We start from the raw sequence: 56,789 nt of genomic DNA, 5'->3' as shown, positions 1-56,789 counted from the left end.
TGCGCCGGCGCGGCCTCGACGCCTTCCTGCACCACGGGCGCATCGGCGACCGGCGCCTCGGGCTCCGGCGGCTGCAGCACGGGAACGCTCAGCGATGGATCGCGCGGCATCGATTCGGGCACGGCGGCGGGAGCGCGCAGTGCCTCGTGAGTTGCTTCGACAGGTTCGGACTCTGCGGGCGATGCCTCGCTCGCGGGCGCCACGACTTCGATGGCTTCGGCCACTACCGGAGCCTCCGGTGTGGCCGGTTCGATCGCGACCTCTTCTGCAGCGACTGCTTCTTCCGCGACCGGCACTTGAACTTCGGGCAGCGCGACAGGCGCCTCCGCCTCGGGCACCGGCTCGCTCTCGGCCGGCACCGCCGCCTCCAGCGCCAGTTCGCCTTGCGCCGCGCTTTCTTCTTCCACCTCGACCACCGCCGGCGTCTCGACGATGGCGAGATCCGCCAGCGCACGCGCGAACAGGTCGAGCTCGCCGCCCACCGGCAGCCCGACCGCACGCGCCGCATCGGCCACCGGCGCGATGGTCTCGGGGCTCAGGCCCGGCGAGCGGTAGACGGCGCGGATGGGCGTGCCCTCGATCAGCGCGCCCGTGAACGGCCCGCCGACGAACACCGCCTCGGGCCACTCGGCACGCAGCGTGTCGAGCAGGGCCGGCGCCTCGCGCGTGTCGGCCACCGTCACCTGCGCGCCGTGGCGCGCGCACCAGCGCGCCATCGCCAGCCCGGACGCGCCGAGGCCGAGGATGAGGACGGGGAGGTCTTTCAGGTGCCGCATGCGTTTTCTCTCAGCGCAGCTTCAGCGTCGACAGGCCCACGAGGCACAGCAGCATCGTGATGATCCAGAAGCGCACCACGACCTGCGTCTCGCGCCAGCCGCTCTTCTCGAAGTGGTGGTGCAGCGGCGCCATCTTGAGCACGCGGCGGCCCTCGCCGAAGCGCTTCTTCGTGTACTTGAAGTAGGTGACCTGGGCCATCACCGAGATCGCCTCGACCACGAAGATGCCGCCCATGATGAAGAACACGATCTCCTGGCGCACGATGACCGCGATGGTGCCCAGCGCGCCGCCGAGCGCGAGCGCGCCCACGTCGCCCATGAAGACCTGCGCCGGATGGGTGTTGAACCAGAGGAAGGCCAGGCCCGCGCCGGCCATCGCCGAGCAGAACACCAGCAGCTCGCCCGAGCCCGGGATGTTCGGGAACAGCAGGTACTTCGAGTAGACCGCGCTGCCCGTCACGTAGGCGAACACGCCCAGCGCCGAGCCCACCATCACCACCGGCATGATCGCCAGGCCGTCGAGGCCGTCGGTGAGGTTCACCGCGTTGCTCGCGCCCACGATCACCAGGTAGGTGAGGATCACGAAGCCGATGCCGCCCAGCGGATAGCTGACTTCCTTGAAGAAGGGCACCAGCAGGTTGATCTTGGGCGGGAAGTCGAGGTCGAAGCCCGACTGCACCCAGGCGAAGAACAGCTGCAGCACGCGCCAGTTCGAACTCTCGGAGATGCTGAACAGCAGGTAGAAGGCCGCGAGCAGCCCCACCACCGATTGCCAGAAGTACTTCTCGCGCGAGCGCATGCCCTCGGGGTCCTTGTGCACCACCTTGCGCCAGTCGTCGACCCAGCCGATCGCGCCGAAGCCCAGCGTGACCCACAGCACGATCCAGACGAAGCGGTTCGAGAGGTCGAACCACAGGATGGTGGCGAAGGCGATCGCGAACAGCACCAGCACGCCGCCCATGGTGGGCGTGCCGCTCTTGCTCAGGTGGGTCTCCATCGCGTAGCCGCGCACCGGCTGGCCGATCTTCAGCGCGGTCAGGCGCCGGATCACGTACGGACCGGCCACGAGGCCGACCACGAGCGCGGTCAGCGCCGCCATCAGCGCGCGGAAGGTCAGGTACTGGAACACCCGCAGGAACCCGAGTTCCGGCGAGAGGGTCTGCAGCCATTGGGCCAGGCTCATGAACATGAAATTGCGCACCGCCCCCGCATCAGGGACGGCCTCCTTCTTGTTGTGGTTGTGTCTGCGGGGTCGCACCCTGCGCGGCGATGGCCTGGACCACGCGTTCCATCTTCATGGAGCGCGAGCCCTTGACCAGCACGCTGCCGACCAGCGGCAGCCGCGCGAGCACCGCGGCGTTCAGGGTGTCGATGTCCTCGAAATGGCGTCCGCCGCCGACCGTGGCCGCGTCGCCGCGCTGGAAGGCGGCGATGCTGTGCTCGGAGGCGCTGCCGAGCGTGTAGACGGTCTCGATGCCGCGCTGGCGCGCCCAGTCGCCGACCTCGGCATGGAATTCGTCCGAGCGCTCGCCGACCTCGGCCATGTCGCCCAGCACCAGCAGGCGCGGGCCCGGCAGCGCGGCGAGCACGTCGATCGCGGCGCGCACCGAGTCGGGGTTGGCGTTGTAGCTGTCGTCGACCAGCGTGATGGCGCGGCCGCCGGCCAGCGCGAGCGCACTGGCCTTGGAGCGGCCCTTGACCGGCTCGAAGGCATCGAGGCCGGCGGCGATGGTGTCGATCGACACGCCCGCGGCCAGCGCGCAGGCGGTGGCCGCGAGCGCATTGATCACGTTGTGGCGGCCCGCGATGTGCAGCCGCGTGCCGAAGCCGCCGAGCGGCGTGCGCACGCGCACCTGCCAGGCGCCCTGGGTCCATTCGGCATGCTCGAGGCCGATGTCGGCATCGTCGTGCTCGCCGAAGGTCAGGCAGCGGCGCGCGGCGCCGTCGCGCGCCATGTCGCTCCACAGCGTGGTGAACTCGTCGCCGTGCGGGAACACGGCCGTGCCGTCGTCGGGCAGCGCCGCGAACACGGCGGCGTTCTCGACCGCCACGGCCTCGACGCTGACCATGAACTCCTGGTGCTCGCGCTGGGCGTTGTTCACCAGCGCGATGGTCGGGCGCGAGATGGCGGCCAGCCGCGCGATCTCGCCCGGGTGGTTCATGCCGAGCTCGACCACCGCGCGCTGGTGCTGCGCGCGCAGGCGCAGCAGGGTCAGCGGCACGCCGATCTCGTTGTTGAAGTTGCCGGCGGTCGCGAGCGCGCGCTCGGGCTTCGAGGCCATCAGGATGGCCGCGATCATCTGGGTGACGGTGGTCTTGCCGTTGCTGCCCGTCACGGCGATCAACGGCAGCGAGAACTGCGCGCGCCAGTGCGCGCCGATGGCGCCGAGCGCCACCAGGGTGTCGGGCACCTCGAGGCCGGCCAGGCCCGCGGCCTCGAGGCCGCCGTGCGCGACCGCGGCCACCGCGCCGCTGGCACGTGCCTGCGGCAGGAAGTCGTTGGCATCGAAGTTCTCGCCCTTGAGCGCGACGAACAGGTCGCCCGCGGCCAGGGTGCGGGTGTCGGTGTGCACGCGCGCGATCACGGTCGCGGGATCACCCACGAGGCGCGCGCCCGGAATCCACTGCTGCAGTTGCGCCAGCGTCAGCGCGAGGGAGGTGGTGTCGCTCATGCGCTCCTCCGCTTCGCGAGCGCGTCGTGCGCATGGCTGCGATCGGAGAAGGGCAGGCGCTGGCCCGCGATCTCCTGCCAGGCCTCGTGGCCCTTGCCGGCGATCAGCACCACGTCCTCGGGCGCGGCCTGCGCGATCGTGTCGGCGATGGCGGCCGCGCGGTCGGCCTGCACGCGCGCATGCTCGGGCCGCGCGAAGCCGCGCAGCACCTGCGCGATGATCGCGTCGGGCTTCTCGCTGCGCGGGTTGTCGCTGGTCACCACGACGTGGTCGGCCTGGCGCTCGGCCACGGCGGCCATCATCGGGCGCTTGATCGGATCGCGGTCGCCGCCGCAGCCGAACACGCACCACAGCTTGCCGCCGCGCTGCTGCGCGAGCGGGCGCAGGCCGGCCAGCGCCTTGTCGATGGCATCGGGCGTGTGGGCGTAGTCGACCACCGCGAGCGGAGCACCGGCTTCGGCGTCCACGCGCTCCATGCGGCCCGGCACGCTGCTCAGGTTCGTGCACGCCGCCACGGCCTGCGCGAGCGTCAGGCCCAGCGCGCGCAGCGTGCCGAGCACGCCGAGCAGGTTGGCCACGTTGTACTGGCCGATCAGGCCGGTGGTCACGCGCTCGACGGCCGCGGTGCCGTGCTCGGCGACCGAGAACTGCAGGCCCTGGGCGTCGTACCCGATGTCGCGCGCCACCAGGCGCGCCGGCTTGCCGTCGGCCGACACGGTCCAGACGTCGAGCGCGCCGACGCCGGCATCGATCAGGTTGGCGCACAGGCTCGCGCCGTGGGTGTCGTCGATGTTGATCACCGCGGCGCGCAGGCCGGGCCAGCGGAACAGCTCGGCCTTGGCCTGCCAGTAGGCGTCCATGCTGCCGTGGTAGTCGAGGTGGTCCTGCGTGAAGTTGGTGAACACGGCCACGGCTATCTGCGCGCCGTCGAGCCGGCGCTCGGCGATGCCGATCGACGAGGCCTCGATGGCGCAGGCGCCGAAGCCGCGCTCGACCAGCGCGCGCAGCTCGCGCTGCATCATCACGGGGTCGGGCGTGGTGAGGCCGGTGTAAGTGAGTTCGGGCGGCACGCCGATGCCCAGCGTGCCCATCACGGCGCACGGCGAGGGCGCGTCGCGCTGCACCGTGCCGTCGGGCCGCATCGGGCGCACGCCGCCGGCCGGCCGCAGGGTCGACAGCGCCTCGGCCAGCCACCAGGCGGTGGAGGTCTTGCCGTTGGTGCCGGTCACGGCCAGCAGGTCGAGCCGGGCCGAGGGATGGTCGTAGAAGGCCGCGGCGATCGGGCCGGTGGCGGCCTTGAGGCCGGGGTAGCTGACGATGCGCTCGTCGCCATCGAAGCCGAAGGCCTCGACGCCCTCGTGCTCGACCAGGCAGGCCGCCGCGCCCTGCGCCAGCGCCGCCGCCACGTGCTTGCGGCCGTCGGTCGCGGCGCCGGGCCAGGCGACGAACACGTCGCCCGCGGCCACCGAACGGCTGTCGGCATGCAGCGCGCCCTGCGGCACGCGCTCCTTGAGCCAGGCCGCGGCCAGTGGGGGGGAAGTGAAGGTCAGCATGCTCAGAAGCTCTCGTCCACGCCCTGGGTCATCACCAGGGGCTTGACCGCCAGGTCGGGCGGCACGTTCATCATGCGCAGCGTCTGCTGCACGACCTCGCTGAACACGGGCGCCGCGGCCAGGCCGCCGAAGTACTGGCCGTCGCTGGGCTCGTCGATCATCACCGCGACGATGATGCGCGGCTTCTCGATCGGCGCCATGCCGGTGAACCAGGCGCGGTACTTGTTGCTCGCGTAGCCCTTGCCGACCTGCTTGTGGGCCGTGCCCGACTTGCCGCCGACCGAGTAGCCGATGGTCTGCGCGCGCGTGCCGGTGCCGCCCGGGCCCGCGGCCATCTGCAGCATCTTGCGCACCGCGAGCGCGTTCGACGGCGAGAAGACGCGCACGCCGGCCGGCGGCTCGGTGTTCTTGAGGATCGTCGCCGGAATGATCGCGCCATCGTGCGCGAACGCGGTGTACGAATGTGCCATTTGAAACAGCGAGGCCGACAGGCCGTAGCCGTAGGCCATGGTGGCCTGCTCGACCGGCTTCCAGGTCTTCCAGGGCCGCAGCCGGCCGGTGACCGCGCCGGGGAACTGGATCTGCGGCTTCTGGCCGTAGCCGAGCGCGGTGTAGGTGTCCCACATCTCGTGCGGGGTCATCTTCTGCGCGATCTTGAGCGCGCCGACGTTGCTCGACTTCTGGATCACGCCCTCGACCGTCAGCGTGCCGTAGTTGTGGGTGTCGCTGATGGTGAAGCCGCCGAGCTGGTAGCGCCCGGGCGAGGTCTCGATCAGCGACGAGGGCTTGACCCGGCCGGCCTCCAGCGCCATCGCCACGGTGATCGGCTTCATGGTCGAGCCGGGCTCGAAGGTGTCGGTCATCGCGCGGTTGCGCAGCTGCTCGCCCGTGAGGTTCTGGCGCTTGTCGGGCACGTAGCTCGGGTAGTTGGCCAGCGCCAGCACCTCGCCGGTGACGGCGTCGAGCACCACCACGCTGCCGGCCTTGGCCTTGCGCGCGGTCACGGCGTCGCGCAGCTTCTGGTAGGCGAAGAACTGCACCTTGCTGTCGACGCTGAGCTGGATGTCCTTGCCGTCGAGCGGCGGCACCTGCTCGCCCACGCCCTCGACCACGCGGCCCAGGCGGTCCTTGATCACGCGGCGCGAGCCGGCCTTGCCGGCCAGGTCCTTGTCAAACGCGAGCTCGATGCCTTCCTGGCCGCTGTCCTCGACGTTGGTGAAGCCCACCACGTGCGCGGCGGCCTCGCCCTCGGGGTACTGGCGCTTGTATTCCTTGCGCTGGTAGATGCCCTTGAGGTTCATCGCGGCGATCTGCTTGGCGATCGGCTCGTCGACCTGGCGCTTGATCCAGACGAAGGTCTTGTCCTCGTCCTCGAGCTTCTTGTCGAAGTCCTTCTGCGGCATCTCGAGCAGCTTGGCCACCTGCTTGAGCTTGGCGCGCACCTCGGGATCGTCGCGCTCCACGTCCTCGGGAATGGCCCAGATGCTGGGCGCCACCACGCTCGACGCGAGGATCAGGCCGTTGCGGTCGAGGATGCGACCGCGGTTGGCCGGCAGCTCGAGCGTGCGCGCGAAGCGCACCTCGCCCTGGCGCTGGAAGAAGCTGTTGCCGAACACCTGCACGTAGGCCGCGCGGCCCGCGAGCACGACGAAGCCCAGCGCGATGCCGCCGACGATGAACTTGCTGCGCCAGACCGGCGTCTTGCTCGCCAGCAGGGGGCTGGTGGTGTAGCGCACGCTGCGGCGGGTCATCGCTGCCCCCTTGCGGCTGCGGCGGCGGCCGGCTTGTTGGCAGGCGGTGCGGGCGGCGGTGCGACCACGGCCGGGATCACGCTGCCGTCGGGACGCACGTACTGCGTGATGGCCGGCGAGGTGGTGCGCATCTGCAGCTGCTCTTTCGCGAGCTTCTCCACGCGCAGCGGCGTGGCCTGCGCGCGCTTCTCGACCTGCAGCCGGTCGTGGTCGAGCTCGAGCCGGCGCGTCTCCTGCATCGTGCGGTCGAGCTCGGTGTAGAGCTGGCGCGAGAGGTATTGCGTGTGCACGAGGTAGAGCGCCGTGGCGATCACGGACAGCAGCAGCAGCAGGTTCAGGCGTGCCATCTCAGCGGCCTCCCCGTTCGCCGCGCAGGGCGGCCGCAGAAGGCACGAAGCCGCCCGTGGTGCGGCGGCTGGAAATCGTGCGGGCGGGACCGTGGACGCGAGGTCGTGTCATGGCGTCTCCGTTCGTTCGGCCACGCGCAGGATCGCGCTGCGCGAGCGCGGGTTGCCGTTGACCTCGGCCTCGGAGGGCTTGATGCGCTCGAGCGCGCGCAGCCGCATCGCCTTCGGCGCCGCGAACGGCGCGCGGCGGTCGTAGACCTCCTTCGAGTGCTTCGCGATGAACTGCTTCACGATCCGGTCTTCGAGCGAATGGAAACTGATCACCGCGAGCCGGCCGCCGGGTTGCAGCACCGACAGGCTCGCCTCTAGCGCCTGTTGCAGCTCTTCAAGCTCGGCGTTGATGAAAATCCGAAGAGCCTGAAATGTGCGCGTTGCAGGGTTCTGGCCCGGCTCGCGGGTTTTGACCGTGCCAGCCACGAGCTCGGCCAGTTCGGTGGTGGTTGAAATTGCGCCCCGTTCTTGTCTGCGAGCAACAATCGCCTTTGCAATCTGAACAGCAAACCGTTCTTCGCCATAGTCACGGATCACCTCTGCAATTTGTTGGAGTTCTGCCGTTGCCAGCCACTCGGCCACGCTCTCGCCGCGCGTGGTGTCCATGCGCATGTCGAGCGGGCCGTCGAAACGAAAACTGAAACCGCGCGCCGGGTTGTCGATCTGCGGCGAGCTCACGCCCAGGTCCAGCAGCACACCGGCCACGCTCGCGCCGGGCAGCTCGCCCAGCGAACGGAATCCCTGGTGCCGGATGGAAAAACGCGCATCCGAGATGCGCGCTGCTTCGGTCACCGCTTCCGCATCCTTGTCGAAGGCAATCAACCTGCCTTCCGGCGCCAGCCGCGCGAGGATCGCGCGCGAATGCCCGCCCCGGCCGAAGGTCGCGTCCACGAAGGTGCCGGGCGCGGCCATCTGGCCTGCAAGAAGGGCTTCGACCGCTTCGTCCAGAAGAACGGTCGTGTGGGTCCATGCGGTATTCACGATGCCCCTCAGAACGCGAAGTCCTGAAACACATCCGGCATTTCGCCCTGGGTGGCCTCGGCCTCCTTGGCCTCGTAGGTGGCCTTGTCCCAGAGTTCGAAATGGTTGCCCATGCCCAAGAGCAGGGTGTCGCGCGTGATGCCCGTGGCCGCGCGCAGTTCGGGCGACACGAGGATGCGGCCGGTGCCGTCCATCTCGACGTCCATCGCGTTGCCGAGGAACACCCGCTTCCACCACTGCGCCGACATCGGCAGCGCGGCGATCCGCTCGCGGAACTTCTCCCATTCCGGGCGCGGGAACACCATCAGGCAGCCATGGGGGTGCTTCGTGATCGTGAGCTGGCCGCCTGCCGTGGCGCTCAGGACGTCGCGATGCCGGGTCGGCACGGAAAGCCGCCCCTTGGCATCCAGACTGAGCGATGAAGCGCCTTGAAACACGACCGAGAAACCCCTGTGGTGGGAAGGCCGCAGCGCCCGAAGGGCACACTACTCGCACTTTTTCCCACTTAACTGCACTTTTTTGCACTGTAGCAGGAAACACTTCCGGCGCAACCAGGCGTGCGGGGTATTTTTTGTAATGGAATCAACGACTTAGCGCCGATTCCAAGATTCTGGAATCGGCGAATTTCGTTGAGAATGAACCACTTAGCTCACGCAGTGAATGTGATGCGTGAAGCGTTGCCCCTGTAACAGGGGCAAGGGAGGCGACTTCAGAGGATGAAGCGCGACAGGTCTTCGTCGTGACTTAGTGCCGCCAGGCGCTGGTCCACGTAGGCGGCATCGATGCGGATCGTCTGACCCTCGAGACGGGTCGCGTCGAAGCTTACTTCATCGAGAAGACGCTCCATCACCGTCGACAGGCGGCGCGCGCCGATGTTCTCGGTGCGCTCGTTGACCTCGAAGGCGATGCTCGCGAGACGGGTCACGCCCTCGGGCGTGAAGTCGAGCGTGACGCCCTCGGTGGCCAGCAGCGCCTGGTACTGCTTCACGAGCGAGGCACGGGTCTGCGTGAGGATGCTCTCGAAGTCCGCCACCGACAGCGACTGCAGCTCGACGCGGATCGGGAAGCGCCCCTGCAGCTCGGGGATCAGGTCGCTGGGCTTGCTCAGGTGGAAGGCGCCGCTCGCGATGAACAGCATGTGGTCGGTGCGCACCACGCCGTACTTGGTGCTCACGGCCGTGCCCTCGACCAGCGGCAGCAGGTCGCGCTGCACGCCCTGGCGCGAGACGTCGGTGCCCTGCGCCTCGCTGCGCGTGGCGACCTTGTCGATCTCGTCGATGAACACGATGCCGTTCTGCTCGGCATTGGCGATCGCCTGGGTGCGGATCTCGTCCTCGTTCACCAGCTTGGCCGCTTCCTCGTCGATCAGGAAGCGCATCGCCTCGGCGATCTTGAGCTTGCGCGTCTTGCGCTTGCCCTGGCCCATCTGGCCGAACATGCCCTTGAGCTGCTCGGCCATCTCCTCCATGCCGGCGGGGCCCATGATCTCGAGCGGCGCGCGCGTCTCGACCAGGTCGATCTCGATCTCCTTGTCGTCGAGCTGGTGCTCGCGCAGCTTCTTGCGGAAGGCCTGGCGCGTGGCGTTGCCGCTGTCGGGCGCGGTGCCGTCGGCCAGCCGCGCGGGCGGCAGCAGCACGTCGAGGATGCGCTCCTCGGCGGCGTCCTCGGCACGCGCGCGCACCTTGGTGCTCTCGGCCTCGCGGGTCTGCTTGACGGCGATCTCGGCCAGGTCGCGGATGATCGAGTCGACGTCCTTGCCCACGTAGCCCACCTCGGTGAACTTGGTGGCCTCGACCTTGATGAAGGGCGCATCGGCCAGCCGCGCGAGGCGGCGCGCGATCTCGGTCTTGCCCACGCCCGTAGGGCCGATCATGAGGATGTTCTTGGGCGTGATCTCGGCACGCAGCTTGTCGTCGACCTGCTGGCGGCGCCAGCGGTTGCGCAGGGCGATGGCCACGGCACGCTTGGCCTGCGGCTGGCCGACGATGTGGTTGTCGAGCTCGGAGACGATTTCCTGGGGGGTCATGGACATGGTGGCGGGCCTCAGAGCGTCTCGACGGTGTGGTTCATGTTCGTGTAAATGCAGAGTTCGCCCGCGATCTCCAGCGATTTCTTCACGATCTGCTCGGCCGTGAGCTCGGTGTTGTCGAGCAGCGCCTTGGCCGCCGACTGCGCGTAGGCGCCGCCCGAACCGATGGCGATCACGCCGTTCTCGGGCTCCAGCACGTCGCCGTTGCCGGTGATGATCAGCGAGGTGGTGGCATCGGCCACGGCCAGCATGGCCTCGAGGCGGCGCAGCACGCGGTCGGTGCGCCAGTCCTTGGTCAGTTCGACCGCGGCGCGCGACAGGTGGCCCTGGTGCTTCTCGAGCTTGGCCTCGAAGCGTTCGAACAGGGTGAAGGCGTCGGCCGTGGCGCCGGCGAAGCCGGCCAGCACCTTGCCGTGGTAGAGCCGCCGCACCTTGCGCGCCGTGCCCTTGATGACGATGTTTCCGAGTGTGACCTGCCCGTCCCCACCGATGGCGACCTGGTCGCCCTGGGGGGTCTTGCGGCGCACGCTCACGATGGTGGTGCCGTGAAATTGTTCCATCGCAGCCATCTGGGGACTGGGCGGGGCAATGCAAGTCCGCCCGGGGCGGCATGAAAGCCTAGTTCTTGCGCAGCGCGACCGTCGCGTGGTCGGCGATGCCGACCAGCCCGAACAGGGTCGCGATCAGCCGGTGCGCATCGACGAACTGCACCCGCTCGCCCTTGGCATCGCGCTCGCGCACCCAGCCCAGCAACGAACCGGCCGCGGCCAGGTCCATGCGCAGCAGCGCGGCGCAGGAGATCACGGGCGCGGTGCCGCCGCGCAGGTCGGCATCGAGCCGCTGCAGGTTCGACGGCGACTCGCCGCGCAGGTCGCCCGCGAGCGCCGCGAAGCCGCTGCCGGCCGAGGGGAAGCTCTCGGATTCGCCGCCCACCGACAGCAGCGACCAGACCGAGCCCATGCGCGACGGCGTGGACACCGGCGCGGCGATCGCGCTGTATTCGCCGCGCGGATCCTGCCAGGACGGCGGCGACACCTCGTAGGTGATGCAGTAGTTGAGCGCCACCAGCTCGAAGTCGTCGGGCAGGTGCATCAGGCGCAGCGCGGCCATGTGCAACTGCCACCAGACGTCGTCGATGCCGCGCTCGTTGTTGGGCGCGGACTCGGCCAGCACCGCCAGCAGCTGGGCCGCGCCGATGAAGCGCAGCTTGACCGGCGAATCGGCCCAGTGCGCGAACAGCACGCGCAGCGGCGCGGCGGCATCGGAGCCGATCGCGCCCAGCGCGCGCCAGTCGAGCGTCCAGACCGAGCCGGCCTGCGACAGCGCCCGCGTGAGCGCCACCAGGCCGTCGCGCGCCAGCTTCGGCGGCGCGGCCCAGTCGGCGGCGCCTTCGGCGGGGGCGCTGTCGCCCTCCTCGCTGGCGGCTACCGCCTTCACGCTGCGCGCCAGCTCGTCGAGCGCCACCCAGTCGGGGCCCATGCGCCGCATGCGCTGGGCATAGCGCATGCGCGCGGCCGCGAACTTGGCGGCGTCGCCGGTGGCGCGGTAGAGGTCGAACAGCGCGCGCCAGCGGGCGTCGTCGCGCTCGGCCGTCGCGGCATGGGTCTCGTCGGTGCCGCTCGCGCCCTCGGAGGCCAGCGCCTGCAGCAGGATCGCCTCGGCACCGACGTCATCGCCGTGCGCGAAGCGGATCACCGCCTCCTCGAGCGCGCCGTCCTGCGCGAGCCGGGTCGCCATGTGGGTGCCGCTGGGCGAGGCCGTGGCCACGGCCGCGGGCGCCACCGGGGCGGGCACCGGCCGGGAGGGCGGCTCGAGCAGCGCGTCGGTATCGGCCGGCGACAGCGTCTCGGCGCCCGCGTCGGGCGGCGACTTGACCAGCGTCTCGCCGTTCGGCCCGCGCCCCTTCCACCACTGCTGCGACATCTGCTCCTCGATCTCGTCGATCTTCTTGAGCGTGAGCGCGCGGCCCTCGGATTTCTCCGAGGTGCTGTTGATGTTGAACGACGACGGCGTGACCGTCGCATCGAAGGCGTGGGCGGCGGCCTCGCGCTGGCGCAGCTTGCGCAGCATGTCGAACTCGCGCCGGCGCACGAAATCGTTGCGCTGGCGCCGCTCGATCATCTCCTTGAGCATTTCCCGGCTGTAGGCCGGGTCGGGCAGCGAGGAATCGGAGGCGTTCGTCGTCGAGGGGGTGTCCAGCTCCGACCAATCCTTGAGCGGATTGCGGACGAACTTCGCCACCTTGGAAAGCAGGCGGCCCGTTTCTTCCTTTGGCATTCGCGGGCGATGGACGACGGTCGGAGCCGGGCCGGAGAACCGGCGCTCAGTCCCCGAACATCTTCTGCTTGAGCTCGCGGCGCTGCTGCGCTTCGAGCGACAGCGTGGCGGTCGGGCGGGCCAGCAGGCGGCCCACGCCGATCGGCTCGCCGGTTTCGTCGCAGTAGCCGTAGTCGCCGGCGTCGATGCGCTGGATCGACTGCTCGATCTTCTTCAGCAGCTTGCGTTCGCGGTCGCGGGTGCGCAGCTCGAGGGCATGTTCTTCCTCGATGGTGGCGCGGTCGGCCGGATCGGGCACGACCACCGTGTCTTCACGCAGGTGCTCGGTGGTTTCGCCGGCATTCTCGAGAATGCCGCGCTTGAGTTCGACGAGCTTCAGGCGGAAGAAGGCCATCTGCTTCTCGTTCATGTACTCGGCATCGGGCATCGCGATGACTTCGGCATCGCTGAGTTCTTCGACGGACTTGGTCTTCCAGTTGTTGGCCAACTTCGGATCTTTCTTCACATTCACGGGGGGAGGCGGAACCAGCGCCTGCGAGGCGGTCTGGATAAAGCTGGACTTGGCGGCGGTCGATGCCACCGATTGCGGCATCGAGGGCACCGTCAGTTGCGACAGGCGGGACACCCGGCCGCCGCGGGCGGGGGCGGGCGCGGCCGTTGCCGTGGCGACTTCGGGCTCGGGGGTCGAAGGTGTCGCCGGGGCGGAGGAAGAGGCGGCAGCCGTTTTTTTCATGGGAATCGGGGGAACAGGTGAAACGGCACGCGGGCCGACGGGTTTGGTGGACGATGGACCCGCTTTGGCTGTCTTGCTCGCGCTCTTGGCCGGGACGGTTGCCGCCGGCTCGCTGGCAGGCTTGGTGGCGGGATGAACTGCTTTCTTCGCCGATGCGCTCGCGGCCTTGGCCGTGGGCGTTGCGGTCTTCTCTGTCTTGACGCTCTTTGCTGCGGCGCCTTCCTTCTTCGCTACGGTCGCCGTCGCGGAAGATGCTTTCTTGGCCGCCGGTACAGCCGGCTTCGCGGCCGTCGCCTTGGTGGCGTCGGTCCTGGATGCTGGCGTGGCCTTGGCGGCGGGCTTCTTCACGGTGACTGGCTCCTTGGACGAACTGGAACGCGCTTTCACTGGTGTCTCCTCCCATGGGAGCCACTGCGGACCTGGTCGGCCGCGCGGGCTCCACGTTGTCGAGGGCATCCGCCGGTCGGCGAACCCCGGGGTTATACCCCCGAAAGCCCGCCGCAAACATGCGGCGCCCTCCTGTCTTCGACCCCTGCCGCCCCCTTGCGGGGGGACCTGGCGTTTTCAACAGGCGCGCGATTGTATAGAGAACTCGAATGCGCGGGCGATGCGTTTGGCCCCCACGGCGCTCCGGTAGCATCGCGCCGCGCCGGCGGAGGGCCGGCGCCAGGGGCCTCATGGCCCTGGATACCCCTACAAGAAAGCCGAACTTGAGCAAGAAGACAGTCCTGGGAGTCCTGGCCGCCGCGATCGCGCTGGCCTATGCCGGCAGCACCTGGTGGGCCGGCAACAAGGTGAAATCCGTCTACGACAGCGCCTTCGCGGAACTGCCGCGGCAAAGCGCGCTGGTGCGCGTGACCGAACGCAGCTACGAGCGCGGCTTCCTCGGCGCGGTCAGCACCGTGACGCTGGAACTCGGCTGCCCGGCCGACGCCGCCGTGGCCGGCGCGCCGCCCGCGGACCCGGACGAAGAAGACGGCGAGGAGCCCGCGCCGACCCCGTCCAAGCCACTGCGCCTGAGTTTCCGCGACACCATCCGCCACGGCCCGCTGGCCGGCGGCAGCCTGGCCGCGGCCACCATCGACAGCGAACTGCTGCTCGACATCAAGGGCCAGGCCGAGGCCAGGAAGGTGTTCGGCGACGCCAGGCCCTTCGGCGCCCACACCCGGGTCGGCTTCGACGGCGGCTACGCCAGCGAGATCACGCTCGCGCCCGGCCAGTTCGCCGACGAGGGCAAGACCCGCGTCTCCTGGCAGGGCGCGCAGCTGCGCGTGCGGGTCGACGGCGCGCGCACCGAGGCGCACTACGAACTCGCCCTGCCCGGCTTCGAGGCCGCGGACCTGCGCAACGGCGTCAACCTCAAGATGGGCAAGCTCGGCGCCCGGGCCGACCTGGACATCCGCCACGGCTGGATGCTGGCCACCGGCAAGAGCACGGGCCGGCTCGAGGCACTGGAATTCACGGTGGCCGGCAAGAAGGCCGATCCCGACGCCGCCCCCGCCAAGCCCTTCCCCGCCATCGTGCTGCAGGGCCTCGACGCCGCCAGCGACGCCACCATCGAGAACGGCCTCTACACCGGCACCGCCACCTTCAAGGGCACGGGCTCGGTCGGCGCGACGCGCATCGACAACTTCGAGATGGCCAGCAGCACGCGCCGCATCGACGTCGGCGGCTACCGCAAGCTGGCCGAGGCCTGGACCCGCTCGGCCGCGGCCAACGGTTGCATCCGCGGCAAGGCCTCGCAGGCCGCGCTGCGCGCGCTGGCCGACCAGCTCGCACCCGATCTCAAGGCCATGGCCAAGCATGGCCCCGAGGTCGGTGTCGACCGCCTGCTGGTCGAGATCGACGGCCAGCGCGCCGAGTTCGGCTACTCGGTCGCCATGGCCGGCGTGACCGACGAGGACCTGCAACTGCCCGGCAACGCACTGCTGCTCAAGCGCGGCGTGCTCAAGGCCAACGCGCGGCTGCCGGTGAAATGGATCGAGAAGATCGCCGAGACCGCCGGCGGCAGCCAGGCGTCGTCGCCCGAAGTGGCCGCGCTGATGATCGAACAGTTCGAGCAGCAGGGCTACCTGAAGCGCGCGGGCGACGACGTGACCAGCCAGGTCGAGTTCAGCGACGGCCAGCTCAAGCTGATCGGCAAGCCCGTCGAACTGCCCGCCAAATAAAAAGGCGCCAGGCCTCGCGGCCGGCGCCTTTTTCTTCATTCAGAGGCCTCAGCTCATACCAGGCACTGCTCTAGCCCCTGCTCGAGGATCTCGCGCGGCAGCTCGATGCCGATGAACACCATGCGGCTCTGGCGCTGCTCGTCCTTGCCCCATTCGGGACCGAGGTCGCTGCCCATCAGCTGGTGCACGCCCTGGAAGATCACCTTGCGCTCGGTGCCCTTCATGTTCAGCACGCCCTTGTAGCGCAGCATGCGCGGGCCGTAGATGTTGACGATCGCGCCCAGGAAGTCTTCCAGCTTGGCCGGGTCGAAGGCGCGGTCGGCCTTGTAGACGAAGCTCTTGACGTCGTCGTCCGTGTGGTGATGGTGGCCATGGCCCTCGTGCTTGTGCGAGGGATGGTCGCAGTGCTCGCCATGCGCGTGGTCATGGTCGTGATGATCGTGGTCGTCTTCCTTCAGGAAGTCGGGGTCGATGTCGAGCTTGGCGTTCAGGTTGAAGCCGCGCAGGTCGAAGATGTCCTTGAGCGGCACGTCGCCGAAATGCGCCTTCTGCTGCGGCGCGCGCGGGTTCATGTGCTTGAGGCGATGGATCAGCGCCTCGGTCTCCTCGGCCGACACCAGCTCGCTCTTGCTGATGAAGATCTGGTCGGCGAAGCCCACCTGGCGGCGCGCCTCCTGGCGGTCGTTGAGCTGCTGCGGCGCGTGCTTGGCATCGACCAGGGTCAGGATCGAGTCGAGCAGGTAGCTCTCGGCGATCTCGTCGTCCATGAAGAAGGTCTGCGCCACCGGGCCGGGATCGGCCAGGCCCGTGGTCTCGATCACCACGCGGTCGAACTCCAGCAGGCCCTGGCGCTTCTTGGCGGCCAGCAGCTGCAGCGCCTCGCGCAGGTCTTCGCGGATGGTGCAGCAGACGCAGCCGTTGCTCATCTGCACGATCTGCTCCTTCGATTCGGTCACGAGGATGTCGCTGTCGATGTTCTCCTCGCCGAACTCGTTCTCGATGACCGCGATCTTCTGGCCGTGGGCCTCGGTCAGGATGCGCTTGAGCAAGGTCGTCTTGCCCGAGCCGAGGAAGCCGGTGAGGATGGTGGCGGGAATCAGGGCCATGGGGTGCTCCGGAAGCGGAAAACGGATGGAATGGATCGGAAAGCGGGAAACTGGCGGGCAGTGTAGCCAGTGCCACTGAGTTGCGTTGCCGCGGAGGCCAAGCCCCCTTCGGCCGGCACGGTCAAGCGGGTTTTCGCACCACCGCCAGCCCCTTGAGGTACTCGCCCTCGGGGAATTCGATGGTCATCGGATGGTCGGGCGCCGCGCCCAGGCGCTCGGCGATGTAGCCGTCCACGCCGGCATCGAGCCCGGCCGAGGCCACGATCTTGTGGAACAGGTCGGCGCCCACGCCGCCCGAGCACGAGAAGGTCAGCAGCACCCCGCCCGGCTCGAGCAGCTTGAGCGCGAGCCGGTTGATGTCCTTGTAGGCCCGCGCGGCGCGTTCGGCATGCGCCACCGTGGGCGCGAACTTCGGCGGATCGAGCACGATCGCGTCGAAAGTGCGGCCCTGGTCGAGGAACTCGCGCAGCACGGTGTTCACGTTGGCGTCGAGGAACTCGGCCTCGAAGCCGTCGGCCGCCGCGTCGAAGCCGTTGAGCGCCAGGTGGCCGCGCGCGCGCTCGAGCGCCGGCAGCGAGGAATCGACCGACACCAGCGAAGCGCCCTTCACCGCGTCCGCCACCTTCAGGCCCGCGAGCGCCGCCACCGTGAAGCCGCCCGTGTAGCAGAAGCAGTTGAGCACGCGGCGGAAGCGCCGGTGCCGCGCCATCTCGGCGAAGCGCCGGCGGCTGTCGCGCTGGTCGAGGTAGAAGCCGGTCTTGTGGCCGGTGGCGATGTCGAGCGACAGCTTCCAGTCGTGCTCACGGATCACGATCTCGGTCGCCTCGTCCTGTCCGCGCAGCCAGCCCGTCACCGGCTTGAGCCCCTCGCGCTCGCGCCCGCTGGCATCCGAGCGCTCGTAGAGCTTCGACAGGCCGGTCGCCTTCAGCAGCGCATCGGCCAGCACGGCTTTCCAGCGCTCCACGCCGGCCGACAGGAACTGCGCCACCAGCGTGTCGCCGTAGCGGTCCACGATCAGGCCCGGCAGGCCGTCGGCCTCGCCGTGCACCAGCCGCACGCCGTCGCTCTGGAGCTCGAACAGGCCGCGCGCCGCGACCGCGCGCGCCACCACCGACGCGAGAAAGGCCGCGTCGATGCGCTGCGTCTCGACGAAGCTCCAGGCACGCGCGCGGATCTTGGAATCGGGGCTGAAGGCCGCCCAGGCGAGGAAGGCACCGTCGTGCGATTCGATGCGCACGGTCTCGCCGGCATCGGCGCCGCCGCGCGCGATGGCGGATTCGAACACCCAGGGATGGCGGCGCTGCAGCGAGCGCTCCTTGCCGGGCTTGAGTCGGAGGGTTTTCATGTTTTCTTGTCGGGAGTTTTCTTGACGCCACGGCCGCTGCCACTGCCGCCATCGTCGTCGCGGGCCCGCGCGCGCGGATGCGCCGCATCGTAGGCGCGCGCCAGGTGCTGGAAATCGAGCCGCGTGTAGACCTGCGTGGTCGCGATGTTCGCGTGCCCCAGCAGGTCCTGCACCGCGCGCAGGTCGCTGCTCGACTGCAGCACGTGGCTCGCGAAGGAATGGCGCAGCATGTGCGGATGCACCGGCGTCGCGAGGCCGGCCTTGAGGCTGCGCCCGCGCAGCAGCTTCCACACCGCCTGCGAGGACATGCGCACGCCCTTGGCGCTGATGAAGAGCGCCGCCGCCTCGGCCGGTTCGCGCAGGGTGGCGGCCGTGAGCGCCGCGCAGTCGCCGCGCACCGCGAGCCAGGCCGTCAGGGCCTCGATGGCCTTCGAGCCCACCGGCACCATGCGCCGCTTGCTGCCCTTGCCGAGCACGCTGGCCTCGTGGGCGTCCATGTCGATCCAGCCGCGCGCGGTCTGGCTCGCGCGCGCGTCGAGCCCCGTGAGCTCGCTCACGCGCAGGCCGCAGCCGTAGAGCACCTCAACGATCGCGCGGTCGCGGGTCTCGGTCCAGGGGTCGGCCTCGGTGTCGTGCAGCTCGGCCAGCCGCACCGCGTCGTCCACGCCCAGCGCCTTGGGCAGCGGGCGGTCGGCCTTGGGCGCGTGCACGTCCTGCACCGGGTTGAAGCCGATCAGCTTCTCGTGCCCGAGCCAGCGGTAGAAGCTGCGCCAGCACGACAGCACCAGCGCGATGCCGCGCGGCTCGCGGCCCGAGCCATGCAGCTGCGCCATCCAGCGGCGCACGTGCGCGGTCTGCACGCGGTCCAGCGGCAGCCTGGCCTCGGCCGCGTTCGCCGCCAGTTCCTTCAGGTGGTAGCTGTAGAGCTCGAGCGTGCGCGCCGACAGCCGGCGCTCCACGCGCACGTACTCCAGGTATTTCTCGATCCAGCCCGAGTCGGCGGGCGGGGCCTCGGCCCCGGCCGCGCTAGAAGAGGTAGCCATGCGCGGCATTGTTCACGACCGCGAGCGGCTCGCGCAATGCGCCCTTGAAGACCATGCCCCAGCGTCGCCAGCAGCTCGAGGGCGCGGCCGCGTACTGCACGTCGAAGGCGCGGTCGAAGCCGCTGTTTTGCGCCAGCCGCTTCACGCGCCACAGGTGGTAGGGCTCCGACACCACGATCACGCTGCGCACGCCGGCTGCCTGCAGCATCGGCGTCGACAGCGCGAGGTTCAGCCGCGTCGAGCTCGACACCCGCTCCTGCCGCATCGGCCCGGCATGGCCCACGGCGCGCGCATGCTGCTCCATCACCTCGGCCTCGATGCGGCCGTCCTCGCTGTCGACGCCGCCCGAGAACAGCAGCTCGCGCGCCAGCCCGGCGCGCGCCAGCGCCACGCCCTCGTCGACGCGCCCGGTCAGGCAGGGATTGGGCTTGCCGCGCAGGTAGGCGCGGTTGCCGAGCACCAGCGCGGCGTCGGCCGCGCGCTGCGGCGGGTTGGCGAGCGCCTCGCGCGCACCTTGCCACACCACGGTCCAGGCGGTCGCATAGACGACCACGCCGACGCCGAACACGGTCCAGGCCGCGATCCGCAGCACGCGCGGCACCCGGCGCCACAGGCGCCCCAGCGCCGCGACGGGACGGATCAAGGCCGCAGCCGCGACAGCGCGCCCGAGGCCAGTTCGGCGATGCGCTCGAGGAAGTCGGTGCCCATCTCGGCGTTGAAGCGCTGCGCGTCGGGCGAGGCCAGCACCAGCAGGCCGAAGGCCGGGGCGTTGGGCTCGGCGCGCAGCGGGATCAGCGAGATCGAGGCCGCGGCATTGGGCTCGGGCAGCCAGTTGGCCGCCTCGAAGCCCGCGTTGAGGCCGCAGTACGGCGAGGTCAGCGAGGTCGCGAGCGCCTTCACGTCGTCGCTGACCCACTGCGCATAGGCCTCGTTGAGGTACTCGGTGCCGCAGTCCCAGACCTTGATGGCCGTCTGCGGCACCAGGAACAGCGACTGCAGGTCGACCGCGATGCGGTAGGGCAGGCTGCGCGGGTCGCGCGTGGTCAGGAGGCCGGCGGTCCAGCGCTGCAGCCGGTCGGCGATCACCACGTTCTCGGTGCCGTGGCGCACCATGTCCATCACGCGGTGCTCGAGCGCCTTGATCTTCTCGCGCAGCATCTCGGCCTGGCGCTCCTGCAGGCTCACGGCGCGGTTGCCGTGCGGGCTGGTGAGCTGCACCTGCGCCAGCAGCTGGGCATGGCGCTCGAAGAAGTCGGGCGTGTTCGCCAGGTAGTTCGCGATGTCGTCTTCGGTGATCGGGTTCATGGCGTTCGCGTCGTGGTTGTTCGTGGGAAGGGTCATGGCAGCTCCGGCACCTCGATGTCGCCCTCGAACACCGTGGTGGCCGGGCCCGTCATCAGCACCGGCCGGCCCTCGCCCTGCCATTCGATGGTGAGCATGCCGCCGTGCGTCTGCACGTCGACCCGGCGGTCCAGCAGCCCGAGCCGGATGCCGGCCACCACCGCCGCGCAGGCGCCGGTGCCGCAGGCCAGGGTTTCGCCCGCGCCGCGCTCGAACACGCGCAGCTTCACGTGCGTGCGGTCGACCACCTGCAGGAAACCGGCGTTCACGCGCTGCGGAAAGCGCGGATGGTGTTCGATCTGCGGCCCCTGCTCGGCCACGGGCGCGGTCTCGACGTCGTCGACGAGCTGCACCGCGTGCGGGTTGCCCATCGACAACACCGCTACCGAAACGATAGCGCTGCCGGCCCGCGTGCCCAGCGCCAGGTGCCAGGTGTGCCAGCCGCCTTCGGGCTGCGGGTCGAGCCCGGCAGTGTCGAAGGGCACGCGCTCGGGTTCGAAGATCGGCGCGCCCATGTCGACCGTCACGCGGCCGTCGTCGCCCATGCGCGGCTCGATCACGCCGGCCAGGGTTTCGACGCGCACCGTGTCCTTGTCGGTCAGGCCATGCTCGCGCACGAAGCGCATGAAGCAGCGCGCGCCGTTGCCGCACTGCTCGACCTCGCCGCCGTCGGCGTTGTGGATCACGTACTGGAAGTCGGTGCCCGCGGCGCGTGCGGGCCGCACCGTGAGAATCTGGTCGGCGCCGACGCCGAAGTGGCGGTCGGCCAGGAAGCGGTACTGCGCGGCCGTGAGGCCCAGCGTGCCGCGCGTTTCGTCGAGCACGACGAAATCGTTGCCGGCCCCCTGCATCTTGGTAAAGCGGATTCGCATCGACGGATTATCGCCAGCGGCATCGGCCCTTAGGATCGCGGGCCCAAAGGAAATCGCCTGCCCATGTCCTCCGAAACCCCGCCGCCCACTGATTGGAAGGCGCTGGAACCGCTGCTCGTGGACGACGCCGTGCGCGCGCTGCGGGCCCTGCTGGACCAGAACCCCGGCGAAAGCTTCTACGCCGCCGCCCTGTACGGCCTGTACCGCGAACTCGACGGCCCGGTGTTCCTGCCCGGCCTGGCGGCCCACAGCCTCGGCGCCCTCGGCGGGCCGCCGGCCGGCCGTTTCTGGGAGGCGGCATGGAACCCGCCCGACTGGCGCTGGGACCTGAGCGGCTTCGAGAGCGAGGCCCTGGGCGCCGGCGCCGAGGCGGCCGCGGCCGCGATGCAGTCCACGCGCCGCGCCTGGCTCGCGGGCGAGCGCCGCTGCATCGACATGCTGGTGAGCGCCACGAAGAAGATCCGCAAGGCGCTGGCGCAGAGCCATCCGGATCGGCTCGCGCCCGGCTTCGTCGTCTTCCTGCACGACGAGGAAGGCGGCCCGGCCTGGGTGCGCCGCTGCATCGGCGAGAAGGCCTTCCTCGCGCTGATGCCCAAGGAGGACGCGCACGAGAGCGAGCGCCGCCGCGTCGCCGCGCTGCCGGAGGAGGCCCAGGCGCAGTACCTGGTCGAGCGGCTGGGCCGCTTCGAGGGCGCCATCGACGGCGAAGACGCGGCCGAATGGCTCTGCCGCCTCGGCGCGCCCGCCGTGCCGCCGCTGCTCGAACGGCTGGCGCCCAAGGGCCGGGCCTGGGAAGCGGCCTCGCTGCTGGGCCGCATCGGCGTCGCCACGCCCGAGGTGCTGGCCGCGCTGCGCCGCCAGGCCAGCGGCCGCGGCGAGCCGCCCGACCGCGCCTGGGCCGCGCGCGCCCTGGCCTTCCTCGGCGACAGCGACTGGCTGCTCGCGCAATTGGCGACGGGCGCGAATGCCGAGGTCGCCATCGAAGGCCTGTGCGCGCCCTACTCCGCCTTCCGCGACCGCACGCCGCTGGCGCTCGACTACCGCCCGCTCGAGGCCCTGCTGTCTTTCTCGCCCGCCGCCGAGGCCCGCGCGCTCGCCATCCTCAAGCCCGGCAGCAGCTACTGCAGCCTGCGCACCGAAGAGGTCGACGAGGCCCTGCGCGGCCTCGCCGCGCCGCATGCGCGCGTGCGCATGCATGCCGCCAGCCTGATGGACGACCGCGGCCTCGGCGCCGCCGCCGGCCGCCGGCTGCTGCCCGCGCTGGCCGAACGCATCGCGCACGACACCGATGCCGGCGTGCGCTGGACCGCCCTCTACAGCCTCGCGGCCTGGAAGCGCGCCGGCCGCCCATGGCACGAGGCCGTTGCCCGCGCGGCGCAGCACGATGCCGACGAACGCGTGCGCGCCGAAGCCCTCGCGTGGCTCGGCGCGCACGGCGGCTGAAGCGCGCTCAGCCCTGCACGAAGCCCAGCAGGTCCGCGTTCACGCGGTCGCGGTGCGTGGTGCAGGTCGCATGCGGCGCGCCCGCGTACACCTCGAGCCGGCTGCCCGCGATCAGTTCGTGCGCCAGCTTGCCCGTGGCCTCGAAGGGCACGACCTGGTCGTCGTCGCCGTGGATCACCAGCGTGGGCACGTCGATCTTCGCCATGTCGGGGCGGAAGTCGGTCTCGGAGAACGCGGTCACGCAGTCGATCGTTGCCTTCAGCGAGGCCTGCAGCGCGATCTGCAGCGTCTGCTTGAACACGCCCTGCGACACCGCCGCGCCCGGCCGGTTGGTGCCGTAGAAGATGGTGCTGAAGTCATCGAGGAACTGCGCCCGGTCGGCCGCCAGGCCCGCGCGGATGCCGTCGAACAGCGACTTCTCGGGGCCCACCGGATGGTCGGCCGTCTTCATGAACAGCGGCGTGACCGCGCTGATCAGCGCCAGCTTCGCCACCCGCGCCGAGCCGTGGCGCGCGATGTAGCGCGTGACGTCGCCGCCGCCCATCGAGAAGCCCGCGAGCACCACGTTCTTCAGGTCGAGCTTCTCGATCAGCTCGGCGATGTCGTCGGCGAAGGTGTCGTAGTCGAAGCCGGTCCAGGGCTGGCTCGAGCGGCCGAAGCCGCGGCGGTCGAAGGCGATGGCGCGGTAGCCGCGTTCGGCGAAGAACTGCATCTGGCTGTCCCACATGTCGGCGCTCAGGGGCCAGCCGTGGCTGAACAGGATCGGCTGGCCGCTGCCCCAGTCCTTGTAGTAGAGCTCGGTGCCGTCGCGAAGGGTCAGTGTGGTCATGGTTTTTCCTTGGTGAGGGGTTGAAAGAAGCGGAAGGGGAAAGAGGAAGGAAGGCTCAGAGCGACAGGAAGTGATGCACCTCCGGCTTGCCCGGCCCCGCATGGAAGCGCAGCGCCTCGCCCTGCAGGTCCGCATCGGCCTGCGACACGCGGTGGTGCTGGCGCAGGTGCTCGGCCCACGACTCGACGAGGAACCATTCCATGATCCGTTCCGGGTCGGCCGTGTGCTCGTGCAGGCCCCAGGCATAGGCGCCGTCGCGGCGGCGTTCGAGCGACAGGCGCTTCATCGCGGCCATGAAGGCGGGCCGGTCGTCCTTGCGGATGCGGTACTCGACCTGGATCATCACGGGCCCGCGGTCGTGCGCCACGGGCTCGGCCACCAGCGGCTCGGGCCAGTGGTTCGAGGCCTGCAGGTCGGCTTCGCCCGCGGGCAGCTTCACGCGGTGGAAGATCAGCCCCGCCACCACCAGCCCCACGGCGCCCGCCACCAGCGTGAACGGCACGCCGATCTGCTGCGCCACCAGGCCCCAGCCCAGGCTGCCCGCGGCCATCGCGCCGTTGAACACCGTGAGGTAGACCGCCAGGCCGCGTCCGCGCACCCAGTTCGGCAGGATCGACTGCGCCACGCCGTTGAGCGTGGTCAGCGCCACGATCCAGCCCAGGCCCAGCACCAGCAGCAGCGCCACGGCCAGCCACTGGGGCGGCGCCAGCACCAGCGCGCCCATCACCGCCGCCGTCAGCACCGAGGCCAGCAGCAGCATGCCGTCGGCATCGAGCCGCTCGCGCATCCGCGGCATCAGCAGCGCGCCGCCGATGGCGCCCGCCCCCACCGCGCCCAGCAGCACGCCGTAGAAGCCGGCGCTGCCGCCGAGCATCTGGCGCGCCACCAGCGGCAGCAGCGCCCACACCGAGCTCGCGAACAGGAAGAACACCGCCGCGCGCAGCAGCACCACGTGCAGCTCTTTGCTGGAGCGCGTGTAGCGCAGGCCGGCGCGGAAGGCACCGAGGAAGTTCTCCGACAGCCCGCTGTCGACGGCCGCCGGCCGCTTCCACCACAGCAGCGCCGCGATCACGAACACGTAGCTCAGCACGTCCACGCCGTAGGTCACGGCCGCGCCGAAGCTCGCGAGGATCAGCCCGCCCGCGGCCGGGCCGATCGAGCGCGCGATGTTGATGCCCAGTGAGTTCAGCGCCACCGCGCCCTTGAGGTCCGAACGCGGCACCAGCTCGGGCACGATCGACTGCCAGGTCGGCCCCATCAGCGCCGCGCCGATACCGCCCACGAAGGTCAGCGCGATCAGGTACTCGACCGTGAGCGCGCCGGTGTGCGAGAGCACCAGCAGGCTGCCGCTGACCGCCGCCAGCACCAGCTGCACGAAGATCAGGAAGCGGCGCCGGTCGAGGATGTCCGACAGCACGCCGGCCGGGATCGCCAGCAGGAACACCGGCAAGGTGGCCGCGGTCTGGATCAGCGCCACCGCGGTCGGGCTGGCCGACAGGTCGGTCACCAGCCACGAGCTCGCCACGTCGCGCATGAAGCTGCCGATGTTGCCGAGCACCGTGGCGGCCCACAGCACCGCGAACACCGGCTGGCGCAGCGGGGCGAAGGCGCCGGGCTTGGCGGTCTTGGGGGCTTCAGTCATCGTGACGTTCCTTGAGGTCGAGCCAGGCCACGAGCACGAAGCCGCCGACCAGTCCCAGGTGTTCGAAGAAGGAGTTGGCGGCCATGAAGCGCTCGTGCCCCAGCGGCATCTCCCAGAAACGCAGCGCGACGAAGGTCGCCATCAGCGTGAAGCCCGCCAGCGCGAGCGCACCGAGCCAGCGCCAGAAGCCCGCGAGGATCAGCGCCGCGGCGCCGAGCTCGAGCACGATCACCGCCGCGGCCAGCGGGCCGGCCGGCGACAGGCCGAAGTGGTTCATCTCGGCGATCGCCGCGTCGAAGTCCATCGCCTTGTTGAGGCCGCCCTGCAGGTAGGCCGCGCACAGCAGCAGCAAGGCGATCCAGCGCACGGCCGAAGAAGTGGTCCAGCGCATCGCCATCACACCGCCCAGCAGGCGCAGCCCAGCGCGCCCCAGAAGCTCTTGAGGTCGGCGATCGGCAGCTTGCTGCTCCAGGCCGTCGCGTGGCTGTGGCCATGCACGTTGCAGTCGTTGGCGCAGCCGCACGACGCAGCGGCGTTGCGCATGACCTTCTGCATCGGCGCGCCTTCGGCACCATGCACGCCCTGGGTGTCGGCCCAGCCCGCATAGCCCCCGAAGGTGCGCGCCGGCGACCAGTCGGGCATCGCGGGCGGCGGCGCGCCCTCGTCGAGCGACGCGAAGCGCCCGGCGCCATAGACCACCTTGCCGCCCACCATCGTCAGCAGCGCCGTGATGTCGGCGATCTCCGATTCGGCGCAGCCGAAGTAGTCGCGGTCGGGCACCACCAGGTCGGCGAGCTGGCCGGCCTGGATGCGGCCCTTCTTGCCCTCCTCGTTCGAGAACCAGGTGACGTTCTCGGTCCACATGCGCAGCGCCCCCTCGCGGTCGAGGCAGTTGCGCTGCGGGTAGAGCTGCATGCCGCCCACCGTCTTGCCCGTGATCAGCCACGACAGCGACACCCACGGGTTGTAGGAAGCCACGCGCGTCGCGTCGGTGCCGGCCGAGACCTTGAGCCCGCGCTCGAGCATCTTCTTGACCGGCGGCGTGGCCTCGGCCGCGCCCGCACCATAGCGCTCGACGAAGTACTCGCCCTGGTAGGCCATGCGGTGCTGCACCGCCACCCCGCCGCCGAGCGCCGCGATGCGGTCCATCGACTCCTCGGAGATCGTCTCGGCATGGTCGAAGAACCAGTTCAGGCCGGCCAGCGGCGTGTCCTTGTTGACCTTCTCGAACACGTCGAGCGAGCGGCTGATGGTCTCGTCGTAGGTCGCGTGCATGCGCCAGGGCCAGCGGTTCTGCGCCAGGATGCGCACCACCTCCTCGAGCTCGCCTTCCATCTCGGAGCCCATCTCGGGCCGCGGCTCGCGGAAGTCCTCGAAGTCGGCGGCCGAGAACACCAGCATCTCGCCCGCGCCGTTGTGGCGGAAGTAGTCGTCGCCCTGCTTGTATCTGGAGGTCCTGGTCCAGTTCAGGAAGTCGGCCTTCTCTTCCTTGGCCTTCTGCGTGAACAGGTTGTAGGCCAGGCGGATCGTGAGCTGCCCGTCGTCGGCCAGCTTCTGGATCACCGCGTAGTCGTCGGGATAGTTCTGGAAGCCGCCGCCCGCGTCGAGCGCGCCGGTCACGCCCAGGCGGTTGAGCTCGCGCATGAAGTGGCGCGTGGAATTGAGCTGGTAGTCGAAGGGCAGCTTCGGGCCCTTGGCCAGGGTGGCATAGAGGATCGCGGCATTGGGCTTGGCCAGCAGCAGGCCGGTCGGGTTGCCCGCGGCATCGCGCACGATCTCGCCGCCGTGCGGCGCCGGCGTGTCCCTGGTGTAGCCCACGGCGCGCAGTGCGGCGCCGTTGAGCAGCGCGCGGTCGTACAGGTGCAGGATGAACACCGGCGTGTCGGGCGCCACCGCGTTGAGTTCGGCGATGGTCGGCAGCCGCTTCTCCACAAACTGGTGCTCGGTGAAGCCGCCCACCACGCGCACCCATTGCGGCGCCGGCGTGATCGCCACCTGGCGCTTGAGCATGCTCATCGCGTCGGCCAGGCTCCTCACGCCGTCCCAGCGCAGCTCCATGTTGTAGTTGAGGCCGCCGCGGATGATGTGCAGGTGGTTGTCGATCAGCCCCGGCAGCACGCGCTGGCCCTGCAGGTCGATCACGCGGGTGTTCGCACCAGCCAGCGGCAGCACGTCTTCGGCGCGGCCCACGCGGGTGTAGCGGCCGTCCTTGATGGCCACGGCATCGGCCGTGGGGTTGGCGCGGTCCAGCGTGGTGAAGCGGCCGTTGCGCAGGATGAGGTCGGGGGTCTGTGTGTTGGCCATGGTCGGGGTGGATGCGAGGGAGGTGGCGGCGAAGGCGCCGAGGGCGCCCAGGAGCTGGCGGCGTTGCGGGTCGGGGGTGCTCATGCATCGCTCCTGTCGGACGAGCGGGTGGCGGCGGTCTTCGCCGCTTTGGGCTGCACGCACTTCGGCAGTTCGCCGAACACGTGCGGCTTGACCTGGTGATGCAGCCACGAGGTGGCCGCGGGGCGCTCGAACACCTGCCGCACCAGCGGCGGCAGTTGCTCTCCGAGCAGGATGCCGAGCAGACCGACCAGGGCGATCACCGGCGGCGCCGGCGAGCGCACCTGGAACAGCGCGTAGATCACGCCGACCAGCAGGCCCAGCGCGAGGGAGACGACATAGGGCTTCATGGCCGGCGCTCTCTGTTCGTTGTTGCGTTCGTTGCCGGGGGCTCAGCCTTCGTGGGCGCCGAACATGCTCTTGGCGTAGTTGATGCCGATGCCGTAGGCGCCGCCCACCTTCTTCGCGATGCCGGTCGTGAGCTCGTAGGTGTCGCCGCGTGCCCAGTCGCGCTGCAGCTCGAGCAGGTACTGCAGCGAGGTCATCGGCCGCGCGCCGGCCTGCACCATGCGCTGCATCGCGCGCTCGTGCGCCTCGGCCGACACGTCGCCGCAGGCATCGGCGATCACGTACACCTCGAAGCCCTGGTCCAGCGCCGACAGCGCCGGGCCCACGATGCACACGCTGGTCCACAGGCCCGCGAGCACGATGCGCGGCTTGCCGATCTGGTTCACGCGCTCGATCACGGCTGCGTCCTCCCAGGTGTTCATCGAGGTGCGGTCCAGCATCTTCTGCCCGGGGAAAGCCGCCGTGATCTCGTCGAACATCGGGCCCGAGAAGCTCTTCTCGGCCACGGTCGTGAGGATGGTCGACACGCCGAATCCTGCCCCTGCCTGCGCCACCAGCGCGGCGTTGTTGCGCAGGCTCACCGCGTCGATCGAATGCGTGGCGAAGGCCATCTGCGACTGGAAGTCGATCATCACCAGCGTGTGGTCGGTGGGGGTCAGCAGGGTGGCGCCGGCGGTGGGGGTGGCTTTGATGGACATGGGAAGACTCCTGAAAAAACGAGGTTGAAAAAAGACAGAGGGGAAAAAGGAAATCAGAGCGCCGGCAGCTCGTTCGGCCGCAGGTCGAACACCAGCACCTCGGCGTCGTCGCCGTTGGCAAAGCTCAGTTGCTGCGCGAGGCGGATGCGGGCGCCGTCGCCCTCGGCCATGCGCTGGCCGTTGACTTCCACGCTGCCGCGGGCCACGTGCACATAGGCATAGCGGTCGGCGGCCAGTTGCAGCGAGGCGGTTTCGGCGCCGTCGAACAGGCCGGCGTAGACGCGGGCGTCCTGGTGCACCGCGAGCGAGCCCTGGTCGCCGTCGGGCGAAATGATCAGCCGCAGCCGGCCGCGCTTTTGCTCGGCGTCGAAGTGCACCTGCTGGTAGCGCGGCGCCACGCCGCGCGCACCGGGCACGATCCAGATCTGCAGGAAATGCACCGGGTCCACGGCCGAGGCGTTGAACTCGCTGTGCCGCACGCCCGTGCCGGCGCTCATCATCTGCACGTCGCCCGGATGGATCACCGAGCCCGTGCCCATCGAGTCCTTGTGTTCGAGCGCGCCTTCGAGCACGTACGAAAAGATCTCCATGTCGCGGTGCGGATGGGTGCCGAAGCCGCGGCCCGGCGTCACGCGGTCGTCGTTGATCACCAGCAGGTCGGAGAAGCCCTGCTGCTGCGCGTCGTGGTAGTGGCCGAAGGAGAAGGTGTGGCGCGACTGGAGCCAGCCGAAATTGGCGGTTCCACGGTCGGTGGCGGCGCGAAGTTCCAACATGGTTGATGACCTTTCGATGACAGTTTTGATCGATGTGATTCACAATCGCTTTCGGGGCTCATCCCCTAGGCATGGATCAATCATCGCGGGCCTAAACCCGGTCATCGGCGAAACTTTTCATCCTCTATGATCGAAGTTTTCGATCATCTATTTCAATCGTTCAACCTTCGTATTCATCGACAGGAACACGCCCCGTGCTCAAGCTCAGCCTGGAAGCCATCGAGGTCGTCGACGCCATCGCGCGCCACGGCTCCTTCGCGGCCGCCGCCACGCGCCTGAACAAGGTGCCCTCGACCATCTCGTACGCCGTGGGCAAGCTCGAGGAGCAGCTCGGCATGCTGCTGTTCGAGCGCAACGGCCCGCGCGTCACCCTCACCGCCGCGGGCGAGGAGATGCTCAAGGAAGGCCGATGGCTGCTGAGCGCCGCGAGCGACCTCGAATCGCGCATGCGCCAGATCGCCACCGGCTTCGAGTCCGAGCTGCGGCTGGTGCACGACTCGCTGATTCCCACCCAGGCGCTGATCGGCGACCTGCGCGCCTTCGAGGACCTGCGCTGCGGCACCCGGCTGCGCATCGGCTGCGAGGCCCTCACCGGCACCTGGGAAGCGCTGCGCGAGGGCCGCGCCGACATCGTCATCGCCGCCGGCGAAGGCCCGGCCGGCGGCGGCTACCAGGCCACGCAGGTCGGCAGCCTCGAGTTCGCCTTCTGCGTCGCGCCCACCCATCCGCTCACGCGCATCGGCCGCCCGCTGCAGCGCGGCGACCTGCTCGAGCACAACGCCATCGTGGTGGGCGACAGCGCGCGCACCCTGTCGGACCGCACCGTCGGCCTGCTGGCCGGGCAGCCGCGCATCACCGTGCCCTCGATGGTCGCCAAGATCGCCTGCCAGCTCGAGGGCCTGGGCCACGGCTACCTGCCGCGCGCCTGCATCGCGCTCGAGCTCGCGCGCGGCACGCTGGTGGAGCTGCCCACCGAGGAGCCGCGCCCGCCCGAAGCCTTCTGGCTCGCGTGGAAGACCGGTGCCAAGGGGCAGGCGCTGCGCTGGTGGCGCGAGCGGCTCAACCGCGGGCTGGTGCCGGCGCTGCTGCCGCGTTCGATGTGGGTGCAATGAGCCGATGGCCGACATGCATGCGGCATGAGCGGCCTTCGCGCGCGAACGGTTTCAAGCGAGGATCGGCACCATGAGGACACGGATCGTGCTGCGCCGCGACAGCGGCTTCATGGATTTCACGCGCAGGTACAAGGTGGTGATCGACGGCGAGGAGGCCGGCACCATCGGCAACGGCGGCCGCTTCGAGACCGAGGTCGAGGCCGGCGCGCACACCCTGCAGCTGCGCATCGACTGGTGCAGCTCGAACCTGCTGGAGTTCTTCGCGCCCGAGGGCGGCCAGCTCGGCCTCGAGTGCGGCTCCAACCTGCGCGGGCGCCACATCTGGAAGGCCAGCCGCCTGCTCGACGAGGCGCCCGAGGCGTGGATCTGGCTGCGGCTTGCGGCCTGAGCGCCGCAGCCCCTGCCGGGGCCTCAGCCCGCCGCGCGCAGCTTGTCGAGCGCCCGGTCGAGAAAGCCCAGCCGGTCCTGCCCCCAGAAGCGCTCGTCGCCGAGGATGAAGGTCGGCGCCCCGAACACCCCGAGCTCCACCGCCTCCGCGCTGTTGGCACGGTACACGGCCAGCACCTCGGCCGACTGCTCCATCGCCTGCAGGGTCGCGCCGTCGTAGCCGTTCTCGTCGGCCACCGCGATGCGCACCGCGGCTTCCGACGTGTTGCGCTCCTCGGCCCACAGCGCGCGCAGCAGCGCATGCGAGAGCGGCAGCGCATCGAGCCCCTGCAGCTGCGCCGCGATCACCATCCAGCCCGCGTACTTGTTCCAGTTGGGGTCGCTCGGCGCGCCCTTCGGGTAGTGCGCCGGCTCCAGGTTCAGCGGCATGCCGAGGTAGTCGCGCCAGCGCGCCAGCTCGAGCGCGTGGTACGTGCGGCGCGGCTCGGGCCGCGTCTTCAGCGGAATACCGCCGGTCTGCGGCACCACCGCCTGGAAGTCGTAGGGCTTGAGCGCCAGCCGCACATGATGGCGGCGCACGATGTCCTGCAACTGCGGGCCACCGAGATAGGCCCAGGGCGAGGAAAGGCTGTAGAAGCAGTCGAGGGCAAGGGTCGTCATGGGGCCGGATTATCTGCAGCGCCCTGGCGCCCGGCGTCAGCGCAAGCCGACAAAAACCGGCGTCGCGCGGCGCCGCATTCCACATCGCGCAGCCAACCTCGCCGTACATCGTCGAACACCGCCATACACCACGCTACGCGCTGTCTTCCCAACGCGGCGAAACTATCGCCTTCCCGCCCGCGTCACACATGCCGGCCTTTTTCTCGGGAGCCCCTTTGCCCTCATACAACACCAACGCAAGAATCGCCCGCTTCGCCCTGTCGACCTCGGCCGCCGTCATCGGCAGCCTCGCCGCCTACTGGACCCTGCTGGCCACGCGCCAGGGCCACATCCTCTTCAATGCCCGCAAGCGGCCCGTGGTGCATCTGTCGGAAGACTTCTCCACCTACTCGCACCCGGTGCCCGGCGGCATGGTGCGCGGCTACGTCTACCACCCGCAGGGCGAGGCGGCCGTGCAGGACCTCATCATCTATCTGGCCGGCCGCGGCGAGGACGTGCGCGTGACCGCCCAGGCCCTGCACTGGCTGCCCGAGGGCTTCGGCATGGCCGCCATCAACTACCGCGGCGTGGCCGATTCGCAGGGCAGCCCGTCGGAGGTCGCCTCGGTGGCCGACGCCGAGCAGTTCGCGCGCCACCTGCGCCGCGCCTTCCCACAGGCGCGCCTGCACGTCGTCGGCCGCAGCCTCGGCACCGGCGTCGCCATCCAGCTGTCGGCGCGCCAGCCCTTCGAGAGCCTGCAGCTCGTGACGCCCTACGACTCCATGCTCGAAGTGGCGAAGAAGCGCTTTCCGCTCGTGCCGCTGTCGCTGCTGCTGCGCCATCGCTTCAATTCGATCGAGCACAGCAAGGAGGTCGCCGCCAAGACCCAGGTGCTGCTGGCCGAGCGCGACGACGTGGTGCTGCACGAACGCTCGCAGAAGCTCATCGACGCCTGGCCCACGCCCGTGAGCGTGAAGACCGTGGCGAACTCCGACCACCACAACATCATGGGGTTGGAGGAAACCTGGCTGCGGCTGATCGACTTCGCGTTGACGTCGGTGTTGCCGGAGCCGATGGCGGCTTGAGTCGGCGCCTGGCGATTGATTGATGCGTGAAAGCCGCCGGTTTTGCCGGCGGCTTTTTTCATGGTGCGCCGATAGCGGGAGTCGGGGGCTGGACAGCTTCCTCGATCGCCTCATGCAGCGTGATGGCCGCGGCGTGGATCGTGTCGATGCGCGACCTCAGGGCCCGGTTGAGCAAGCACAGCAAGGCGCTGAGCTCGGTGCGACTGGGGGTGAGGGTTTCGCAGTCCTGGAGGCCGGCGGGCTCGACCAGCTTTTCTAGCGCGGTGTAGGCGCGGAGGACTTCGTTGAGGTGGTCGGCGTCGTCGCAGGTTTGGAGTGCGAGGGTGCTCAGGTCGAGTGACGTGAGACGAACGAACGTCGAGGGATCAGAAGATTGCGCGCAAGCGCAAACGGATTCAGCCATGTGATGGACTCCTAGTTGCGCAGAGCTTCATCAGGCTTCCAAACCCGGCCGCACCACCTAGCGCGACGGCCTAATTATATTAAATCTCCATCTCAGATTTCGACAAATACAAAAAATTGACAATCCCGCCCACTCTTAAATCGGCTCCAACCTAAGAATTAACTCATCGGCATTCTGCCTCGCCTTTCGAGAGCCAGCAGTAACGGAGCTAACCCCACCAAGAGTACTGAATACGCTTTTAACAGATTTTTCGCTGATTTTGAAATTTTTAGCTGCAATCTCTCTTATTGCATCACCAGACAACCCGTTTGAACAAAGATGATCAGGAAAAGTAAGCATAACAACCGCGCCACGATCTGCCAATTTTTCCAGCAGCGCATCTATTGCCGACTCTGATTTTGATTTAAGACTATAGTCAGAGCTAGGCCTCTTAGAAGGCACGGGATAACGGCCAACCCCTGACACGGGCCCAGCGTCACCAGCCGCAATTGATTCTAAAACATGATAAAACCGACTGTATTGGACGCCTGAGTAAGGAGGGTCAACAAAAACCAAATCCCCGTCCATTGCTTGTTCGGCCAAAACGTTGGCGTCCCCAACAATTGCTGCGCCAAGCACTTTTGCGTGCCTCAAGACCAAGTCAGCCAATGCTGATTGAACTAGGTCACGGATATTTAACGCCCAGCTTTGGCCAAGGTACTGAAGTGCCGTAGCAGTAGGTTGAAAAGGTTGTGCTGTATGGCCAGGACTCGCTGCCGCCTTGCTCGCGGCAATAATTAAAGCGGCAAGGCACACCTTCTGAGCTGTGGGGTTTTCCGGTAAGTTTTTTCTAAAAGCGTCAAGCCAGGTCGCTTGCTCTGGACTGTAATAGTGCCCACCGTATGCGACAAGTAGGGCGCCCTGTCCTTCCGTTTTACACCATTTTCGTAGTTCTCCGACTAGTGTTTTGCTCATCTTCCTCATCAGAGGAAATGGTCTTTCTGCAACATAGCGACTAGAGGATTCCAGCCACCCACTCCACAGATCTACCGTGCTAAGAACTTCTGTGCGTGACGAAACCGCCTCCGCCAGCACAACGCTGAACAACTGCAAATCACAAGCGAGCGTTGGTACAGAGTAACGCTGCGCGACATGCCAAGTTACCGCGGCTGAACCACAAAATAAGTCGACAAAACGCTTTCGCCCTGAAATTTCGTCATTCAAAAAATCCCCCAGGCCATTTTTCAGCATCTGGCGCTTTGAGCCCATGTATTTCACGAAACCAAACCCCACACCCCTGCAAGTTCAAAACTTGTTATCTGATTTGCTACCCCGGCTTGAACTTTTCTCCATTCCCCCAACGAAGCGTTTACATCAGCCTCAGTTCGCCATTTCTCCGCATCCAACAAATGGTCCGCAATATCTTGCCAAAGATCTATAGGATTTTCCGGCAAATTTTCTTTTGGTCCTGAAAATCGAACCTCGCATTGAGGTCTCCAGAAGAAGTCAAGATCTTCCGCCGTGTATCCCGCATCAATAAGATGCTTTCTGGTAGAGCCGGTTGCCACAAACAAAAGCAAAGCTGCCCTTGAGATCACTTGGAATGCACAATTTTTTGAATTGACGTCAGATGCCTGCTCGGCAAACAAAATTGGCGATGGATCGCTCGCATTTGCAAAAAACTCTGCCCAACCATTGGCTGTCGCAGGCGACATACCCAATGCCGCCTCAAATACCGGCGCAGTGAGCGGCCTCTTCGAAGATTTTAAAACCTTCTTTAACAATGCTCGTTCCAATCTAGGGAATTGCCCTCCGGAATTAGGCTCAAACAGCCACCACAACTCCGAAACAAATTTAATGACCTCCGGAGCTGTGGGTGTCGGCATTCCTCTTAATTCCGCAGGTCGATAGCTGACAGTATTTCTTGATTGATGATCATCATTTAATAGTCCAAGGTCAAGCCCCCAACTTTTAAACCATTTTTGAGAAATAGCTCTTACTGGACGGGGGCTACCTACAGCATCCAACCACCCCCGTAATGTGATACCTTCTGGGGCGACCAAGCCATCCAATAGTTTTGCCGCTTTTTCAAGCGAGCCCCAATGACTTAAAAGCGGCCAAACAATCGAATGAGTTCCTGCCGCTTTTAGATTGTAGGTTCGATTATGCTTTTGCCAAAATTCGGCTTTTGTTATGATGGCCGTATCTACTCCAGATGGTTTTACGACCGGGTGTTTTGTATTAAGAATACCAATGCCTTCACAAGCCAAAATTGACATGGCTGCGCGCAATTCTGCGTAGTAGGCCAAATGCAAAGCTGCACCGAGATCTCCTTTCAACAGAGCTTCCGATGCACGCGCGAGAAATGACCAACCATCTATAACATGGGTGGGAGCAGACGAAGCAATATAATCAATTAAATGCGCCTCATTAACGGCTGTCGCCGCAACATCTGTTGCGTAGGTCTCCGAGGCTGACTTTTTATATCGATTACTGGCTTTCAACCAGAGCTTGTTACGCAATGCTGGCGCAAGACTGCTGAAATAATTTTGTATTGCAGGTCGAGATGCCAGCCGCACAATCGCCTTTTCTTGACTTCTTAAACGTGCGGCTCTCATTAGTAACCCAAACTACGCAAAACTTTTTGAGCAGCCTTGGCCGTGCCTAAATTTTTCTGAGCCAAATGGGTAAGAAGTTGCTTTCTTAGTTCCCGATAGCCACTGCTTCCTCTTAGCGCAAGCTTTAAAACTCTTTCGTTTTCAGTTAGTCCTGGCGTTGACGAAGTTCTCCAATCAAACTCAGACAATCCTTGTGTTACCTCGTCAACAAATTCGGATATTTCATTTTTCTCTAGGGAGCTAAGGGCAAGATTTTGAGCTTGCTCTTCTGTGGCGGCCATCTGCTTTCCACTTTTTTTGTCGTAGATAGCCTCCCACGTCCAGCCCTCCAACTCCAATTCGTCAGCGGAAACAAAAAGCAGATCATTTATGATCGACAAAAACCCTCTTATCCCCTGATCAGTCGACAAAAGAGAATTACTTCCGAACATTGCGGAATCATCTTTTTCAAAAAGCTCAGGATCTCCAAGCTCTCGAAGTTGCACCGCCCACTTCGCGCGAGTTTTATAAACGCTGTGCTGCAAGCTTTTTCCGGCGTAAATTAATAACGCGGCTTGCATTGGCCGATTCCATGGCAAAAGAAGATCATTTTTATCCTTACTTGCCCCGAATAGCCCGCCAATTTTTGTGCCCATGCCTTCCCATTGCTTCACAAAAGTGGCCATTAGTGACCGAATCCAGGCGGCCTGAGTTACCATCGGCACCTGATTGGGACGATCACTCATACGTTCCCCAAGCATGTTTATTCGATCGTGCCAGGGACTGTTTTCGCTACTCCAAAGTGCCTCTACCAACTCCTGGCAACGAGTTTCCCTATATATGGAATGCCCAGAAAATTGATCAAGCCAATCTTCACGCCTCAAAAGGGGATACAAGTCAAACGCGAGAGACTTATTTATCTTCTTAGGCGTGATATTTACAGACCAGAAGAGATAGGCTTGCCAACTGCGATCCAAATCATAAAAAGCGACCACAGGCAATTCAAAATCATCGCCAGGATCGAATCCGTCGAAGGCCCATAGTCGATGCTGCCCATCGATCACCTCCATAGGAAATACACTTTCTGGGGACCATTGTTCCCCACTCGTGTACGAAGGTGGGAAATGAATAAGTGCAACGTCGTCTGCTTCGTCCACTTTGACAACATCTTTTTTCGCAATCTGCGCCCCATTGCGTTTTGCATCTGGCGGCAAAATATTTATAAGAATTGCGGTAGGCAACCATCCAGGCTTTTGTAAATTTTTTGCCGCCGGTGCCTTTCTTCGAACTTCGGGCATTTCGCACCAAGGGAATCCAAACTTTACGTACTCTTGGATTATTTTTGACCTGGCCTCCTCATGGCCACGCTGAACGTTCGGATCCTTCGCGCGCGCCAGTTTGCCTTTAGTAGAACGCCTATAAACCCCTGTCAATGCTTTCAAATCTCTGGCTTTTATTGAGCACAGAAAAAAATTCTCGCTTGGCTTGGACTGTTGAGCCGCTGCATCGAACTCAATCGAATTCCATTCAGGAAGCCACTGTCGAACACGAATCGCAGGAGCGTAACTTTTAGAGGATTTTGCAGTAGCCATCTTAGTAAATCTAATTTTTACAGGTGCGCCAACACGGGCTTTAAATATAACCCACAAACGCCGTAGTTCCAAATCCTTGGAAATCTTTCGAAATTATTGTGTCTTTTCTATAGAGTCACGATCTCTACGGCAACAACAATTCGCTCAACCAGCTTTGAAGCCAAATCCAATCGTAATTGAGCTCTGTGCCAGATTAAGCAAGTATGTCCTAAGAAGCCAATGACAGATGATTGGTCTGCCGGGTTGCTTTATGACAGACAGCGCCCGGGTTGCGCCACAGGTCTAACGCTATCAGGCTTTGCGGCACATCTTGCTCAGCTGAAGATTGGGGCTCGTCGACCTCTATTTTTGCTTTGAAGGCAAATATCTTCTGTCAGATCGCCCATTTATCTGCAAAGGTATCGGCAAGACACTTCTCCCACCCCAGAAGGAGTGTCTTCATGCCCATCGCCCTACTAGCGCTAACCCTCAGCGCCTTCGCCATCGGAACCACAGAGTTCGTCATCGTTGGCCTCATCCCCACGGTCGCCGCCGATCTAGGCATCGGCCTTCCCTCGGCCGGCCTGCTGGTCAGCCTCTATGCACTGGGCGTGGCCATCGGCGCGCCGGTGCTCACCGCGCTCACGGGCAAGCTGCCGCGCAAGGCGCTGCTGCTGGGCCTGATGGCGCTGTTCACGGTCGGCAACCTGCTGGCCTGGAAGGCACCGAGCTACGAAACGCTGGTGGCCGCGCGCATCCTCACGGGGCTGGCGCACGGGGTGTTCTTCTCGATCGGCTCGACCATCGCCACTGGCCTGGTGCCCAAGGAAAAGGCGGCCAGCGCGATCGCGATCATGTTCACGGGCCTCACGGTGGCGCTGGTCACGGGCGTGCCGCTGGGCACCTTCATCGGGCAGCACTTCGGCTGGCGTGAAACCTTCCTCGCGGTGTCGGCGCTCGGCGTGATCGCCTTCGTGGGCAGCTGGATCTTCGTGCCCAACAACATCCGCCACACGGCGCCGGCCTCGCTGGCGCAGCAGGCCAAGGTGCTGGCCGAGCCGCGCCTGCTGCTCGTGTATGCCAAGACGGCCATCGGTTACGGCGGCTCGTTCATTCCCTTCACCTTTCTCGCGCCGATCCTGACCGACGTGGCCGGCTTCAGCGCGGGGGCGGTGGGCTGGGTGATGCTGGTCTATGGCGTGTCGGTGGCGGTGGGCAACATCTGGGGCGGCAAGCTGGCCGACCGGCTGGGCCCGATCCCGGCGCTGAAGATCATCTTCGCGCTGCTGGCCGCGGTGCTGCTGCTGTTCAACTTCGCGGCGCCGCACAAGTGGTTTGCGGTGGTGGCGGTGCTGCTGTGGGGCGCGGTGGCCTTCGGCAACGTGCCGGGCCTGCAGGTCTACGTGGTGAAGCAGGCCGAACGCTTCACGCCGCAGGCGGTCGACGTGGCCTCGGGCCTGAACATCGCGGCCTTCAACCTCGGCATTGCCGGCGCGGCCTGGGCCGGCGGCCTGATCGTCACGCACCTCGGCCTGATGCACACGCCCTGGATCGGCGCGCTGGTGGTACTGGTGTCGCTGGCGCTCACGCAGTGGAGCGGCGTGCTCGACCGCCGCAGCGGCATCCCGGTGCGCGCCTCGGGGCCGGTGCCGGTCGGACACTGAGGCGCGGTGCGCGCCTGCGCCGCGCGACGAGGGCGCGGCGTCTTCTCCCTTCTTTCGCCTTCATTCATCCATCCATCCATTCATCGGTCGATCGATTCGACCCACGTACATCTCAACCAAGGACCCAACCATGAGCAACGACAACACCCCCTCCCCCATTCCCGCCTTCGGCCTCGGCACCTTCCGCCTCAAGGGCCAGGTGGTCATCGACTCGGTGAAGACCGGCCTCGAGCTCGGCTACCGCACCATCGACACGGCCCAGATCTACGGCAACGAAGCCGAGGTGGGCCAGGCCATCGCCGAAAGCGGCGTGGCGCGCGGCGAGCTGTTCGTCACCACCAAGATCTGGACCGACAACTACGCCAAGGACAAGCTGGTGCCCAGCCTCAAGGAGAGCCTCGCGAAGCTGCGCACCGATCACGTCGACCTGACGCTGATCCACTGGCCCTCGCCCGGCAACGCGGTGCCGGTGGCCGAGTTCATGGGCGCGCTGGCCGAGGCCAGGGCGCAGGGGCTCACCAGGCGCATCGGCGTGTCGAACTTCAACATCGCGCTGATGAAGGAAGCCATCGCGGCCGTGGGCGCGGCGCAGATCGCCACCAACCAGGTCGAGCTGCACCCCTACCTGCAGAACCGCAAGGTGGCCGAGTTCGCGCAGAGCCAGGGCATCCACATCACCTCGTACATGACGCTGGCCTACGGCAAGGTCATCAACGACCCCGCGATCGAGGCGATTGCCAAGGCGCATGGCGCGACCACGGCGCAGGTGGTGCTGGCCTGGGCGATGCAGCTGGGCTATGCGGTGATTCCGTCGTCGACGAAGCGCGCGAACCTCGAGGGCAATCTGAAGGCCCAGCAGCTTCGGCTCAGCGACGCGGAGATGGCGCAGATCGCGGCGCTCGACCGTGGCGAGCGGCTGACGGATCCGGCCGGGCTGTCGCCGACGTGGGATTGAGAGAACAAGAAGAAAGAGAAAGCGCGGCGGGCCGCACCCTGAAGGCCGGCCCGCACGCTGGAGCTGCTGCGCCCGAGGCGCGGCATGCTGCCCGCATCAAGAACCTTCGCTGACGCCACGCGCCGCCGTGGCGCGCGCCTCGGCACGCACGGCCTGGCGGTCGACGTTGCCGGCCACGACACGAGCCACGCCGTCGCCGCTCACGTCGCCATAGAGGTTGCCGGCACGCGCGGCGGCCACGGCTTGCGAACGGGCGTCCGAACGCGCGACCTGGCTCTGGAACACCGGCGGCACGCCGGCCTGGGCGGCTTCGCTGTACGGGTCTTCGCTGTGGGCGGCGACCACGGCCTGTGCACGCACATCGGCGCGGCTCGCGGTCGACTGGAACTGCAGCACGCCCTGGTATTGCTCGGCGCTGGCGCCGAGCGAGAACACGGAAGCGAGAACGGCGACACAGAGGAGGACGGAAGACTTCATGATGGACTTTCTCAAGGGTTGAAGAAGAAGGAGACGGACAGTCGTCAGTGGCTGAAGGAGAGGGTTGTTGCTGCTGACGGAAGTGATTGTTTTCGGGGCACGCCCCTCGCGAACGCGATTGCGTATGCCTGTGTATCTGCGGGGGCGAACGCTCACAGTAAATTTCACGACGGGGCATCGCAGCCGTGCGGCCGTCCAGGTAGACAGGGCGTCCTACAATCGCCCGCCCATCGGCCCCGAAAGCGCGCCCCATGAAGCTGGTCATCGTCGTCCTCGAAGGGGTCCAGGCCCTCGACGTCGCGGCGCCCATGGACGTCTTCAGCGAGGCCAACCGCTTCCTGCCTCCGCACCAGCAGTACGAGATCACGCTCGTGGGCCTGCAGGCCGGCGGCGTGCGTTGCGCCAACGGCATGCAGCTGCACGTGGGCACGGGCTACCTCGACCACCACGAACAGCCCGACCTGCTGCTGGTCGCCGGCGGGCCGAACCTGCCCGAGCTGCACGCCTATCCCGCGCCCTTTCTCGCCTGGCTCAACACCATGGCCGCGGGCTCGCGGCGCTACGGCTCGGTGTGCAACGGCGCCTTTCCACTCGGTCATGCGGGCCTGCTCAACGGCAAGGAGGTCACGGCGCACTGGCACGACGTGGACCGGCTCATCGCGCGCTTTCCGCGTGCGCGCGTGCGGCCCGACAAGATCTTCGTGCGCGACGGCAAGCTGTTCACCTCGGCCGGCGTGACCGCCGGCGTGGACCTCTGCCTCGCGCTGGTGACCGAGGACTGGGGCCACAAACTCGCGCTGCGCATCGCCAAGCGGCTGATCGTCTACATCCGCCGCGACGGCGGGCAGTCGCAGTACAGCCCCTACCTGGCGGTGGGCCCGAAGGAAGAGACCATCGTGGCGAAGGTGCTGCGCCATGTCACCGAGCACCTGAACGAGCCGCTGAGCATCGAGCAGCTCGCCGATGCGGTGGGCGTGAGCCGCCGCACCTTCTCGCGCAGCTTCGCGAAGGACGCCGCGATGACGCCCTCGGCCTTCGTCGAGCAGGTGCGCATCGACTTCTCGCGCAAGCTGCTCGAGGAGACCGACCTGCCGCTCAAGACGGTGGCCTTCCGCTGCGGCTTTCGCAGCGCGAACCACATGCGCGTGGTGTTCGCGAAGCGGCTCGACACGACGCCACGCGACTACCGCGAGCGCTTCAACAACGTGGCCTGAAACGGGCCATCAATGGCGCAAACCGCGCCATCGTGGCCCACCGTCGGACAGCGCCGACTCCTAGACTTTTGCTTTGCCCCCGCCGCTTTCGCGCAAGGGTTCTCAGGAGCAAAAAAATCATCACCACGCACACGCTGAGTCCGGCAGCCCCTCCGCGACAGACCTCCCTTCGCCACCTGCCGGCCAACCTCTTCGCCTCGGTCATGGGCATCTCGGGACTGGCCGGCGCCTGGCACCAGGCCAGCGAGCAGTTCGGCGCGAGCCCGCGGGTCCACGCGTCGATCGGCGCCATCGCGGTCGCGCTGTTCGTGCTGCTGTGCCTGGCCTATGCAGCCAAGGCCGTGCTGCATCCGCAGGCGGTGCGTGCCGAGTTCATGCACCCGATCGCGGGCAACCTCTTCGGCACGATCACCATCGCCACGCTGCTGATCTCCTCGGTCGTGGCGCCGGTCAGCGCGCGAGCCTCGCAACTGCTCTGGAGCATCGGCGCCGCGCTGACCGTCGCGCTGTCCTTCACCATCGTGAGCCGCATGCTGCGCGGCAAGGTCGACGCAGGCCATTCGGTGCCGGCCTGGCTGATCCCGGGCGTGGCCACGCTCGACATCACGGTGGCCGGCGGCACCATGCCCATGGCCTGGGCGCGCGAGCTCAACCTGTTCGCGATGGCCGTGGGAACGATGGTCGCGCTGGTGTTCTTCACCATGATCGTGTCGCGGCTGATCCATCACCACGAGAAGCTGGCCAACGAGATGGTGCCCTCGCTGATGATCCTGGTCGCGCCCTTCGAGGTGGGCTTCCTGGCCTACACCAGCTTCTTCCAGCGCGTCGACACCTTCGCGGCGCTGCTCTTCTACTTCGGGCTCTTCGTCTTCTTCACGCTGGTGTTCAAGGTGTTCCGGCGCAGCATTCCCTTCGCCGCCGGCTGGTGGGCACTGAGCTTTCCGATCGCCGCACTCGCCAATGCCGCGCTGCGCTACGCGCATCACGCCGACTTCCTGCCGCTGACCGTGTTGGCGCTCGCGCTGCTGGCCTTCCTGAGCGTGCTGATCGCGGTGCTCGCGGTTCGCACCCTGCAATGGCTCGCGAGCGGCAGGCTGCTCGCGCCCAAGTGAACAACAACCTCTCGCACCACAAGACCATGAACGACGCTCCATACTCGCCACCCATCGCACCCACCGCCCCTGCCGACGCGACGAGGCCGCTGCCTCTGTCGGGCTGGGACGAGGTCGGAAACTGCAGCTGCCTGGACCATGTCGAGGCCGCGCCCGACCCCGTCGGCGAGCACTCTCAGGAACCCCACACCCCTTTGCCATGACGGAACGACAACTCATCATCCCCGCCTCGATGCAGCACCTGGCCGAACGCGCGGGCTACGCGCCCGCCGTCAAGGTCGGCGCCACGGTCTACTGCGCGGGCCAGGTCGGCCGCACGCCCGAGCTCGAGGTCATCGCCGACCCCGAGGCGCAGTTCGTCGCGGCCTGGGACAACCTGCGCACGGTGCTGGCCGAAGCCGGCTGCACTTTCGAGGACGTGGTCGAGATGACCACCTACCACGTCGACATGGCGACGCACATGCCGGTGTTCCGCGCGGTGAAGGACCGCACCTTTCCGCGCGGCCAGTGCGCCTGGACCTGCATCGGCGTGCACTCGCTCGCGCACGCGGGGCTGCTGGTGGAGATCAAGTGCATCGCGGTGGCGCGCGACGTCCGGTCATAGCGGCAGTTCGAGCGTTTGCCATGCGCGCAGCATGGCGGTCTGCTTGTGCAGGTAGTCGGTCGGTATCGACTGCGATCCCCAGTCGGGAATGCGCGCCGCGTATTCGCCCAGCAGCCAGAGCTGCCGCACCGCCATGAAACGCGGGATCGCTACGAGGTCGACATCGGCGACCGGCCGCACTTCGCGATAGGCGCCGATGAAGGCCAGCCATTGGGACCTGGCCTTCTCGCTCATCACGCCATCGGGCATGCGCGGATACAGGCTCCACGGATACACCGCGATCTCGTAGGCCAGGTAGCCGGGGCCCGCTTCGTCGAAGTCGAAGAACAGCGCCCGGCGCTGCCCCTTCGCATCGGCCGCGATGAAGTTGTTGTAGCCGTGCGTGTCGCCATGGCACAGCACGCGCGAGAGTTCGCCGAAGGCCAGGATGTCGTCGGCGAGGCGACGGCCTATCTCCTCGTACTGCGGGCGCAGCTCGGCCGTCATGGTCGATCCGCGCAGCAGGGCTTCGAGCGGACGGTGCAGCAGGTGATCGAGATCGAGGGTGTAGGCGCTGGGCGGACCGCCGTAGCTTTCGCCCGCGACATGCAAGGCGGCCAGCCCGTGCGCGAGCAGCGCGATGTGCTCGACGCTGTCGCCGGTGGCTTCGCCTTCGAGGTGCTCGAAGAGCATCAGCGCGCGTGGTCCTTCGGGCAGTTGCATTCGGATCGCCGCCTCGCCGTTGGCCGCGGGCAGGCAGCGCGCGACAGCGCAACCGGCATCGGCCCAGTGCGCGAGCGCGGCTGCCTCGAAGGCGATATTGGGCCCGCCACGAAAGCGCTCGGGACTCAGCCGCGCCACCACGCGCCGGTCGTCGGCGAAGTCCAGGCGGTAGCTCTGGTTGAAGCGTCCGACCAGGAATTCGCTCGCGACGACTTGGCCCAGGTCGTAGAAGGCCTGCACGAGCCTCGCGATGCTGGCGGCGGTCGGCGTCGATTGCGCGATATCGATCTGCATGGAGCCCCCCGAAAGAAAGGGGCGCGATTATGCGGCGACGAACCTGCGGGGAAGCTGAAGGCTGTCAGCCCTGGCCGCCGGCATCGCCCACGGGCTTCACCGCCGCATCGGCCTCGAGGCAGGCCGCCTTCAACGCCTCGGCCACCGCATCGGGCGCATCGCGCAGTTCGACGATGTCGCGCTCGCCCACGCAATGCCCTTCGAGCCGGATGTAGATGCGCTTGAAGTCGCCGCCCAGCGCCTTGGCCACGTCGCGCAGGCAATCGGGCAGCGTGGCGAAACCGCTGTCGCGGTAGGAGCTCGGCGGGATCACGCCCTTGGAGCGCGGCGCGCGCACCGAGTAGCCGTAGGCGGCGCCCTGCTCCTTCAGCTCGACCACGGGCTGAAGGGTGCGCTCGACTTCCAGGGCTCGCTTCATCGCCCCAGTGTAAGAGCGATGCGCCGCGGGAATCCAGCTCAGCCCGCGGGGTGCAGCCTCCGCGCGACGATGTCGGTGACGAGCGCCAGCACGATCGCCACGCCGCCCACGGCAAACAGCAGCGCATACCCGCCGCCCGCATGCGCGAGCAGCCACGACATTCCGTAGGCACCGCTGGCCTGCAGCACCGCGAAGCCGGTGGTGGCGCGGCTCCATGCGGGCTTCTGCATCGCGGGGTGATGCGCGAGCAGCTCCTGCACGCGGCCCAGCACCAGCGGCACGATGCCCGGCGTGAAGGCGCCGACCACGGCGCTCGAAACGATCAGCCCGCCATGGCCGATGAGCCCGAACGCGGGCAAGGCGAGCGCCGCGGCCTGCAGCAAGAAGGCGATGCGCAACGCGGTGGCGAAACCGACGCGGTCGGCGAGCCAGCCGCTGAGCACCGGCCCCACGAGCGCGCCGAGGCCGAACACCACCCAGTACTGCGCGCCCACTGCAAGGCCTTGCCCGAGGCCGCGCGCGACGAAGTCGACGAGAAAGATCATGTGCGGCACGAGGCCCACGGCATTGAGCGAATAGGAAACGGTGAGCGCGCGCAGCGCGCCGGTGGCGGGCTTGCGCGCAACGGCGGCGTGCGGGGTGGCCACGGGTGCCGGCGCCGCGGCGGGCCAGCCGTTCCATGCGAGCGCGGTGAGCAGCAGGGCCAGCAGCGCAAGGCCGAGCCAGGTCGCGCCCAGCCCCTGGCGCAGCAGCAACGGCACCAGCGTGCCCGAAGCCGCGATGCCCAGGCCGATGCCCGCGAACACCAGGCCGCTCGCCAGGCCGCGCTGGCGCGGCGGGATGTGCGCGAGCACGGTGGGCGCGGCCAGCACCATGAGCGCGCCGCCCGAGATGCCCGAGACGATGCGCCAGCCGAAGAACCATGCGAAGTCGAGCGGCCAGGCGCAGGCCGCGAGCGAGGCGACGGTGGCGAGCATCATCGCGCGCAGCACGCCGCGCACCGGCCAGCGCGCCGACATCGGGCCGCCCAGCAGTGCGCCCGCGAGGTAGCCCACGAGGTTGGCGGCGCCGAGGTAGGTGGCGGCCGAGGCGTCGAACCAGTGCGCGTCGATGATGGCCGGCAGCAGCGGCGTGTAGGCGAAGCGCGCGAGGCCCAGGCCCACGAGCGTGGCGCAGAAGCCCGCGAGGATGGCGGGCCAGGTGGCGGCGGCGCGCGGGTGCGATGCGGTGGCAGTGCGCGCGGCTGCACTGCGAGGGGTGGCCATGATGTGCTCCGGCGAATCGGTGGATTCGATGCTACGGATTGCCGGCCCGCGAATGAATCCCTATCCTCGGGCATTCAGTATTTCGCGAAGAGGAAGAATCATGGACCGCATCGACGCCATGAAGGTGTTCGTGGCGGCGCTGGCCGAAGGCAGCCTCGCCGGTGCCGGCCGCAAGCTCGGCAAGTCGCCGGCCGCCGTGAGCCGCGCGATCGCCTTCCTCGAAGCCCACGTGGGCGCCGAGCTGCTGCACCGCACGACGCGCTCGATCCGGCTCAGCGATGCGGGCGAGCGCTATGCGGTGGCCTGCCGACGCATCCTCACCGACCTCGAGGAAGCCGACATCGCGGCGGCCGGCGAACGCTCGGCGCCGCGCGGGCGGCTCACGGTGACGGCCGCGGTCGCGGTGGGCGAGGCCCTGCTGCGGCCGATCCTCGACGCCTTCATGAACGCGCACCCGACGGTGTCGGTGCGGCTGCACCTGCTGGACCGCCCGGCCAACCTGATCGACGAGGGCATCGACGTGGCGCTGCGCATCGCGCACCTGGCCGACTCGACGCTGGTCGCGCTGCCGGTGGGCGAGGTGCGCCGCGTCACGACGGCCTCGCCGCGCTACCTCGCGAAGCATCCGCGCATCGCGGTGCCGGCCGACCTCGCCGAGCACCAGGTGGTGGCGATGACGCACTTCGGCATCGACTCGTGGAGCTTCCCGCCCGCGGCCGGCGTCGGCGGCGCCGGCACCATGCCGCGCACGGTGCAGTTCGCGCCGCGCTTCGTGGTCAACAGCCTGCGCGCGGCGGTGGCCTCGGCGGCCGAGGGGCGCGGCGTGCTGCGCTCCTTCTCGTACCACGTGGCCGACGAGGTGGCCGACGGGCGGCTGCGCATCATCCTCGCGCAGGACGAGCCGCCGCCGCTGCCGGTGCACCTGGTGGTGCCGCACGGCCGGCTGTCGGTGCCGAAGGTGCGGGCCTTCGTCGACTTCGCGCTGCCCAAGCTGCGCGCGGGCTTCGCGGACTGGTGCAAGGCCTGCGAGCCCAAGGCCGAGGCCCCGCGCGCCAAGCGTCGCAGCGGCTGATTCGCTCGAACAGCGGAAGAGTGATTGCCGAATCGCGGCCATTCACTCTTAGCTCGAGCGACTCCACACTTCCTTCCACGACGCCACCGCATCTTGCGGGGCGCAAATACCGGAAGGACATTCACCATGAGCACCCCTGATTCCCAAGGCGGCAAGGCCCGCACCGCCATCGTCACCGGCGCCAGCAGCGGCATCGGCTTCGCGATCGCGCGCCGCCTGCTGGCCGAAGGCTGGAACGTGGTCGGCAATGCGCGTAGCGACGCGCGGCTGGTCGAGGCCGCGCGCCAGTTCGGCGCCGGCGACCGCTTCACCGGCGTGGCCGGCGACATCGCCGATCCGCGCATCGCCACCGCGGTGGTCGAGCATGCGGTCACGCGCTTCGGCGGCGTCGACGCGCTGGTCAACAACGCGGGCATCTTCCTGGCCAAGCCCTTCGTCGACTTCACGCCCGAGGAGGTCGAGCAGCAGATCGCCACCAACGTGAAGGGCACGATCTACGCCTCGCAGGCCGCGGCGCGCCACATGATCGGCCGCGGCGCGGGCGCAATCGTCAACATCACGGCCTCGGTGGCGCTGCAGCCGCGCAGCAACGTGCCGGCCTTCATGGCGGTGCTGCTCAAGGGCGGGTTGAACGCGGCCACGCGCGCGCTGGCGCTCGAACTCGCGCCGCATGGCGTGCGCGTGAACGCGGTGGCGCCCGGCATCATCGACAGCCCGATGCATGCGCCCGAGACGCACGGCTTCCTCAAGACCCTGCAGCCGGCCGGCCGCCTGGGCACGGTCGACGAGATCGCCGACGCGGTGCTCTACCTGGTGAACGCGGGCTTCACCAGCGGCGCGGTGCTGCCGGTGGATGGCGCGGGCAGCGCGGGCAACTACATCGGTTGAAGGAGAACGCCATGCCCTACGTCAACGTACGCATCACGCGCGACGGCGTCACGCGCGCACAGAAGGCCACCGTGATCGCGGAGATCACCGACACGCTGCAGCGCGTGCTCGGCAAGGACCCGCACCTGACCCACATCGTGATCGACGAGATCGACACCGACGACTGGGGCTATGCGGGCGAGACGACGACAGTGGTGCGCGCGCGGGAAGCGGCGCAAGCGAAGGAAGCGGCGGGCCAGGCCCATCAGGCCTGAGTCGGCCGCGCTCGAAAAAACCGTTCACGCTGAGCTTGTCGAAGCGCCGCGCGAGGCTCCGACAGGCTCAGCCCGAACGGTTGTGTTCTGGCTGGCCTGTCCGGCGATCAGCCCGCGTTCTTCAGCGACTGCTTGGCCTTGTCGGCCGAGGCCTTCGAGCGGTTCTTGTGATAGCCCGACTTCACGTTGTTCACGGCCTTGCCGACCGGGCCGCTCTTCTTGGCCTTGCTGTCGGCCTGCTTCTCGTCGATCTTGTGCTGGGCCGCATCGGTCGCTTCGGAGGCGGCCTTGCCGATCTGGGCACTGGCGGTGCCGGCAGCGAGCAGGGTGAGCGAGGCGGCGATGGCGACGAGGGTCTTGTGGATCATGAAGAGGCTCCTTCCTGTATGTGGCTGGCACCGATGGTGCGGCCATCGGTGCCCCGCGCGTTGTCGGCGGCTGCCGCGCATCGCGCGGCGGGCCGCCCTACAGGCGTCGGCCTCGTGCGCCCGCGCTACCAGCGCACGCGCACGCCGAGCGAGGCGTTCATGCCGGACTTGACGCGCGCCGCGCCGCCCGCGACCCAAAACTCGCAGCAAAGCTCGGCAGCCCCTTTAGCGCCAGCGACTTGCACAAAACAATGCATGTCGTGCACAAATCGAGCGCCTCCAAACGGCAATACGAGCCCGCCGAGGCTGAGTCGACAGGAAATGCAAGTCAGCTCTTCATTCCTCATACGCTGGAGAAACAGCGCTGTTCGACGCTATCCCTTTAGCAAGCAATCCATGACTTCTTGTGCAAACGATCGATCAATCTATGACTTCTATCTCAAAATCCCTCGATCTCGATGCCACCACCCAACCACTTTGTAGCTCACTCGAAAGATTTTTGAGAGGAGTGCGCTGCTGGCGAAAGATGTCCGCTTTTGCATAGCCAACCGGAATTTCGATCTTCTTATGAATTGGATCGAACACAATTCCTCGCTCTGTGGTGAGTTTCCGATCGAAGGGATAGTAAATGCTGCCAGCGTGAATTGCCATGCGATAGACATCGCGCGAAACCTCAGCTCGAGGGGGCCGAGGCTCAGCCCTCACCGTGAGCGTTCCGCCTTTTCTATAGCTGCGAGGCAATTCCACGATTTCGAGTTCTGGCAAAACGATACTGTGTTTCACCACTCTTCCAGGCGTGCGTGCAAACTCGAAGGTCAGTGGACCATTCAGCATGGGAACGTTGCCTATGTAGGAGACCGGTTCCTTCGGGTCCCGCTGCAACTCAATGCCGTTGACATTGATGGATGCGCCCGGGAGTAGCTCCACATCCTTCCCGATATCGTGGAAGTAAAAATCTGCCCGCACAAAGACACTCGAATGCGCCTCGTTATGAGTTGCTACATAGACAGGTGTGATCTCTGAGGTGCTGTCATCTACGACAACCCTGGATTGCGCCCACGTGTCTGTTGTCGTCGTAGCTGCGTAGCCGCCTAAGCCTGCCAGAAACAGAAAACTCTCGCGTCGATTGATGGGATACACAGACTCACCTCCCAGGCGCCGTTGGCGTGCCATACAGACGAATATTGTTGTACAACGTCAGCCCAGAGAATTGACCTCCCCATGGATCCTTGGTGGAAAAAAACAAACCCGAATTTCCTGGTACGTACTGATAACCTGGACCGATACCATGGTAGTTCAGCAAGTAGCCAGCAGCATCGTGCGCAATGCCGTGATTCGTCACGACATCTATGCCACCCGCCATAGCGATGCCTGTACTTGAAGTCACCCGCACATTGCCCGCGCCAGGGATACCACCAGTCGGACTTAGCAAAGCGCCGAACACGGGATCCAATCCGCCTAGCGAATCGCCCACCATCTTTCCAAAACGCAGTTGCTCTATGGAACCCATGTGAACACTATTGTCGGGCACGCCGTCGGTCGCCCGCATCGACAGCAACGGCACTCGATGCTCTTCGCGGCTGAGTTCATCGAAGGGGCGCAGCTTCTGACCATTGGAGTACGTTCGGTCTTCGCGGTCAGCGATAGTTCTCAAAAATTCGTCATAGTCGCCGTTGATTTTCTCCGCACTGACACCCCTTACTCGCACGACAGTCTCCAGTAGTTCGGCAGTTTTCTCCTGATCGTATGGCGTCCATTCTCCCGTGACCTTATCACGCGTTCCTTGCAGTTTGGTCATGGCCGAGATCAAATCCGGGTCGCCCGCGCCTTGGATTGCCCATGTGGGCATGGCGGTCAATTTTTCGAGCGTGTACACCTGCTTGGAGTTATCGAAAGCCGGTGGTCTTTTCGCTTCATCGTTGGCCCGATTCTTTTCACTGTGATGCTCGTTGTCGGTTGGTTCGGTATCGTCAACGCCCGCGTTGACGTTGGCTCTGTCCACAACAGGCCTCATGCCCCACTCGGGCCCAAATCCTCGTTGACGCATGTTGAAGGCCATTACCTCTGCATCGGTCGCCGCTTCAAAAATACTGTCTTTGCTCAACGCAAGAGCTCGCCGCGTCATGCGCTCGTAGTAGTCGTTATCGCTCTGACGGTCAGATCCGTTGCGATGACCATACTCGTAGGCCGAGTTGTAGTTGTCGTCCTGGATGTCCGAACCATTTCTGTAGTCCCTTCTCGACCACGGTCCGACGCCCTGGGTCTCTTGAGGAGTTCTTGCCACGATCGAGTCTCCCAACGCTTCGCCAACAGTCGACCCGATCACATCTCCAACAATGCCCGGCAAGGCTCGACTCAAACTACCACCGCGGACCGCGCTGCTCGTTAAACCACCCGCCATGCCACTGGCTACCCGCTGGCTGGTCAGGCCCCACCTCGCATCCTGAGCCAACTCACCAACCCACGCCGAAACATAGCCCGAGGCCGCGCTGGCGGCCACCCCTCGCCAATCGAAGCCTTTCTGCAACCCTGTCGCGATACTCAGCCCCTGGGTTGCAATATTGGTGACAGCCATTCTCCCGGCGGTTTGCCACGTTCCCGGACCGGCGAGCGCGCCACCGAGGCCACCACCGTTGAGCCACCCGCCAATGCCCGCCGCCGCGCCGGCACCCAGGGCTCCCAGGGCCACACCCTTCCAATCGAATCCATCCTGGATGCCAAGACCGATGCCGACCGCCTGGCCGGCGATGGAGCCCACCGCGCCTCCCACCACGGCTGCCGCCAGCCCGGTCGCGCCGAACCCGCCCCCCAGCGTGGCCAATCCCGTCCCCATGGTCACGCTGAAGCCACCCGAGATGCCAACAGCAGTCGTCCCGACTGACGTACCTGCAACCCCTGTTCCGAGCGCACCCCAGGCCCCCGAAAGCGCACCCGCCGTCCAGATAGTCGCCACGACGGCCACCACCGCCGTGATGATCTTGCCGAATCCGCCGCACTTCTCCTTGGCACCAGGCGCCGGCAGTGGATCCGGTAGCGTCGGGCTCGTTTCGCCCATCGCCCTGCCCGGCTCGTAGGGCCTGAAGGTGTCGCTCGTGTTGTGGACGTTCGTCACCCGGTTCGGCACCGCAAGGACCGTGTTCGCCACCAGTGCGGCCGAAGGCTGCCCATCCAGGCCGTTTGCGTCGGCCAGCAGGTACCACAGCGTTGCGTCGCCCCACAGCGCACGTGCGACGCTCTCGAGCGTGTCTCCCGCGCGCACCGTATAACTTCCCGGTGCGGAGCCCGGAAAATCCGCGTTGACCGGCTGATAGTTCTCGTCGAAGTCGGCGGAATTCGTGGGCCTGAACTTGCGGTACTTGTCGTCCGAGTTGCTGGTGTTCGCCGTGCGCGCAAGTTGCTGCGCATAGTCCTCGCGTTCGACGCCGTCGTTCCCCACGTTGCCCACGCGCCGGCCATCGAAGTAGAAGTAGCGATGGTCGCGATTCTTGCTGGCGCCGCTCACGCTGCGATCGGGGTTGACCGTTCCCCCGATGAGTTCCTGCCGTTGCAGCGCCCGGCCTTCGGCATCGGTCCAGTACGAGAAGGTGCGCGGCGTCGTCGCATTGATGTCCGTTGCCGTCTTCAGGTGTCCGTTGACGTCATAGGTGAACAGCGAGTAACCAGGCGGCTGCGGTCTCTTGGGGTCGAAGGCCGTGCTCGTGGGAGCCAGCACGATGCTCGCCTGCTTGGCGCTGTCCCACCACTCGTAGGCATAGTTCATGACCGTACGCGTGATGTTGAAGCCGCCATTGGGCTCCTTGTTCGGATCCGCCTCCTTGATCTCGAGAGGCCGGTTATCGAAGGTATTGGTCAGCGTATCCGCTGTCGACAGCGTGCCGTCCTTGAAGGTGTAGTCCGTCGTCGTCGTGGAACCCTTCTTGCCCTGCGTTCCCTCGACCATCCGAGCCTCCACCTCCCGGGTGAGTTGGTTGTCCTTGTTCCAGCCGCGGTCCTTCTGCACCATCAGCGTCTGGTCCTTGAACCACTCCTCGTAGCGCGTCACCCGGCCCGCCAGATCATTGGTGCGCCGGCTGCGCAACACGCCATCGATCTTCATCGTCGTCATGTTGCCTGCGCCGTCGTACGCGTAGTCCTCCCGGTGGCCGTCGTTGGCATAGGTGGCGGCTGTTCGCTCGCCCGCGTTGTTGTACTCGACGGCCACGCCGTCGCCCGACGAGCCGCGAACGATCTGCCCATTGACCAGTTGGCCCATCGTCACGGTGAAGCGGTTCATCGCGTCGTAGGCGTACCAGTATTCCTGAACGTCCCTGTTTCCGTTGACGACATTGATGTAGCTGCTGCGCACGCGCCTGCGGTTGCCGTTCGCGTCGTAGTCGTACTCGATCACGTAGCGCGCGTCGTCGATTTTCTTGACGCGATTGAAGGCGTCATACTCGACCCGCGACTGCTGGAACACCATCGCCGCCCCACCCTCGGTCGACTTGAAACCCTCGAAGACGCGGTTGCCGTTGTTGTCGTACTCGTAGGTGCTCTCGGTCTTTGTTCCCTGGTCGACAACCTTGCGCAGATAACCGTTGTCGTAGTAGCTGTAGCTGATGTTCTGGCCCGAGGTGCCGGTCTGCGTGGCTATCAGGCCCGACCAGTTGTAGCCATAGGTGAACTGGTGGCCGCCGAAGTCCTGCTTCCACATCAGCCGGTCGAAGACGTCGTTCTTGAGCGTCTGCACCTTGCCCGTCGCATCCGTCGTGGTGTTCACCCAGCCGCCGGTGTTCACGCCGCCGGCCGATCCGATCGTTTTGTCATAGACGTAGTCGTAGCGCACCGTGGCGTTCTCCGCAGAGACGTATTTGGTGACACGGCCCATGCTGTCGTAGTAGGTACGCTCCTTGAAGCTCATCGCGTTGGTACGCGAAATGCGCTGGCCCAGCACGTCGTACTGATAGCTGTCGGAGGAGCGCGAGCCGTCCAGGTTAGCGGGCCGCTCGACCTTCGTGAGACGGTTGTTGAAGTCGTAGCTGTTCTTCGTGAGCCGCCGCAGCTCGTCCGAGACCGTGAGCAGGTTGCCGAAAACATCGTAGGTCTTCCGCACGTCGATCGAGCTTCCGGCCGTCGTGCCCGGGTGCCACTCCGCGGTCGCCTGGCCTGCCGCGTTGAGAACCACGGTGCTCAGGCCACCGTTGGCGTCGCGCTTGCCCACGAGCTGACCGTTGAGGTCGTAGCCATAGTGCTCGGTCGGGCTCACCGTCTGCTTCTGCCCGCTGGCGGAGGTGATCTCCACCGTCGGACCGATCTTGTCGACGAGCAGGCCCAGGGTGTTGTAGCGCAGGTCGGTGACCTTCTCGTTGCCGTCCTTTTCCATGACGACATGGTCGAAGGCATCGTAGTCCTGGCGGCGCTGGATCACCCAGTCGGTGTTGATGATCTGTTCGCTTGGCAGATTCGGAATCGCCCAGCGCACGTCGACGTTGCCCGCATCGCTGTCCGGGCGGAAGTAACCTTCGCCATTGGCGATCACCGAACCGGCCGCGTTGTACACGTCGTAGACGAATTCGTACTCGATGGCGGGATCGAGGTTCTTGGCGGTGGCATCCCACTTGAAGACGGTGCGGACTTTTCCGTTCTCGGTGACGGTGCCTCGCGTGGCCGTGGCCTCGACGAAGTCCTGTTCGATCTTTCCCTTGGGGCGGTAGCGCAGCATGAGCTTCTGCCCCTCGGGAACGCCTGGATCGAAGGTCAGGACCTTGTGCCTGACATTGCCCTCCAGGCGCGCGCTGGTCCCCGCCTTGATGGCACCGATCGTGGCGCTACCGGTCGCGTCCGTCAGCACGAAGCCATCGGCATCCAGGGCCACGAAACTCAGCTTGTAGCTGTAGAGGTTGCGCTGATCGGGAATGAGGCTGCTCGCGTCCCACACCCACTCGACGATGCTGCCGGCTTCGCTGCGGGGAATGGAAATCGTGGCCTTGGGCCTGCCCCCCGCCGACAGCGGCTCGTAGGTGATCTGCAGAGTCTTGGCATCCGCCGGAATGCCTCGAAAGGTGATGCTCGAGGGCTTGGTCCCCACCGACGCCATGTCGTAGCGCGAGACACGCGGATCTATCACCCCCGAGAGTCGATCGACCACGACGCCGCGATTCGTGTCCAGCACTTCGATGAGTACATCGCTGGCCCCGGGGGGGAAGCGAACGTCGAAACGCGCGTTGTCGACACCCTGTTGTCCCGGCCTCGGCGTGAAGAAGAGCGGAGGCAGCTCGGTGTACTTGTCCTGGCTCCCCTGCGCTCGGTAGCTGACCCGGATTGCCGTGCCGTTGATCTTCATCCCCGTGAAGTGCGCAACGTTGTCGGCCGTGAACACCGGCTTGGCCGGTGCCGTAGAGGACGTGGCCTGCCGCGTCGAAGGATTCCACTGGATCGAGTCGCGCCGCACGACCTTGCCATCGGCCTGCGTCACCACCAGCAACAGTTCGGTCGGACTGCTCAGGCTGCTGAGATCCGTCAGATACCAGCCGTCGACCGAGACGCCGTTGAGGCTCGAGCCGCCCTGGCCCGCCTTGAACTTCGGCAACGATTCGGAGAACGGGACCGAGGACCCTGCGGGCCTGTGATACAGCTGAATCGTGTCGCTGTCGCGCACCTCGCCCGTGGTCAACCGCATGAAATTGCCGCTGAGCTTCCGATCGATCGTGGGCAGCGGCGCGGCACGAACAGCACCGGTTGCGACGACGATGTCCTGCTTGTTGGCCGTTGTGGCGATCACGCGGATGGGAAAAACACCAAGCGCTGCCGCTTTCTTGTCGAAGAAGACACTGACCGGTGGAAATCCCGGCAGGTCGTACCTCGGTTGCACGCTCACCGGCCAGCTCGTGATCCTTCCGAGGTGGCTGACTGCCTCACCCACTTCGACACGCCAAGTAACTTGACCATAGAGATTTTCGATCCCGGCGGTCCAATCGATCCCCGCCGAGCCGAGGACGAGGTTGGTCATCCCCACGACGGAGGAACTCACCTCGCGTGGGCTACCCGGGGCAAGAATCTCTCCATTCGTGATCGGCCGGATATTGCCGCCGCTGATCGGCATGCCCAGCGTGCCGACCTGCCCGTTGACCAAGTTCGAAGCCGGCCCCAGGATCGATGTCGAATTAGCTTCAGCCAGCGCAGGCGCCACATCGATGTCGAGGCCGCCATACTGGCCCGAGTCCACATGAATGGGCGCGGCGTACATCTTCAGGTTCGGCCGCTGCGCATCCATCTTGGGCTGCTTCACGCTTACGGTCCGATTGCGCGCGTCGTACTCTGTGATGGTGATGAGGATGTCCGGATTGATGCGTCCGCCATCGGCGGCCATCTGGTCCCAGGTCATCGTGCGCAGGTTCACGCGCTGGGATTCGAGTTGCAGCGTGGCGTTGCCTGCGAGGTCGTACATCCAGGCCTTGCTCACCCCGTTCTGCGAATTGGTTCGCCACAGGCGGCCCGCCTTGTCGTAGTCGTAGTACTCCTGCGCGGCGCCGGCGGCATTGCCACTGCCCGTGCGCTTGCTGGCGATCTCGCCCCAGGCGTTGTAGCCCAACGTCACGGTCCTGCTAACGTCGTAGATGGGCGCGTTGGCCGCGTCGCGCGTACCCGTGAAGCGCGTGGTCTCCCGATTGGCCGCGTCGTAGGCGATGCTCACGATGTCCTTGGACACCAGGCCATCGGCGTCCACCCGATCCACCATCTGCGCGGTCGTGTTGCCGTTGACATCGCGCCCGTAGCGGATGACCTCCTTCATGCCCGTGCTCATCGAGGTGCGCACGCCGGTCGCGTCGTAGCCGTAGCTCACGATCTCGTCGTCGGTTTCCACCGCGTCGTTGGCCCCGCGCCGGATCTCGCGGCGCAGATTGTTCAAGCCGTCGTACTCGTACTCGGTGGTCAGGCGCCAGGATGTCGAGGCATTGCCGGTCCCGGCGCTGTCCACCAGCGCGGTGGGCTTGCGCTCGCTCAGCAGCCGGCCCAGGCGGTCGTAGGCCAGATCAGTGCGCTGGTTCAGCGCATCGGTCACCGAGGTGCGGTTGCCCATGGCGTCATAGCCATAGCGCTTGGTCGCGGCGGCCGTGTTTTCAGCGAGCGCGCCGGTCGTGGCGTTCACGCTGCCATAAGCCACGCCCAGGCGCGACTCGCTGAGCATGCGATTGCCGCGGTCGTAGGTGTAGTCGGTGATCTGGTCGTCGGGGCTGGACTTGAAGAGGGCCAGAACGGTGGCCATCGGGGTGCCTTCGCTCATGCTGCCCAGAGCGGCTCCCTTGGCGAAGCGGGTCTCGCGGAACACTGCACCATTGGCGTCGCGCTCCCAGCGCACGCCATAGCCCATCGCGTCGACCTGCAGCACCTTCTGCCCGAGTTTGTCGTACCAGCTCATGGCGACCGCGCCTTCGCCATTGACCTCGCGCAACACGTTGCCGTTGGCGTCGTAGAAGCTGCGCCTGATCAGGTCGCCCGTTGCCGCCATGTTGTACGAATTGCTCTTCGAGTCGTACTTGCCGTACTCGACATTGGCGATGGTGCTGCTGGTCACCCGGTTGTTGGCATCGACCTGGTAGGTGGTGGTGCGCACGTTGGCGGCGTTGAGCGGCACGGGCAGCGCGTCACC

At 66.7% G+C, this 56,789-nt stretch carries 50 protein-coding genes (1 of these 50 running past the window's edge); 13 read left to right on the top strand and 37 right to left on the bottom strand.

The genetic code is table 11. The features are described from left to right. The 12 genes from BM109_RS34555 to dksA form a co-directional block, all read right to left on the bottom strand. A protein-coding gene (locus BM109_RS34555) for a Mur ligase family protein (protein WP_093353375.1) crosses the window boundary here: on the bottom strand, positions 1 to 776 show its 5' portion. 1,564 nt of this gene lie to the left of the window's left edge; 776 of the gene's 2,340 nt are visible here — the first part of the coding sequence; the start codon lies at positions 774 to 776; its stop codon lies off the left edge, out of view. A gap of 10 nt (positions 777 to 786) precedes the next feature. Beyond that, positions 787 to 1,965 carry a phospho-N-acetylmuramoyl-pentapeptide-transferase gene (gene mraY / locus BM109_RS34550; RefSeq protein WP_057597027.1) on the bottom strand — a complete coding sequence of 393 codons (1,179 nt, stop codon included), beginning with the start codon at positions 1,963 to 1,965 and terminating at the stop codon, positions 787 to 789. A gap of 22 nt (positions 1,966 to 1,987) precedes the next feature. After that, positions 1,988 to 3,448, bottom strand: coding sequence for a UDP-N-acetylmuramoyl-tripeptide--D-alanyl-D-alanine ligase (gene murF / locus BM109_RS34545; protein WP_093353372.1), 1,461 nt, complete (start codon positions 3,446 to 3,448; stop codon positions 1,988 to 1,990). Further along, positions 3,445 to 5,001, bottom strand: coding sequence for a Mur ligase family protein (locus tag BM109_RS34540; protein ID WP_093353370.1), 1,557 nt, complete (start codon positions 4,999 to 5,001; stop codon positions 3,445 to 3,447). Before BM109_RS34540 ends, murF begins: the two co-directional genes overlap by 4 nt. A 2-nt stretch (positions 5,002 to 5,003) precedes the next feature. Next, complete coding sequence (locus BM109_RS34535) at positions 5,004 to 6,752, bottom strand: peptidoglycan D,D-transpeptidase FtsI family protein (RefSeq protein ID WP_093353367.1); 1,749 nt, start codon at positions 6,750 to 6,752, stop codon at positions 5,004 to 5,006. Beyond that, on the bottom strand, positions 6,749 to 7,099 hold the full coding sequence (ftsL, locus tag BM109_RS34530; RefSeq protein ID WP_093353364.1) for a cell division protein FtsL: 351 nt from the start codon (positions 7,097 to 7,099) through the stop codon (positions 6,749 to 6,751). The genes BM109_RS34535 and ftsL overlap by 4 nt, the downstream gene beginning before the upstream one ends. Before the next feature lie 108 nt (positions 7,100 to 7,207). Further along, the gene (gene rsmH / locus BM109_RS34525) at positions 7,208 to 8,131 is read right to left on the bottom strand and encodes a 16S rRNA (cytosine(1402)-N(4))-methyltransferase RsmH (RefSeq protein ID WP_093353362.1); all 924 of its coding nucleotides are present in this window, start codon (positions 8,129 to 8,131) and stop codon (positions 7,208 to 7,210) included. Positions 8,132 to 8,139: 8 nt separating this feature from the next. Then, positions 8,140 to 8,568, bottom strand: coding sequence for a division/cell wall cluster transcriptional repressor MraZ (gene mraZ / locus BM109_RS34520; RefSeq protein ID WP_057597021.1), 429 nt, complete (start codon positions 8,566 to 8,568; stop codon positions 8,140 to 8,142). 272 nt (positions 8,569 to 8,840) lie between these two features. Further along, the gene (gene hslU, locus BM109_RS34515; protein WP_093353359.1) at positions 8,841 to 10,163 is read right to left on the bottom strand and encodes an ATP-dependent protease ATPase subunit HslU; all 1,323 of its coding nucleotides are present in this window, start codon (positions 10,161 to 10,163) and stop codon (positions 8,841 to 8,843) included. Positions 10,164 to 10,174: 11 nt separating this feature from the next. Further along, the gene (gene hslV / locus BM109_RS34510) at positions 10,175 to 10,720 is read right to left on the bottom strand and encodes an ATP-dependent protease subunit HslV (protein ID WP_057597019.1); all 546 of its coding nucleotides are present in this window, start codon (positions 10,718 to 10,720) and stop codon (positions 10,175 to 10,177) included. 58 nt (positions 10,721 to 10,778) lie between these two features. Continuing rightward, entirely contained in the window at positions 10,779 to 12,437 is a 1,659-nt protein-coding gene (locus BM109_RS34505) for an STAS domain-containing protein (RefSeq protein ID WP_093353357.1), read from the bottom strand. 46 nt (positions 12,438 to 12,483) lie between these two features. Further along, the gene (dksA, locus tag BM109_RS41710) at positions 12,484 to 13,518 is read right to left on the bottom strand and encodes an RNA polymerase-binding protein DksA (RefSeq protein ID WP_256222971.1); all 1,035 of its coding nucleotides are present in this window, start codon (positions 13,516 to 13,518) and stop codon (positions 12,484 to 12,486) included. A gap of 362 nt (positions 13,519 to 13,880) precedes the next feature. Between dksA and BM109_RS34495 the strand changes: the two genes are divergently transcribed. After that, positions 13,881 to 15,338, top strand: a complete 1,458-nt coding sequence (locus tag BM109_RS34495; protein WP_256222970.1) for a YdgA family protein — start codon at positions 13,881 to 13,883, stop codon at positions 15,336 to 15,338. Between the two features lie 53 nt (positions 15,339 to 15,391). On the opposite strand, the gene BM109_RS34490 is transcribed toward BM109_RS34495, so the two are convergent. The 6 genes from BM109_RS34490 to dapF form a co-directional block, all read right to left on the bottom strand. Beyond that, the gene (locus tag BM109_RS34490; RefSeq protein WP_093353350.1) at positions 15,392 to 16,444 is read right to left on the bottom strand and encodes a CobW family GTP-binding protein; all 1,053 of its coding nucleotides are present in this window, start codon (positions 16,442 to 16,444) and stop codon (positions 15,392 to 15,394) included. Positions 16,445 to 16,565: 121 nt separating this feature from the next. Further along, positions 16,566 to 17,789, bottom strand: a complete 1,224-nt coding sequence (locus BM109_RS34485; RefSeq protein WP_093353348.1) for a class I SAM-dependent rRNA methyltransferase — start codon at positions 17,787 to 17,789, stop codon at positions 16,566 to 16,568. Further along, positions 17,786 to 18,832, bottom strand: coding sequence for a tyrosine recombinase XerC (locus tag BM109_RS34480; protein WP_093353688.1), 1,047 nt, complete (start codon positions 18,830 to 18,832; stop codon positions 17,786 to 17,788). The genes BM109_RS34485 and BM109_RS34480 overlap by 4 nt, the downstream gene beginning before the upstream one ends. Beyond that, entirely contained in the window at positions 18,816 to 19,475 is a 660-nt protein-coding gene (locus BM109_RS34475; RefSeq protein WP_256222968.1) for a YdcF family protein, read from the bottom strand. Before BM109_RS34475 ends, BM109_RS34480 begins: the two co-directional genes overlap by 17 nt. Beyond that, positions 19,472 to 20,173 (bottom strand): DUF484 family protein, encoded by a 702-nt coding sequence (locus tag BM109_RS34470; RefSeq protein ID WP_093353345.1) that lies wholly within the window; start codon positions 20,171 to 20,173, stop codon positions 19,472 to 19,474. Before BM109_RS34470 ends, BM109_RS34475 begins: the two co-directional genes overlap by 4 nt. Then, positions 20,170 to 21,045 (bottom strand): diaminopimelate epimerase, encoded by an 876-nt coding sequence (dapF, locus tag BM109_RS34465; protein ID WP_093353343.1) that lies wholly within the window; start codon positions 21,043 to 21,045, stop codon positions 20,170 to 20,172. Before dapF ends, BM109_RS34470 begins: the two co-directional genes overlap by 4 nt. Positions 21,046 to 21,108: 63 nt before the next feature. Between dapF and BM109_RS34460 the strand changes: the two genes are divergently transcribed. After that, positions 21,109 to 22,488, top strand: a complete 1,380-nt coding sequence (locus BM109_RS34460) for a DUF4303 domain-containing protein (protein ID WP_093353340.1) — start codon at positions 21,109 to 21,111, stop codon at positions 22,486 to 22,488. A gap of 7 nt (positions 22,489 to 22,495) precedes the next feature. Here the strand turns inward: BM109_RS34460 and BM109_RS34455 are convergent, their stop codons facing one another. From BM109_RS34455 to BM109_RS34425, 7 genes are all read right to left on the bottom strand, one after another. Then, positions 22,496 to 23,317: an alpha/beta fold hydrolase gene (locus tag BM109_RS34455; protein WP_093353337.1), complete on the bottom strand. Its 822-nt coding sequence runs from the start codon at positions 23,315 to 23,317 to the stop codon at positions 22,496 to 22,498. 55 nt (positions 23,318 to 23,372) lie between these two features. Continuing rightward, positions 23,373 to 24,959, bottom strand: a complete 1,587-nt coding sequence (locus BM109_RS34450; protein ID WP_093353335.1) for an MFS transporter — start codon at positions 24,957 to 24,959, stop codon at positions 23,373 to 23,375. Further along, entirely contained in the window at positions 24,952 to 25,350 is a 399-nt protein-coding gene (locus tag BM109_RS34445; RefSeq protein ID WP_093353686.1) for a DoxX family protein, read from the bottom strand. Before BM109_RS34445 ends, BM109_RS34450 begins: the two co-directional genes overlap by 8 nt. Positions 25,351 to 25,355: 5 nt before the next feature. Then, positions 25,356 to 27,263, bottom strand: coding sequence for an amidohydrolase (locus BM109_RS34440; protein ID WP_218159441.1), 1,908 nt, complete (start codon positions 27,261 to 27,263; stop codon positions 25,356 to 25,358). 80 nt (positions 27,264 to 27,343) lie between these two features. Further along, the gene (locus BM109_RS34435; protein WP_093353330.1) at positions 27,344 to 27,634 is read right to left on the bottom strand and encodes a DUF1427 family protein; all 291 of its coding nucleotides are present in this window, start codon (positions 27,632 to 27,634) and stop codon (positions 27,344 to 27,346) included. A gap of 42 nt (positions 27,635 to 27,676) precedes the next feature. Beyond that, complete coding sequence (locus BM109_RS34430; protein WP_093353327.1) at positions 27,677 to 28,330, bottom strand: hydrolase; 654 nt, start codon at positions 28,328 to 28,330, stop codon at positions 27,677 to 27,679. A gap of 53 nt (positions 28,331 to 28,383) precedes the next feature. Beyond that, entirely contained in the window at positions 28,384 to 29,103 is a 720-nt protein-coding gene (locus tag BM109_RS34425; protein ID WP_093353324.1) for a pirin family protein, read from the bottom strand. A gap of 194 nt (positions 29,104 to 29,297) precedes the next feature. On the opposite strand from BM109_RS34425, the gene BM109_RS34420 reads away from it, so the two are divergent. Further along, a complete protein-coding gene (locus BM109_RS34420; protein ID WP_093353320.1) occupies positions 29,298 to 30,215 on the top strand; it encodes a LysR family transcriptional regulator in 918 nt (305 codons plus the stop codon). Positions 30,216 to 30,285: 70 nt separating this feature from the next. Continuing rightward, positions 30,286 to 30,603, top strand: a complete 318-nt coding sequence (locus BM109_RS34415; RefSeq protein ID WP_093353317.1) for a hypothetical protein — start codon at positions 30,286 to 30,288, stop codon at positions 30,601 to 30,603. Positions 30,604 to 30,626: 23 nt separating this feature from the next. Here the strand turns inward: BM109_RS34415 and BM109_RS34410 are convergent, their stop codons facing one another. After that, a complete protein-coding gene (locus BM109_RS34410) occupies positions 30,627 to 31,262 on the bottom strand; it encodes a 2-hydroxychromene-2-carboxylate isomerase (protein ID WP_093353315.1) in 636 nt (211 codons plus the stop codon). Positions 31,263 to 31,477: 215 nt separating this feature from the next. Here BM109_RS34410 and BM109_RS34405 point away from each other — a divergent pair, with 215 nt between their 5' ends. Further along, positions 31,478 to 32,326 (top strand): alpha/beta hydrolase, encoded by an 849-nt coding sequence (locus BM109_RS34405; RefSeq protein WP_256222967.1) that lies wholly within the window; start codon positions 31,478 to 31,480, stop codon positions 32,324 to 32,326. A gap of 58 nt (positions 32,327 to 32,384) precedes the next feature. Here the strand turns inward: BM109_RS34405 and BM109_RS34400 are convergent, their stop codons facing one another. The 4 genes from BM109_RS34400 to BM109_RS41010 form a co-directional block, all read right to left on the bottom strand. Continuing rightward, positions 32,385 to 32,729 (bottom strand): hypothetical protein, encoded by a 345-nt coding sequence (locus BM109_RS34400; RefSeq protein ID WP_093353310.1) that lies wholly within the window; start codon positions 32,727 to 32,729, stop codon positions 32,385 to 32,387. Positions 32,730 to 32,864: 135 nt separating this feature from the next. Then, positions 32,865 to 33,977, bottom strand: a complete 1,113-nt coding sequence (locus BM109_RS34395) for a DNA adenine methylase (RefSeq protein WP_093353683.1) — start codon at positions 33,975 to 33,977, stop codon at positions 32,865 to 32,867. A 5-nt stretch (positions 33,978 to 33,982) separates the two neighbouring features. Then, positions 33,983 to 35,326, bottom strand: a complete 1,344-nt coding sequence (locus tag BM109_RS41015) for a hypothetical protein (RefSeq protein ID WP_143129323.1) — start codon at positions 35,324 to 35,326, stop codon at positions 33,983 to 33,985. Next, positions 35,326 to 36,897: a DGQHR domain-containing protein gene (locus tag BM109_RS41010; protein ID WP_143129322.1), complete on the bottom strand. Its 1,572-nt coding sequence runs from the start codon at positions 36,895 to 36,897 to the stop codon at positions 35,326 to 35,328. Before BM109_RS41010 ends, BM109_RS41015 begins: the two co-directional genes overlap by 1 nt. Before the next feature lie 440 nt (positions 36,898 to 37,337). Between BM109_RS41010 and BM109_RS34390 the strand changes: the two genes are divergently transcribed. Next, entirely contained in the window at positions 37,338 to 38,540 is a 1,203-nt protein-coding gene (locus tag BM109_RS34390) for an MFS transporter (protein ID WP_093353307.1), read from the top strand. Between the two features lie 130 nt (positions 38,541 to 38,670). Next, positions 38,671 to 39,495, top strand: a complete 825-nt coding sequence (gene dkgB / locus BM109_RS34385; RefSeq protein ID WP_093353305.1) for a 2,5-didehydrogluconate reductase DkgB — start codon at positions 38,671 to 38,673, stop codon at positions 39,493 to 39,495. Positions 39,496 to 39,591: 96 nt separating this feature from the next. Here dkgB and BM109_RS34380 read toward each other — a convergent pair whose 3' ends face one another. Beyond that, positions 39,592 to 39,972, bottom strand: a complete 381-nt coding sequence (locus BM109_RS34380) for a hypothetical protein (RefSeq protein WP_093353302.1) — start codon at positions 39,970 to 39,972, stop codon at positions 39,592 to 39,594. A 251-nt stretch (positions 39,973 to 40,223) separates the two neighbouring features. Here BM109_RS34380 and BM109_RS34375 point away from each other — a divergent pair, with 251 nt between their 5' ends. The 3 genes from BM109_RS34375 to BM109_RS34365 all read left to right on the top strand — a co-directional run bounded on the left by BM109_RS34375 (position 40,224) and on the right by BM109_RS34365 (position 42,902). Beyond that, positions 40,224 to 41,186, top strand: coding sequence for a GlxA family transcriptional regulator (locus tag BM109_RS34375; RefSeq protein ID WP_093353300.1), 963 nt, complete (start codon positions 40,224 to 40,226; stop codon positions 41,184 to 41,186). 116 nt (positions 41,187 to 41,302) lie between these two features. After that, positions 41,303 to 42,298 (top strand): SLAC1 anion channel family protein, encoded by a 996-nt coding sequence (locus BM109_RS34370; RefSeq protein WP_305728107.1) that lies wholly within the window; start codon positions 41,303 to 41,305, stop codon positions 42,296 to 42,298. Positions 42,299 to 42,497: 199 nt separating this feature from the next. Continuing rightward, positions 42,498 to 42,902 carry a RidA family protein gene (locus BM109_RS34365; protein ID WP_093353295.1) on the top strand — a complete coding sequence of 135 codons (405 nt, stop codon included), beginning with the start codon at positions 42,498 to 42,500 and terminating at the stop codon, positions 42,900 to 42,902. Here the strand turns inward: BM109_RS34365 and BM109_RS34360 are convergent. From BM109_RS34360 to BM109_RS34350, 3 genes are all read right to left on the bottom strand, one after another. After that, positions 42,897 to 43,898, bottom strand: a complete 1,002-nt coding sequence (locus BM109_RS34360) for a phosphotransferase enzyme family protein (protein ID WP_093353292.1) — start codon at positions 43,896 to 43,898, stop codon at positions 42,897 to 42,899. The two genes, BM109_RS34365 and BM109_RS34360, sit on opposite strands and share 6 nt — an antisense overlap. Before the next feature lie 64 nt (positions 43,899 to 43,962). Then, on the bottom strand, positions 43,963 to 44,316 hold the full coding sequence (locus tag BM109_RS34355) for a hypothetical protein (RefSeq protein ID WP_093353290.1): 354 nt from the start codon (positions 44,314 to 44,316) through the stop codon (positions 43,963 to 43,965). 38 nt (positions 44,317 to 44,354) lie between these two features. Beyond that, positions 44,355 to 45,581, bottom strand: a complete 1,227-nt coding sequence (locus BM109_RS34350; RefSeq protein WP_093353287.1) for a YbfB/YjiJ family MFS transporter — start codon at positions 45,579 to 45,581, stop codon at positions 44,355 to 44,357. Positions 45,582 to 45,681: 100 nt separating this feature from the next. On the opposite strand from BM109_RS34350, the gene BM109_RS34345 reads away from it, so the two are divergent. The 3 genes from BM109_RS34345 (at position 45,682) to BM109_RS34335 (ending at position 47,795) form a co-directional block, all read left to right on the top strand. Further along, positions 45,682 to 46,653: a LysR family transcriptional regulator gene (locus tag BM109_RS34345; RefSeq protein WP_093353285.1), complete on the top strand. Its 972-nt coding sequence runs from the start codon at positions 45,682 to 45,684 to the stop codon at positions 46,651 to 46,653. A 126-nt stretch (positions 46,654 to 46,779) separates the two neighbouring features. After that, complete coding sequence (locus tag BM109_RS34340; protein WP_093353282.1) at positions 46,780 to 47,541, top strand: SDR family NAD(P)-dependent oxidoreductase; 762 nt, start codon at positions 46,780 to 46,782, stop codon at positions 47,539 to 47,541. A gap of 11 nt (positions 47,542 to 47,552) precedes the next feature. Then, positions 47,553 to 47,795, top strand: coding sequence for a tautomerase family protein (locus BM109_RS34335; protein WP_093353681.1), 243 nt, complete (start codon positions 47,553 to 47,555; stop codon positions 47,793 to 47,795). 107 nt (positions 47,796 to 47,902) lie between these two features. Here BM109_RS34335 and BM109_RS34330 read toward each other — a convergent pair whose 3' ends face one another. The 3 genes from BM109_RS34330 to BM109_RS34325 form a co-directional block, all read right to left on the bottom strand. After that, positions 47,903 to 48,160, bottom strand: a complete 258-nt coding sequence (locus BM109_RS34330) for a hypothetical protein (protein WP_371269239.1) — start codon at positions 48,158 to 48,160, stop codon at positions 47,903 to 47,905. A 423-nt stretch (positions 48,161 to 48,583) separates the two neighbouring features. Beyond that, a complete protein-coding gene (locus BM109_RS41005; RefSeq protein ID WP_143129321.1) occupies positions 48,584 to 49,303 on the bottom strand; it encodes a hypothetical protein in 720 nt (239 codons plus the stop codon). A 4-nt stretch (positions 49,304 to 49,307) separates the two neighbouring features. Continuing rightward, entirely contained in the window at positions 49,308 to 56,774 is a 7,467-nt protein-coding gene (locus tag BM109_RS34325) for a hypothetical protein (RefSeq protein WP_218159439.1), read from the bottom strand. Positions 56,775 to 56,789 lie beyond the last annotated feature (15 nt).

This window comes from Variovorax sp. PDC80, assembly GCF_900115375.1.
Classification (GTDB): domain Bacteria; phylum Pseudomonadota; class Gammaproteobacteria; order Burkholderiales; family Burkholderiaceae_C; genus Variovorax.
The sequence above is the reverse complement of the archived record's forward strand: the minus strand, read 5'-3'. Positions and strand labels throughout refer to the sequence as shown.

What these genes read in the sequence shown, in the direction of transcription:
- mraY (WP_057597027.1), bottom strand. Translation starts at nt 1,965, where the DNA reads ATGTTCATGAGCCTGGCCCAATGGCTGCAGACCCTCTCGCCGGAACTC.
- murF (WP_093353372.1), bottom strand. Translation starts at nt 3,448, where the DNA reads ATGAGCGACACCACCTCCCTCGCGCTGACGCTGGCGCAACTGCAGCAG.
- BM109_RS34540 (WP_093353370.1), bottom strand. Translation starts at nt 5,001, where the DNA reads ATGCTGACCTTCACTTCCCCCCCACTGGCCGCGGCCTGGCTCAAGGAG.
- BM109_RS34535 (WP_093353367.1), bottom strand. Translation starts at nt 6,752, where the DNA reads ATGACCCGCCGCAGCGTGCGCTACACCACCAGCCCCCTGCTGGCGAGC.
- ftsL (WP_093353364.1), bottom strand. Translation starts at nt 7,099, where the DNA reads ATGGCACGCCTGAACCTGCTGCTGCTGCTGTCCGTGATCGCCACGGCG.
- hslU (WP_093353359.1), bottom strand. Translation starts at nt 10,163, where the DNA reads ATGTCCATGACCCCCCAGGAAATCGTCTCCGAGCTCGACAACCACATC.
- hslV (WP_057597019.1), bottom strand. Translation starts at nt 10,720, where the DNA reads ATGGAACAATTTCACGGCACCACCATCGTGAGCGTGCGCCGCAAGACC.
- BM109_RS34505 (WP_093353357.1), bottom strand. Translation starts at nt 12,437, where the DNA reads ATGCCAAAGGAAGAAACGGGCCGCCTGCTTTCCAAGGTGGCGAAGTTC.
- BM109_RS34490 (WP_093353350.1), bottom strand. Translation starts at nt 16,444, where the DNA reads ATGGCCCTGATTCCCGCCACCATCCTCACCGGCTTCCTCGGCTCGGGC.
- BM109_RS34485 (WP_093353348.1), bottom strand. Translation starts at nt 17,789, where the DNA reads ATGAAAACCCTCCGACTCAAGCCCGGCAAGGAGCGCTCGCTGCAGCGC.
- BM109_RS34480 (WP_093353688.1), bottom strand. Translation starts at nt 18,832, where the DNA reads ATGGCTACCTCTTCTAGCGCGGCCGGGGCCGAGGCCCCGCCCGCCGAC.
- BM109_RS34470 (WP_093353345.1), bottom strand. Translation starts at nt 20,173, where the DNA reads ATGACCCTTCCCACGAACAACCACGACGCGAACGCCATGAACCCGATC.
- dapF (WP_093353343.1), bottom strand. Translation starts at nt 21,045, where the DNA reads ATGCGAATCCGCTTTACCAAGATGCAGGGGGCCGGCAACGATTTCGTC.
- BM109_RS34460 (WP_093353340.1), top strand. Translation starts at nt 21,109, where the DNA reads ATGTCCTCCGAAACCCCGCCGCCCACTGATTGGAAGGCGCTGGAACCG.
- BM109_RS34455 (WP_093353337.1), bottom strand. Translation starts at nt 23,317, where the DNA reads ATGACCACACTGACCCTTCGCGACGGCACCGAGCTCTACTACAAGGAC.
- BM109_RS34450 (WP_093353335.1), bottom strand. Translation starts at nt 24,959, where the DNA reads ATGACTGAAGCCCCCAAGACCGCCAAGCCCGGCGCCTTCGCCCCGCTG.
- BM109_RS34445 (WP_093353686.1), bottom strand. Translation starts at nt 25,350, where the DNA reads ATGCGCTGGACCACTTCTTCGGCCGTGCGCTGGATCGCCTTGCTGCTG.
- BM109_RS34440 (WP_218159441.1), bottom strand. Translation starts at nt 27,263, where the DNA reads ATGGCCAACACACAGACCCCCGACCTCATCCTGCGCAACGGCCGCTTC.
- BM109_RS34435 (WP_093353330.1), bottom strand. Translation starts at nt 27,634, where the DNA reads ATGAAGCCCTATGTCGTCTCCCTCGCGCTGGGCCTGCTGGTCGGCGTG.
- BM109_RS34430 (WP_093353327.1), bottom strand. Translation starts at nt 28,330, where the DNA reads ATGTCCATCAAAGCCACCCCCACCGCCGGCGCCACCCTGCTGACCCCC.
- BM109_RS34425 (WP_093353324.1), bottom strand. Translation starts at nt 29,103, where the DNA reads ATGTTGGAACTTCGCGCCGCCACCGACCGTGGAACCGCCAATTTCGGC.
- BM109_RS34415 (WP_093353317.1), top strand. Translation starts at nt 30,286, where the DNA reads ATGAGGACACGGATCGTGCTGCGCCGCGACAGCGGCTTCATGGATTTC.
- BM109_RS34410 (WP_093353315.1), bottom strand. Translation starts at nt 31,262, where the DNA reads ATGACGACCCTTGCCCTCGACTGCTTCTACAGCCTTTCCTCGCCCTGG.
- BM109_RS34400 (WP_093353310.1), bottom strand. Translation starts at nt 32,729, where the DNA reads ATGGCTGAATCCGTTTGCGCTTGCGCGCAATCTTCTGATCCCTCGACG.
- BM109_RS34395 (WP_093353683.1), bottom strand. Translation starts at nt 33,977, where the DNA reads ATGGGCTCAAAGCGCCAGATGCTGAAAAATGGCCTGGGGGATTTTTTG.
- BM109_RS41015 (WP_143129323.1), bottom strand. Translation starts at nt 35,326, where the DNA reads ATGAGAGCCGCACGTTTAAGAAGTCAAGAAAAGGCGATTGTGCGGCTG.
- BM109_RS41010 (WP_143129322.1), bottom strand. Translation starts at nt 36,897, where the DNA reads ATGGCTACTGCAAAATCCTCTAAAAGTTACGCTCCTGCGATTCGTGTT.
- BM109_RS34390 (WP_093353307.1), top strand. Translation starts at nt 37,338, where the DNA reads ATGCCCATCGCCCTACTAGCGCTAACCCTCAGCGCCTTCGCCATCGGA.
- dkgB (WP_093353305.1), top strand. Translation starts at nt 38,671, where the DNA reads ATGAGCAACGACAACACCCCCTCCCCCATTCCCGCCTTCGGCCTCGGC.
- BM109_RS34380 (WP_093353302.1), bottom strand. Translation starts at nt 39,972, where the DNA reads ATGAAGTCTTCCGTCCTCCTCTGTGTCGCCGTTCTCGCTTCCGTGTTC.
- BM109_RS34375 (WP_093353300.1), top strand. Translation starts at nt 40,224, where the DNA reads ATGAAGCTGGTCATCGTCGTCCTCGAAGGGGTCCAGGCCCTCGACGTC.
- BM109_RS34365 (WP_093353295.1), top strand. Translation starts at nt 42,498, where the DNA reads ATGACGGAACGACAACTCATCATCCCCGCCTCGATGCAGCACCTGGCC.
- BM109_RS34360 (WP_093353292.1), bottom strand. Translation starts at nt 43,898, where the DNA reads ATGCAGATCGATATCGCGCAATCGACGCCGACCGCCGCCAGCATCGCG.
- BM109_RS34355 (WP_093353290.1), bottom strand. Translation starts at nt 44,316, where the DNA reads ATGAAGCGAGCCCTGGAAGTCGAGCGCACCCTTCAGCCCGTGGTCGAG.
- BM109_RS34350 (WP_093353287.1), bottom strand. Translation starts at nt 45,581, where the DNA reads ATGGCCACCCCTCGCAGTGCAGCCGCGCGCACTGCCACCGCATCGCAC.
- BM109_RS34345 (WP_093353285.1), top strand. Translation starts at nt 45,682, where the DNA reads ATGGACCGCATCGACGCCATGAAGGTGTTCGTGGCGGCGCTGGCCGAA.
- BM109_RS34340 (WP_093353282.1), top strand. Translation starts at nt 46,780, where the DNA reads ATGAGCACCCCTGATTCCCAAGGCGGCAAGGCCCGCACCGCCATCGTC.
- BM109_RS34335 (WP_093353681.1), top strand. Translation starts at nt 47,553, where the DNA reads ATGCCCTACGTCAACGTACGCATCACGCGCGACGGCGTCACGCGCGCA.